The sequence below is a fragment of the Rugamonas sp. genome, from assembly GCF_025354735.1.
Classification (GTDB): Bacteria; Pseudomonadota; Gammaproteobacteria; order Burkholderiales; family Burkholderiaceae_D; genus Rugamonas.
On the sequence record NZ_JANXMI010000015.1, the window covers coordinates 1 to 53145 of the forward strand.

A 53145-nucleotide genomic window follows, 5' to 3' on the forward strand; every position below is an offset into this window, starting at 1 on the left:
GGTACGACGGTCTTCGCGTTCATGTTCGGCAAACAGGCTGATCCGGGGCTTCATCATTGTGGTATTCATTGGTCGCGGGCTGATGCCAGAATTTTACCGAACCTGCGAACGGCAGGATAGGTTTCTAGAGGTACCCTTAATTTCATCAGTCGTCAGCCTCTCTGTAAGAAAATCAAGTGAACGAAATTTCGATTCGTCGTCTATAAGGTCACCATACCCTAGCCTAACGAACTGTTCTGCAACCTCAGCGCGACCAATAACTATCTTTTTCATATTTTTCTTTATCGCAGCTCGCAATGTGGATGTCAGCTCCTGGCCGAACGCGGCCGACTGCGTTAAGGATAACAGCTTGCTCAGATGCAAAACTCACGGATTCTCACGTTAGGCCGAGAGCGCCCCGAAGCAGCCAGTGCTGGCAGCGTAAGGTACAACTAGGTTTCAGCTACCGCCAGTCCCATGGAGCACGATATCGGCAAAAAAATGCGCCACCATCGCGTGCTCTAGCCCGCGTCGCCAGTACAGCCACCCGAAGACGACCCCGCCGACGGCATTCATGGCGATGATCCGGGCGACGACCATCGGCGTCAGCGGGAACAATGCCCCCGCGGCGGGAAGGTGCAGCGCACCGAACACGAGGGCGGCGCCGATGATGCCGGTCCAAATCGCGCGCGCATCCGCTATCGCGCCGGTGCGTGCCAGGAACCGGTTGGCGAGCCAGACCAGCAGGCTCATCAGGAACAGACGGCACATGAGTTCTTCCGCGATGCCGCCGTAGAACGATGCCAGCAGGCGCTTCCATAATTCGATGTCCGGCACGACCGAACCGATCATGGCCGGCATGAGCGGCTCAGAGACCTTGCCGAGGACGAGCAGGGCCAGGCCGACCTGGCCGCCGGTGACCACGGCCATGCCCAGGCTGCGTCGCGCTGGCGAGAGGAGCGCGGTCCGGCCGGGACCGGCGTGCAGGGTCGGCACTTTCAAACCGACGGTATCGGCCAGACGGAACCCTACCCAACTCAGCAGCGTCAACAGCACGAACGCCTGCAAGCATTGCACGATCAGAAATAAGGGCAATGGCAATGGCATCCGCGCGAACAGCCCCGGCGACAATGTCATCGCATAAGGCATCACGGCCATCGAGGCCAATGCGCCTGCTGCACCCAACAAGACGGCGGGACGCCCGACTCCCCTGATTTCTGGTGCGGCTGACATGAACATGCTTGGCCTCGCTAATGAAAGTGGAAGGAATTACCCGGAATTAGCTGTGAAACCTTGCAACCGCGGCATTGATGCGTGCCGCCGCGTCATGTGGGTCCGGTACGCCAATGACGAGTCGCGTCCATTTAGCGTTCGTAAGCTCGATCACTATTGTTCGCAGCGTGCGCCGGGTAAGGACGAACTGCCGGTCGCCGTCCTTAATGAATGTACCTGCAGCCAGCACGAACGGGATGTGCGTGCCGGGCAGGCGCAGCCCGAGCGCGCGCCCTTCAAAGCCGTCGTCTTCGGTGGCGCCTCGCACCATGCCGAGGGGGACACGAATGTCGCCACTGAGGGCAGACAGTTTTTCCCACCAAGGCAAATGGACACACAATTCGTTGTCGGAAAGTTCAAGTATGGGCATTGTCATTCCTTGTCGGGCAGGTGTTGCAGGAGGCGGACGCCCAGCAGTCGCGCGGCGTCGCCCGAGTAGGCGGCGAGCGCAGTGCGACACAGGGCGGCGATTGGCGCATCAATGCCAGCCATTTCACGCAGGGCTGTAATCATGATGTCCAGGGCAGCGGGCCGGTCGTGCCAATCGGCGACAAGCGACTTGCGTAAAACCTGTTCGAACAGCCCACGCTTGGAGCCGAAGACCTTGTACAGACTGCCGCGTTGCAGTCCCGTGGCGTCGACCAGATCGTCTATTGAGCACGCTGCGTACCCCAGGCGACCGAAGGCATCCGCGGCGCGGTCAATCACATCGTCTTCGTGAAAATTTCTCGGACGCGCCATCGGAGTTCAAATTCGTTATGGAACGATTGTTCAATAACGTAACGATAGGCTTTTTTGAATGTTCAATCAATAAAAACTGGCTAGCCGGCAAATACTGGGCAATTTCGTGTTTTTGGAGGCCCCAATGCCAGGAAGCGAATGGCCGGTGCTTGCCGACTCAGGCCGTTAACGAAGCGAGTATAGCGTTGGGTTATCTAGTATCGCAGTTGCGGTCTGATGAGCCTGTTCCACAGTAAGCCTTGCATCTAAGAGCACTTTTGTAACATCAGATAATTTTCTGGATGCAACTGCCGTATCTAGCGCATCAAATATATGAAAGTACGCCAACCTCTAGTTCACAGTCATAGCACCAAAGTCTGCGTCGTCATCCATTTTTCGCATCATGGTTCCACTCAACCTGAACGACTCCCATTGGCCGATTGTAGGCATTGGTCAATCCGTGGCATAGCATATCATCTTGCTCAAATGGAAAATGCGTGGATTGTCACAATGGCTTGCACGGTAGACGCGCATGCGGCAATGACAGTAGTCGGATTGGAGCGTTGGATAAGGCTGGTCGTTTTGGAGAGCAGCGGTCCCTTTTGAAGAATAGGGGGCAGAGTCAGACCGGGATCAAAGCCGGCTCATGAGCATACTCACCAGCATTTGGTGATGGCGCCGCGACGTATTGATTGGACCGCCGTGGACTACGCATTATTCCCGGAATTGGTGATCCGACGAGGGCCGGCGGCCTCCTACAATAGCCGCACACCAATCAACTTGAGGAACTCAACATGAATGCTCGTGCCAACTTTTATACCGCTTCGCCGGATGCAATGAAGGCCATGATGGCGCTGGAAACATCGGTCGGGAACCTGGGTCTGGAGGCGCCTTTGCTGGAGCTGGTCAAGCTGCGCGCATCCCAACTCAACGGTTGCGCTTTCTGCGTCGACACCCATACCACCGATGCCAAGAAGGCCGGCGAAAGCGAGCGTCGCCTGCATGGCGTGTCGGTCTGGCGCGAGACGCCGTTCTTTACGCCGCGCGAGCGGGCCGCGCTGGCATGGACCGAGGCGTTGACCCTGGTGTCGATCACGCACGCGCCGGATGCGGATTACGAACTGGTCAAGGCCAATTTCACCGACAAGGAACAGGTCGACCTGACGCTGGCCATCGCCACCATCAACGCGTGGAACCGCTTCGGCGTGGGCTTCCGCAAAATGCCTGCGGCTGAATAAGGGGACGACGATGAAATCGACCTTATTGAAATTGAGCATCGCCCTGGCTGCGGCGACCCTGTTCGGTGGCGCGGCGCAAGCCCACGACCCGGCGATGAACGGCAAGGAAGCGCGCGCGATACTTCAGGCGCTGCCGCTTGCCGATGTTCCCAACACCAAGGGCTTGATGGCGACGGTGACGTATGCGCCGGGGCAGGCGTCCGTGCCGCACCGTCATCCTGGATCGGTGTTCGCTTATGTGCTGGAGGGCGAGGTGATATCCAAGCTCGACGATGGTCCGGAAGTGACTTATAAAGCCGGCGATTCCTGGGTTGAGTCGCCGGGCATGCGCCACGTCGTATCGCGTAACGCCAGCGAGACCAAGCCCGCCAAGTTGCTGGTGTTCCTCTTGCTTAAGGACGGTGCCCAACTGGCTGAGCCGATTCCCAAGTAAGGCCGCCCATCGCCCTCGCTGAACGGCGGGGGCGGTTCTGCCCGTCTTGGGCGTGGCGCATGCGCATTTCAAGTGCGCCGCCCGTCGTCAGCGCCGGGCGGGCTTACCGCGACACCGCCCTGATAAACAAGGTCAGGCCTCGGCGTACGCGTTCCTCGGGCTCCGGCTCGGGCGTCCAGCCGACGATCGCGGGATTGCCCGCGATACAGCTCAAAAAATGCTCCCATAGCAACTCGGGCGTCAGATCCTGCATGAACTGCATCGGCGCGGCGGCTAGCTCCTTCTGCAACAGCGTCGCCATTTGCTCTGGATTCGCGCGACGCCAGGCGTCGCTCAGCGTGCGGTCCGGGTGGGAAAATACGATAGCCTGTAGCTTGCGCACGCGGTTATCGCTGCAACGCCGCCAAAGATGGAGAGCGAGCTTCTCCAGCCTGGCGGCGAATGGCAGGCCGTCCAGTTCCAGCTTCTCCAGCTGCTGCCGGTGCGATACGGCATCGGCTTCCACGATGGCTCTCAGCAACGCATCCTTGGCGCCGAATTGAATATAGATGGTGCGGATGGCGACGTGCGCCGTCTTCGCCACCATGGCCATCGACACATCGGCATAGCCGTGCTCGACGAACAGGTCGAGGGCGGCGGACAACAAGTCTTCCCGGCGCTGACCGAGCGTTGCCGCCAGCGGCCGGCCGGCTTTTCTTTTGATTTTCAACATGGTTCGATTTCCGCCTTACCGTTCAATCGCTGGCCCCCCCTGCTAGACCACGACGCTGCCGAAAAAGCCGTATTGTAGACTCCCGGCGATTCTTTTTGCCGTGACCTGGAATTCGCTGGCGATGCGCGGCTCAAACAGCCGGGACGAGGTGGCGTTGAACAGGGCCAGCCAGCGCACGAAATGGGCCGGCAGGATGCCTTCCAAAATCATGTGCTTGCCAAATACATTGCCTTGAAAGCTTTTGGTGCCGAGCATGACGGTGGACCAGAAATCGACCATCCGGTCCAGGTGCGGCGTCCAGTTGCCGCCGATGGCGGCGCTAAATACGGGGGACAGTTCGGGATCGGCGCGGACGTCGTCGTAGAACTCATGGACGAGTGAGGTGATCGAGGCTTGATTCAGTTCCTGGTAGGACATGGGACTCTTCTTTAATTTGTTGAAATGAAATGGCGGGCGCCAGCCGGACGCACCACAGTATGGATAACAGTACCGACGCCAGCACGAGCGCGATGCCTGTCAGGTTTTGATCGTCCAATAAATAGGCGTTGCATAGCCGCTGGGGCAGGTTTTGGTATTGGATGCCGGCGATCGCCATCATGGCGCTGAAATTGCCTAAAAAAAACAGCTGCACGATCCAGTGGCCGCGGTTCAGGGAGCCGGGCAGCACCAGCCCGAGCAGGAGGAGGGAAGCCACCTTGCCGGTTTCGGCAGCGGCCGAGGTCAAACTCAGTTCCAGGGCGCGGGGAATCATCCAGTAGGCGCTGACGAACAGCAGCAGCGTCAAGCCGGTGATGCCATATTCGTCGATGCGGCGCAGCCGGGACCGCATCGCAAGCGTATCGGACAGCAGCCAGCCGGACCCCAGCAGCAGCGGAATCTGCACAAACATGTGGCGCAGCATGGACGCTTCCAGCCACGGGGCGCAGACCAGCGCGATGGCCAGGGCGGCGATGGCGGCGGCGAGGCGGCCGCGTGCGCGTAGCCGGGGTGGCAGCGTCATTTTCGGTGCGCCTCGAACATGTCGACGGCATCGGCCAGGGCTTGCGATGGCATATCGAAGTCATCGATTTTCGCCAGCCGGCCATCGCTGTCGACGAGGTGGAAGGCGGCGTTGTGCACGAACTCGCCGAGCGGCGCCGGCAGCACGACGATGCCGAACGTCTGGAGCACGGCCTTGCGTTGCGGTTCGGAATCGATGCCGACCAGTTTCCAGATGGCCGGGTCGGCGTGCTGCCGCTCGGCATACGATGCCAGGCGCTCGGCGGTGTCGCGGGCGTCGAAGCTGATGCTCAGCAAACGCACTTTGTCCTGCAGATTGCGCTGACGAATAATTTGCTGCATTTGCTGAAATTCACTTCCCAACACGGTACAGACCGAATTGCAACTGGTGTAGATAAACGCGACCACGGTCACGCGCCGGTCCGCCCGCAGCATCGCCGCCAGCGTCGTCGGCGGCGCGCGATGAACCGCGGCGAACGGCATGTCCCTCGGTTCGCGCTCGACATCGAGGCGGCGGCCGTCTTCCGTGGACACCACGTTCAAGCCCATGGTCGCCTGATAAATGGCGGCGAAACCGAGCAGCGCCACCGTCAGCACGGCCGCCAGGGTCAGGCGCGGCCAGTGGTGAGCGTTGTTGCTTGAGTGAGCGCTATTGTTTGAGCTTGTTGAGGTCGTCATCGCCGTTCCACGGATCCTTGCGATCCTTGCCGGCCGCGCGTTCCGCCGTCACCACGTCGGCGCCGATTTTGCCGGCGCCGTTGCCGAAGTTGCTGCGGACGTAGCTGAGGACGGCCGCGATTTCGCCGTCGCTGAGCTTTTCCTTGAAGGCCGGCATTTGACCGTTATATTCCGTGCCCTTGACGGTCAACTTGCCCGTAATGCCGTGCAGTAGGATATTGACCGGCACCTTGTCGGCGGCCAGCGCCCATTCGGAACCGGCCAGCGGCGGGAAGACGCCCGGCAGCCCGGCGCCGGTGGTCTGGTGGCAAGCGACGCAGTTGGCCGTGAAGATTTGTCCGCCATCGGCCGCGCCGCCCGCGCCGGGCGCCTTGCCCTGGAGCGTGGCCATGGTGCGATGGTCGCCCAGCTCGGGGGCGTCGTCCTTTTGCGTCAGGATGATGTAGGAAACCGACCACACCAGCACCCCGAACACGGCGAGCAAAACGATGCGGGGAACCGGCCGGCTCATCTCGTGCGGGTCGGGATTTTCGCGCTCCCGGGCGTCATGCTTCGGTTGTTCGATCATTTGAATTCCCCTTTATTTTTTAGTGCCGGCGATGGTTTCGAACACGGGATAGGTATGGTCCAGGCCCTGCAAATAGGTGACGAGGTCGAGCGCCTCCTGGGTGGCCACGACGACTTTTCCGCCCGGGTTGTAGCCGGGCGGCAGCGCCACGACGCGCTCGCCGGCATCGGCCTTGTCCTTGGCCTCGAACAGGAAGGGGTAGGACGGCATGATGGAGCCCGGCGTGTAGGCGCGCGGCTGGTATAGATGGCCGAGGTGCCAGTCCTGGCTCGGCTGGCGCGCGCCGATATTGAACAGGTCGGGACCGGTGCGCATGGTGCCCAGCAAGTGCGGCTTGTCGTAATAATAGTCGCCGGCGACCGGCGCCCGGCCCCAGCCGCGTTGGTCGTCCGGCGCCTGCGCCTTGTCGCGCGGCTGTTGCGAGTGGCAATAGATGCAGCCGTTCTTGATATACACCTCGCGCCCCCGCAGCTGGGCCGAGGTGTAGGGCTTCAAGCCTTTCGGCGGCTCGACGCCCTTGAGCTGGATGAAGGGCAGCACCACCAACGCCGAGGTCGCAAGCGCCAGGGTCACCATCGCTCCGCTGAGCAGTTTAAACTCGTCATGCATAGTCAGGCTCCTGCCAGTTGATCGGTTGCCGATGTGGCTTTGCGGGTGTGCAGCAGCGCCGCGCCGGTGCGGGCCGGGCCGTAACGCAGGGCCATGGCGATGAAGTGGCCGGCGAACACCAGGTGTCCCAGGGTCATCAAGGAGCCGCCGACGGTGCGGCTCTTCAGGAAGGGGATGGTGACGTTGACGGAGTCGATGAAGGGTTTGGACGCGTCCAGCATCGCCAGACCCTGCAACCAGCCGCCTATCGACAGGCCGATGAAGTAAATCGCGAAGCCGATGATGACCAGCCAGAAATGGACGGCGATCAGGCTCGGGTAGGGCCATTCCCAGGACATCACGCGCGGCATCACAAAGTAAATGGCGCCGAACATCACCATGGTGAAGAAGCCGTACAGGCCCAGGTGGGCGTGGGCCACCGTGAAGTGCGTGAAGTGGGCCACCGTGCTGACGCTGCGCAGGGCTTCAAACGTGCCTTCAAGCGAACTGAGGGTGTACATCATGCCGCCGAGGACGAGGAAGCGCAGCGTCGGCGAATAGATGAGCTTGGAGAAGTAGCCGCGCATGGTCAGGTGCTGGTTGATCGAGAAGGAAATCACCGGCACGATCATCATGATGCTTTGCACGATGGACAGCGTGATGAGCCACGCCGGCACCGGGCCGCCGACCAGGTGGTGGCCGCCGACCTGGCCATAGAAGAAGGCCAGCGTCCAGAATCCCAGCAGCGACAGATTGTAGGATTGCACCGGGCGGCCGATGATCTTGGGCAGGAAGTAGTACACCGAGGCCAGCGCCATCGGCGTGTAAAACAGGCCCAGCACATTGTGCCCGTACCACCAGTTCATCGTCGCCTGCTCGACGCCGAAGTGCAGCGCCGGCAGCTTGGCGATGAAGAATAAAATCGGAAACCAGAACAGCGCCGCGCCCATATACCACACGGACACATACAGGTGGTCGACCTTGCGCGCTTGCAGCGTGTAGACCAGCGGCAGTCCCATCAGGGCGCCGCCCATGACGATCAGGATGTCGACCTGCCAGGGCATTTCCAGCCACTCCATGCCGTCGCTGATGCCGGCGGCGATGCAGCCGACGCCGGCGATCAGGCCCGCGTTCCACAACATGCAGCCGAAGACGGCGTAGCGGCCGCCGATCAGCGGCGTCTTCAGCAGGCGCGGCAGCAACCAGTTGGCGATGCCGAAGGACGCCATCGGCGCCCAGCCATACGCGACGATATTCAGGTGGATGGTGCGGATGCGGCCGAAGGTGAGCCAGGCCTGCTGCACCAGCCAGTCGGGCTGATGCAGTTTGATGGAGCTGGTCAGGCCGGCCAGCGAACCGACCACCAGCCACACGACGGCGCAGCTGAGGAAGACGAAGGACACGAAGGCGGTCGAGCGGTCGGCCTCGACGCGTTCTTCCAGCTCGCGCGCCAGCGTCGCTTCCTGGGCCGCCGACAACACCGCGCGCGCCTGGCCGGGGACCTGCTCGCGCAAGCCCTGGAGTTGCGCGGCGGTGGCCGACGGCTCTTCGCCGCGACCGACTTCGCCGTCGGAGAAAATGACATACGCCGCCGCCGCCGTATTATCGAATAAGCGCTTGCGCAATGACCAGATAAAGATGAACAGGCCGGTAATCGACAGAATAAACGACGACAAAAGTATAGTGACTGTATTCATGATAAGCCGTTTGGTGAATGGTTTAAGTTATCCTGCGATAAACTCTACATCGGTGCCGCGTTTATACCGCCGCGGCGGCGGAATGCGTTAATGCCCCTATCGTGGCCGTCAATAACAGGGCCAGTTTCACTATTTCCGTCACGCTGAACACGGCGTGCCACGGACTTTTGGATATTGCTTTGCCGGCCAGCCGTTCGTCGACCCGTTTGGAGAGCGGCGGCATCAATACGATGATCTGGAAGGCGAGTATCGCGGCGGCCGAAAACACGGGCCAGCGCAAGGTCGTGCCGGCCGCCGACAGCACCAGCACCGCCGCGATGGCGAGCGCGCTTTCGACCCGGTGCGTGACCTTGAACATTTGCCGGCCGGTCGCGAGGGCGATCGGCCGGGCCAGACCCGGCGTGGAAAACTTTGCTGGCTGGGCAACAAAAGAAACCCCCAATACCACCCCGGCCCACATCGACGTGGTCAATACACTTGCGATACCTAAAATCATGATGACTCCTATCTGAGATTCGCGCCTGCCGAATCCGCTAACTAAGAAAAATAACATTCATTCGTATTAATAAGCCTGGCTGACAAATAATATTTTGCTACCTTGCACACATTGCTGCCGTGTAAAACCGCGTTGCGGCGGCGGCCTGCGTTTGCGTGGTCGGCCGATGGCGGTCATATTGCTCCGCCGTCAAGCGGGCCTTAGCTGCTGCTCAATTCCACCCGGTCGCGTCCCTTGTTTTTCGCCACATACAGGGCCTGGTCGGCGGCGCTCAAGGCCTCGTCGAGTCCGGCGCGCCCGAACAGCCGCGCCAGGCCGATGCTGATGGTGACGTGGACGGCGCCGATGCCGTCGACCGTCACGCTGGAGGCCGCCACGGCGCGCCGGATGCGTTCGGCGACATGGCTGGCCTGCTCGACGGTCGCGTTGGGAAAAATCAGCCCGAACTCTTCGCCGCCCAGCCGCGCCACGACATCGGTGTCGCGCGCGATGGACGCGATGGCGTGCGCCACCGACCGCAAGATGGCGTCGCCCACGCCGTGCCCGTACTGGTCGTTGATGTTCTTGAAATTGTCCACATCGCCGATGCCGACGGTGATCGGCGCCGCGCTCCTGGCGCTGCGCGACAGGGCGTTGACCGCTTCTCGCTCGAAGGCGCGGCGGTTCGGCAGGCCGGTGAGGGCGTCGGTCATGGCCTGTTCCTCCAGCTGGCGTACCAGGTCCAGATTACGCGCCTCCATTTGCAGACGCAAGCGGATGTCGGTCATGTAGGCGCCGAAGTATCTTTGCCCATGGCATAGGCCCAGGTCCACCGCTTTCATCTCGACCGGACAGGCCTCGCCGGAGCGCAGCAGGAGTTCCAGCTGGCGCACCTTGCCCAATATGGCCGAAGGGTGCTGGTTGACGATGAAGGCCGCGATTTTCCGCGAGTGCGGCGCGAGGCCGTCGGGCGCGATCAACCGGTCGAGCGAGCTGCCGTGGAGCTCGTCTCTCGTGTAGCCGGACAGCACTTCCATCGAGCGGTTGATGTAGTGGATGATCGAGTTCTGATCGACAATAATGATCCCGTCGAGAGCGTCTTCGAGCAAACGCAGGTGGAGCTGGAACGGAAGATCTGACGGGGTCGGCATACCTAACCTTGAGTTGTTTGCCAGTGCCGCGGAATGCCGATAAAAAGCTGCGCTTTTTTCCAACAACACATTCCTCAACATAATGTACCGGGCCCTCACTTGCAAGGAACAACTCCGATAGGGAATACGAAGTGTTGCGCGTGCGGGCAAGGCGCGGGCCGCGTTTTTCATGGGGGATCGCGCGGCGCGACGGCGCGTCGCCGGGCCGACGCTGCCCATGGCTGGGAAGGCGTCAACCTTCACGGCCATCCATCCTGGGCCGACAGAGCAGGGCGCCGAACATGGCAATGAATGTGGCGAAAGCGATCACCCAAAAAATGGCGGAGATGGTCAGAAAAATGCCTCTCGCATCGCGGTCCAGGACGTTGGCCAGGATCCGGAAAATCGCCGCGCATTGCACCGCGCCGAAAATCAGCCATTCATGGCGTTCGGCACGCATGCGGTGTCCGGTGTGGCCCAGGGTGGTGCGGCTCATCATGCCTAAAATCAGGCTGGACATGCCGCCGATGGCGATGGCATGCATGGCCGTGCTGACGCTGGCGTAGCCCAGTTGCGCCGCCCCAAGCAAAAGAAATCCCAAGCCTATCCATGCGAACGCCAGATGCAATATCCACAGCAGCGGATAGGCGCGGGTTTGGGCGGGCGTCCAGTACGCAAGCCGCAGCCATTGCAGCAGGCCGGCGGCCAGGGCCAGCGTCGCGCTCAGCGCGCCCGGCCAGTCCAGCGTCCACGCGAGACTGGCCGCGATCAGCAAGCCCACACCGGCGCGGTCGACCCGCGCATCGCTGCGGGGGGCGCTGCCCGGCGCCATGTTTTTTGTGAAGCCGGGAATCACCCGGCCGCCCATGACGGTGGACAGCACCGCCAGCACGAGAATGGCGACTTCGATGGCCTTCATCGGCGACAGCGTCGACCATCCGAGCACGCTCGCATGGAAAGACAGATTCGTCAGGAACAGCAAGACCAGCAAGGCCAGCAAGGGCAAGTTGCTGCGCTTGCCCGAGCGCAGCATCACGTTCAGCAGCGGGACGATGGCGACGGGAAGGAATAACAGATCCACGCCGGCCGCGATCGCCGGCGGCGCCAACAACATCGCGGCCCGTCCAGCCAGCCACACGGCCGCGATCAGCGCCAGCGTTCGGCCGCGCGGCGTCCACAAGCCGGTCCAGTTGCGCGCGGCCGTGAACAAAAAGCCCACCACCACGGCAACGGCGAATCCCAGCACCATTTCGTGCATATGCCACAGCAAGGTCACGTTGGGCAGACTGCCCAGGTGGCCGAGAAAGGCGAGCAGCCAAACGGGAACGCTCAGCACGGCGAACACGGCGGCCAACAGATAAAACGGCCGGAAGCCTAGCCCGAAGAAGGCGCTGCGCTCGATGAACGAGACGCGGGAGGCGCCTATCGGCTGAGGCTCGTCTATGGGCATCAACGACGCAAGCTGGTTCATGGATGTGGGCCTGGATAAAAGGTTGGCAAGCGGCGGCGGGGCGGGCGCTTATTGAGCGTCTTGCCGGCGCTTCAGCGACACGGCGTAAGCGGCCGCGCGGGATTGCAAGATGGGGTCGTCCGACGGCGCTATGCCGGCCGGCAAATTGACCGGCACAAAGACCAGGCCGTCGCATGTGCCCGCCGCCGCCAGGGCGGTGACGCTCAAGCGTCCGAGCGCGACCGTGCCGGCGCCCGTCCAGGCCGTGCTGGAGTCGCTCAGCGAATCGCCCTCGGCCGGCAATTGCGCGACGATGTCAAACTCGACGGCGCCGCCTTGCAAGCGAGTTTCCAGCTCCGCTTCCAGGAAGGAATCGGGCAGGTTCTTCTCATCTTCATCCGACAGATAGTGGGTGCCTGCGACCGGCGTGACGATGATGCGGGCGGTGTGCGGCGCGCCATCCTTGCCGTGGAAGATGAAGGCGTTGTTCGAGAAGTAGGGCGTCGTGCCATACGAAGCGGGGGCGGCGTGCGCGGCCAGCAGGGCGGGCTGACGTGTACCGTCCGGGAATTTGGCGTTGTGGGCCGCGACTTTTTCCGGGTTGGGTTTCTTGGTTTCAGGATCGACCACCCGCGCTTCCAGGAAGCTGACGAAGGATGCCGGCGTGGCGGCGAAAAACACCGGTTCCGATAACAGCACCAGATCCCAGCTCGATGGTCCTTCGGAGACGCGTATCGCCAGGCCGCGTACCGAGCGGCTTTTATCGGAAACACCGGGGTTGCCGCCGCCGACGGAAAAACGCACCGTCGCGTGCAGCGCGCCGGCCGCGAAAAGAGGGCTGAGGACGAACTCGTCGACCTGGGCTGCCGGCTTGAACTCGCCGACCGCGCAAAAGCCTTTGGCGTGCGAAGCCCGCTTGCCCGCATGCTTGCCGAATGTATTGTTCAGCGCATCGACCATTGCGGCTGGACCTGGCGTGCCCTGTTTTGCTGTCGTGGTGGTTTCCATGATTAATTCCTTTCAAAATTGTTGACGATGGGTGATCTCTGCTGGCGGCTGTAGTTGTGTACCTCGTCCACCATCGCCGCCACGCTGTCCGGCGACGTGAACTGCGAAATTCCGTGTCCCAAATTGAACACGTGGCCGCTGCCGTCGGACGGCGCGCCGAAATCGTTCAAGACCTTGCGCACCTCGGCGCGAATCTGCGCCTCGCCGGCAAAGAGTATCGCCGGGTCCAGATTGCCTTGCAGGCCCACTTTGGCGCCGACCAGCTCGCGCGCCCGCGCCAGGTTGACGGTCCAGTCCAGGCCCACGGCGTCGGCGCCTATGCCGGCGATTTGCTCTATCCACTGGCCGCCGCCCTTGGTGAAGACCACCACGGGAACGGCCGCGCCATCGTGATTGCGCTGGAGCCTGGCGACCACCTGCTGCATGTAAGCGAGCGAGAATTGCTGGAAAGCGCCATCGGCGAGGGCGCCGCCCCAGGAATCGAAAATCATCACGGCCTGCGCGCCGGCCTCGATTTGCGCGTTCAGATATTGCGCCACGGCCGTCGCGTTGATGTCCAAAATACGGTGCATCAGGTCGGGCCGCGCATACAGCATTTTTTTGATGGTATGAAATTCCCGGGAACCCTGGCCTTCGACCATGTAACAAGCCAGCGTCCAGGGGCTGCCGGAAAAGCCGATCAGCGGCACGCGACCCTTGAGCTCGGTGCGGATTTGCGTCACGGCCTTGAACACATAGTCGAGCGAATCGAGTTCCGGCACGCGCAGGGACAGCACGTCTTTTTCATCCCGGAGGGGACGCGCGAAACGGGGGCCTTCCCCTTCGACGAAATGCAAGCCCAGGCCCATCGCATCGGGCACGGTCAAAATGTCCGAAAACAGAATCGCCGCGTCCAGCGGAAAACGCTCCAGCGGTTGCAGCGTGACCTCGGTGGCATAGTCCGGATTGGTGGCCAGGTCCATGAAGGAACCGGCCTTGGCGCGTGTGGCGCGGTATTCCGACAGATAGCGGCCCGCCTGGCGCATCAGCCACACGGGCGTGTGGGCGGTGGGCTGGCGCATCAGCGCCCGCAAGAAAGTGTCGTTCTGAAGCGGTGCGAAAGAGGTCATAATCGATGGCCGTTGAGGGCGTCTGATGGGCGGGCTGTCATGACCTTAAGTCGCAGCAGCGTTGCTGATGTTACTTATTATTTACAGAAAATCATTTGGATCACTCAAATTAGCGCGAATTGGAACCCTTGGCTTCGGGCAAAAAGTCGCGCCACCCGGTCGCGCCCGACAGGAGCCGTGCTTACTGGGACGGCTTGGCGTTCAGCCAGCCCTTCGCGACAAAGATCTGGGCACCGGCGTCGGACTTCAAAAAGGCCACGAATTGCGCTGCGGCCGGGTTGGCGCGTCCGCGCTGCGTCACGACCACGCCGGCATCGCGGTACAGCGCATAGCGCGGTTCCACGGGGATGGCGTCACCGACCTGCGAAAAGGCGTTTTGCCAGGCGGTCCAGGTCAGCCATGCGTCCAGTTCCGGCCGTTCGGTCCAGATCTGTTTTGCGTCCGCGCTGTTTTTCGCGTAAGCGGCCACATTGCTGCGCAGCGCACGGATTTGCCCGATGTCGCCGTTGCGGCCGGCCATGTCTTCCCACGCGCCCGACAAGCCCGAGCCGTTGACCACTTCCAGCTTCACGCCCGGCTTCATCAAGTCCTCGAAACCGTGGATCTTTTTCGGATTGCCGGCACGGACCACGATGGTCATCGGGCGCACGTACAAAGGCTCGGCGTCGGCCAGCTTGACCTGATCGCCCAAGACAAAGGCGAACTCCGTCATCATGTGTTCGGAACCGCTGTAGACCACTTCGGCATCGATTTTTGCCGCGTCTATCCACGTGGGCGTCAGGCCGGCGACCAGCTTCACTTTGATGCCCGTCTGCTCCTCAAACTTGGCGGCCGCCGCCTTGAACGCCGGCGCCGGGCCACCGGGGCCGTACACCTTCAGTTCTTGGGCGCCGGCGTGGCCGACAGCGGCTGCGCCCAGAAGCAACAGCAAAGGTTTGGAAATATTGAACATGGAAATCCTCAGGAAATGGCACGCCGCGGATACAGCGTAAAAGTGATAAGATGTATTCTATATGATTCTTAAAGAGCGCGCCATGAATTCCATAAACAACCATGCTGCCGTTGTCGAGCTTGCGCCGGGGACCACGGTGTTCAGCGCGGGCGATTCCTGTTCCGGCTACCCCAGCGTCATTTCCGGTGAAATCAAGGTGTATCAGATTTACGCCAGCGGCCGCGTCAAGGAGCTGTACCGTATCGGACCGGGCGATAATTGCATACTTTCATTGTCGTCGTTGCGCGGCGGCGATGGACGATATCCGGCGTTCGCCATGACGACGGTGGCCAGCCGGATCGCCCTGTTGCCCAAAGCGCAGTTCGAATTGCGCCTGGCCCAGGATGCAGAGTTTCGCAACAAGATATTGTCGGATCTATCCGGCCGCCTGCTGTCCATGCTGGAACTGGTCGAAGACTTGTCGGAAAAACGCGTCGATCAACGTTTGGCCACGCTGCTGTTGCGGCACGGCCCGCTGATCGCCCACACCCATGCCGAATTGGCGGCGGAGCTCGGCACGGTGCGTGAAATAGTGAGCCGGACCCTGGCGCTATTCGACAGCAAAGCCTGGGTTTCGACGCGGCGCCGGCGCATCGAGTTGTTGAACGCCGCCGCGCTGGAACATTTCGCCACGCTCAGCTGACGGATCGCGGACCATCTTTAAGCGTTACCGAATGGCACTGGAAAGATCTTTAACATGAATGCTTCCGTACAAAAAATCGAATTTTCCACCTCGCTGTTCAGCGTGATCCTGGGGACATCCGGGCTCGGCTACGCATGGCGCAACGCGGCCCATTTGTGGCATTTTTCTGAGTGGATAGGCAATTGCTTGCTGATATCGGCAGTGGCCGTGTGGGCGATATTAATCGCCATCTTGCTGCGACAGCTGATAAAGAACCGGGACCGGCTGCGACAGGAATTCCTCTCGCCGATAGCCGGCAGCATGCCCGCGCTGGTCGGCATCGCCACGCTGGTGTTGGTGCCGGCAGCCAACATTTTTTCGCGCGACGCGGCATGGGTGCTGGCCGGGCTGGGCTTGAGCTGGCATATGGTGTTCGCGATCTGGCATGGCGGGACGCTGTGGAAGGGCGGACGCAGCCCTCACCACGCGTCGCCGGCCTTATATTTGCCTTCGGTGGCCGGCAATTTCACGGCCGCCGCAGCATTGGGCACGCTCGGCTATGTGGAGTGGGCGTATCTGTTCCTGGGCGCCGGCGTGTTTTCATGGCTGGCCATCGAATCGGTCGTCATGTCGAACGGCTGGCAGACCGGGTTGCCGGAGGAGCACCGCTCCTTGATGGGCATACAGGCTGCGCCGCCGCTGGTGTGCGCGGTGTCCATGCTGACGCTGATGCCTGCCGGTGCATCGAAAATTCCGCTGATGCTGTGGGGATATGGCCTGTTCCAGCTGGCGATAGGCTTGCGTCTCCATGGCTGGTTGAAGGGGCAGAAATTTTCGCCGTCGTATTGGGCTTATACGTTCGGGATGACATCGGCGCTCAATTGCGCGCTCAAGTTTGCGGCGGCCGGCGTGACGCCGGGGGAAACACTGGCCTTGCCGCTATTGATTGCGGTCACGATGTTCGTTGCGCTGCTGATGATCAGGTCGATCGCGTTTTTCGTTAACGGTAGCGACCTCGCACGCTGCGCGAGCTGACGTTGCTGAAACTCGTTTTCGTGGACCAATCGCAGGTTCACTTGACAAGCTTGCGATATGGCTGTGATATGACTGTGCCAGCCATTTATCGTGAGAGGGGTCGCAGTGTTCAACAGTACCGTACTCGAAGTCGCCGTCGGCGTCGTTTTTTGCTTTTGCGCCGTCAGCCTGATCGTCAGCTCGGCCAACGAAGCGGTCTCGTCACTCCTCAATTTGCGCGGCAAATATTTGCTGCGATCGCTGGAGCTGCTGTTCAACGAGCCGGCCGGCGCCGGCCTGGTGCTGGCCCTGTACAACCATGTCCGCATCCATCCCGCGGGCGGCGGCCGGGCCACCGCTGTGCGGCAATTGCGACAACTGCCAGCGTATGCCGAACCGCGCCAGTTCGCCATCGCGCTGACGGAGATACTGCAAGACCGGGCAGGGGAGGCCGGCGATCTGCGCACGGCCATCGCGGCGCTGCCGGAGCCGCAACTGAAGCAACTGCTGACGAGCATGTATCGGAGGGCGGGAGCGGACCAGCCGCGCTTCGAGGCGGAGCTGGCGTCGTGGTTCGATAGTTCCATGCGGCGCCTGTCCGCCGCCTACAAGCGCACCATGCAGTGGTGGGCCTTGTTGTTCGGTTTGCTGCTCGCCGTCGCGCTCAATATCGACGCCCTGCATCTATTCAAGGTCTTGTGGGCCCATCCGGCGCTGATGAACGCCGCCTCCGCCGTGCAGCTCGTCGACGCGCACAGCGCGCTGGAGCATTTGAACGCGACGACCTTGCCGCTGGGCTGGGAAATGGCGCCGTTCAGCTATGCCGGTGGCGCGCTGCACGCGGGTTACAGCCCGGGCCAGCTGGCGCAGATGGCGGCCGGCTGGCTGATCACCGCCTCGTCGACGCTGTTCGGCTCGCCGTTCTGGTTCGACTTGCTGCAAAAAATCAGCAATCTGCGCGGCACCGGGCCGAAGGTCGGCTAGTCCGTCCCCGGCGCGGCGTCATTCCTGGGGGAGCGCCACCTCGGCCGTTTCAAACCATGCCGATACGCGGTGGGCGACGCTGTGGGCGTCGATGGCGACAATGCAGGGGCAGCGCGCGGCAGGGCCGCGATGTTGCACGCGGCGCTCGCCGTGGCATTTGATGTCGCTGTAAATGATGGAAGCCGATCGGCCGACCGGATGCCAGCGCTCGATGTCGACCTTGCGTGATTGAAACAGGCCCAGCGTGTGGATGCCGAGCGCCGCCGCCAGGTGCAGCGGTCCGGTGCTGCCGGCGACCAGACCGTCGCATTCGGCCATGAAGCTCATGAATTGCGCCAGCGAGAGCTTGCCCACCAGATTGGTCACGTTGGCATCCTGCGCGTGGCGCCGGATTAAGGGCAGCAAGGTGGCGCGGTCGTCGGGCGTGCCGCAGATGAACCATTGAAAGCGCGCCGCGCTCAAACTGCGTATCAGCTCCGAGTACGATTCGAGCGGCCATTGATGCGCCCTGGCCGTAATCAGGGTCGGACTTAAAATAATGGTGCGGCGTCCGCCCGCGAAATCGCGGGGATGGCCGGCCGGCTCGCCGCTGCGCAGCTTGGGCGGCGTCAGATGGCGCAGTTCCCGGATCGCGCGCAAATCGTCGGCGCGTATGCCGAAAGGCATCAGGTACTGCAAGTCGATGAGCCGCTTGTTCAGGCCGGAAAGCGAAGTCGACAGGACGACGAAACGGGTCGCGAACCAGAGGTTGTGCAGGCTGAACAGCGATCCTATGCGCACCGGAATGTGGGCCTGGCGGGCGGCCCGGGCCAAGGCCCGCGATTTGCTGACCTTGATGAAGATATCGATGTTCAGCGATTTCAGCAGTTCCAGCAGCTCGGCGCCGGACGCCGGTTCGCCATAGACTTCATCGACATCGCTGCAATGGCGGGCGATGTCGACGGTGCTGCGGTTGGTCAGCAAGATGATGGTGCACGAGGGGAATTTCTTCTTGAGCGCCGCCGCCATCGGCAGGCTGATGAGCAAATCGCCCAGCTGGGTGGTTTTGGCGATCACGACGCGCTTCCCGGTGGCGTCGATGGGCTGGCCGCTGCCGAAGAGATTGTTGATGAAATTCATCGCTGACGTTCCGGTGGACGGAGTGGGGTCGCCTGCGGCCACGCAATGCGCGTGGTCGAAGCCGGGTCGTCCTATTTTAGCGCCCGGCGCCGCGCTTGACGCGTCTTTTCATGCTGATGGGCATAACTTTTATCGGGCCGCCCGAAGCCGGGGGCGGGCCTATCGTTTTATTCCGTGATGGCGAACAATTCCAGCCGAAGTTCCGTGAGGGTGCTGGGCGCGAAAATGGTGATCGCCCGGGCCTTCATCGCCGCTTCGTAAAGTGCGCCCTGGTTTTTGATCGAAAAATAGTGGGTGTCGGGCCGGACCGGCACTTCCATCGGCACCTGGGCCAGATGGACCAGCTGCAAACCGGACAAGGCCAGGCGGACCAGATTGACGATGTCGTGGGGCGAGGCGATTTTCAATTGGCGCGGCGCTTCCGCGACCAGATTCAGCGCCGGCATATTGGCGCCGACCGCGAGGTAGAAAACGGCCTTTCCCTCGGTGAGCTTGCTGTCGAGCTGTCCCATGAAGTATTGAGTCCGCGGGTCCCTGGCGAGGGGAATCGTCACGTACTTCGACGACGCGACGATGTCGAGCAGTTCGCCGATGATGGCGCTGAGCGTATCAAATCCATGGCCGGGCTTCTCGTGGTTGTAGTCGGGCAAATCGGTCACCGCATATTTACGTGAAAACGTCATCAGGCCGCCGGCGAGGGTGGTCATTTTCTCGAACAAGTCCACCGGGTGACAGTGTTTCAATTTCGCGCAGTGGGTCAGCGCCGCGTTGGCGGTGTTGATGGTGCTGAGCATCCAGAACGAGGACGCGTCATCGCCGCGCGCTTCGACGGCGCTGCCCCTGGGCTGACGCTGGAGGCGGGACAGCGTCTCGACCTTGGTGGACAGTTTGCCGAGCAGGGTGCGCAACATCAGTTGCATGGCCGGGTCGGCATGGACCGACAGGCTGGGCGCCATGAACGTCGGGTCGATTTCGAAGTTGCCGTCCACCGTGCGGCGCACCCTGGCCACGGGGAGGCAGTCGTGGGCCTCGCGTGTGTCGGATTCCGCCAGCAGGCGCAGGGTTTTCTTCATGTAAGACACGTTGATGTTGAGCCCGTCGGTGTACAGGTCGGGCACCAGGGCGTCGACCGGCGCATAGCGCATGTCGTCGCGCGCGCCTTCCGCGCTGGCCAGATTGCCGCCATGGGCCTTCAGCACCGGCAGCGCCGCGTAAAAGACGACGCTGTGTGCCTCGTCCGGCAGCTTGCTCAGGTCCACGGCGGCGGGCAGGTCGTCGCAATCCGGCGCCTGATAGACTTCGCCGTCCTCGAAAATGAGGGTCAGGGCGAGTGCCGACAGCGATTTGCCGGGCACGCCTGCGATATTCCACTGGGCCAGCTGGACGCCCCAGGCAAAGGGATGGACGGCCGAGGCGATATGTCGCAGCCGGGCTTCATGATAACGGTCCGACTGCTGGAAATGCTGCGCCTCCAGATTGAGGCCTTCGGCCCACAATACTTTTAATAATCGGCTCATCGCGTTCTCCGGTTGCCTCGCTCGTCGGAGGAGTGTGATGCCGCGCCTGCGGAAATCATTGATTTTGCGCATGAAAATGATCTGTTCCCGCCATGGCGCTTTGTCGCCGATGTCCCGCCGCCGCCGCCCGGCTTGTGCCAGCTCAACACCCCGCCCTGGGGCAGCTTGGATACTGGCACACTCGCGCTCGGCTTGTGCCGATGGCGGTTGAGGAGTGAACGATGGAAAATCTGCTGCCTTATTTCGAGCGTGAGCTGGTGTACTTCAACCGTCTCAGGCGTGAATTTTATGAGCGCCATCCAAAGTTGGGCGACAAGCTGATGCTGGGCGAAGACAGCTATCCCGACCCGCATGTCGGCCAGCTGATACAGTCGTCGGCCTTGCTGTGCGCGCGGGTGGCGAAGCGGCTCGACGACAGCTATCCGGAATTCACCGGGGCGCTGTTTTCGGCGCTGTTTCCGCACTATCTGAGGCCGATGCCGGCCACGTCGATGGTGCGTGCCGCCGCTCCCTCGATGTCGTCGACGGGAGAGTCGCAGCTGCTCGTCATCGCGCGCGGCACCGAGATGGACTCGGCCGTCGTTGAAGGCGTGCGCTGCCGTTTCAAAACCGCCTACGACATCGTGCTCAGCGCCGTGGAGCTGGCCGCCGCCCGCTTCGACGCGGTGATACGCTCGCCGGCCGGCGTGACGCTGCCGCCCTCGGTCGGCTCCTCGCTCAGCATCGTCATCGACGGCGCCGCGCCGGCCGAGCTCAAGGCCCTGCGCGTGTTCATCGATGGCGAACCGTCGTTTTGCGCGGCCCTGCGCGACGCGCTGTTCATGCGCACCGTCGGCGCCTACGTCGAGGCCGAACCCGGCCGCTGGACGGCGTTGCCGGCCGTGCCGCTCAAGACCGTGGGCTTCGCCGAGGACGAGGCCCTGCTGCCCATGGATGCCTGCTCGCACATGTCCTACCGGATACTCAGCGAATATTTTACTTTCCCGGAAAAATTCAATTTCTTCGATATCGACGTGGCGGCCTTGCGCCCGTGTTTGCCGGCGGGATGCCGGCGTTTCACGCTGCATCTGGCGTTGGCGGGGCTGCGGCCCGATGCCCCCGCCGCGCGCATGCTGGCCAGCCTGTCGGAAAGCAATCTCCTGTTGGGATGCAGCCCGGTGGTCAACCTGTTCCAGCGGCCCGGCCAGCCGATATCCGTGACGCAGCTGACGGCCGACTACGGCGTGACGGCGGACGCCTCCAACAGGCGGGCCTTCGAGGTGTATTCGATCGACTCGGTCACGATGGTGCGCCGGCGCGGGCAACAGGACGTCGTGACGGAATTCCGGCCCTTTTATTCGCTGCGCCACGGCGAGGACGCGACGAAGCAGGGCCATTACTGGATGGCGCGCAACGACCCCACGCTGGAAGCCATCAGCCCCGGCCATGAAAAGCGCATCACCCTGGTGGACGGCGACTTCAATCCCATGGAAATCCAGAAGACCGGCCTGTCGATCGAGCTGACCTGCACCAACCGGGACTTGCCGAGCACATTGAAGTGCGGCCGGACCGAAGGCGCTTTGATTCCGCTGCGCGACGCCGACAGCTACGCGGTGCGCCTGCTGCGCCGGCCGACCAAAACCTATCGCTTCAGCTCGGAGCAGGGCATGCACTGGCGCCTCATTTCCCATCTGACGCTGAACCACCGCGCGCTGTCCCAGGGCGGCCTGCCGGCGTTCCGGGAAATGCTGGCTCTGTATGACTTGCCGCAGTCGCCGGTTTCACAGCGGCAGCGGGAAGGCATCGTCGGCCTGGCACAGGCCGAAACCGTGAACTGGATGAAACTCAAGCATGGCGCCTCGCTGGTCCACGGCACGGAAGTACGGATGACGCTCGACGAGGATGCTTACGCCGGCAGCGGCATGCTGTTGTTCGTCGAAGTCATCGACCAGTTCCTCGGCCTGTATGTGCAGGTGAACAACTTCATCGAATTGGTCGTGCTGTCGCAACAAACCGGGAAGGAATTGATCCGATGCAAGCCAAGAAGCGGTTACCTGAAGTTAGTGTAATCCAGGGCCTGATCGACGGGCCGGAGCGATTCCAGTTCGTCCAGGCCGTGCGCATCCTGCTGCGCTGGCTGGCGCAGAACGGCGTGCCGCAGGAGCACGCACTCGCCCACGTGCTGCGGTTTCGCAACAGCCTGTCGCTGAACTTTCCGGCGAGCGAAATCGAGGCGCTGGCGACCTGGCCGTCGGCGTGCGTCACGGACACCGACCTGATGCGCGCCTTGCGGGAATCGCCGGGGACGCAAATCGCCTTGACGCCCACTTTTCTGGGCTTGCTGGGCGTCAACGGCACGCTGCCCTTGCATAAAACCGGACGCGTCGCCATGGCCGAACAATGGGACGGCGACACCAGCGCCCGCGCCTTTATCGACCTGTTTTCGCATCGCATGGTCGGCATGTTCTTCCAGGCATGGGGGAAATACCGCCTGGAACACCAGTTCGACCTGGGGGGCAAGGATGGCCAATGGCAACTGCTGACGGCACTGGTCGGTGTCCATGGCGGCGCAGGGCCGGCCGCCGGAAGACGGTTGAGCGACCACGTTGCGGCTTATTACGCCGCGCTGCTACGCACCCGTCCGGTGTCGGCGAGCACCGTATCGCGCGTGCTGACGGACCACTTTGGCGTGCCGATAGAGCTGGAGCCTTTCGTCGAGGCGTGGGACCACATTCCCGACAATAAACGCAGCAAGCTGGGCGGCAAAGTCTCCAGGCTAGGCCACGGCGCGACGCTGGGCGGGCGCTTGCGGCGCTGGGATATCCGCACGCGCCTGAATATCGGGCCTGTCGACAAGGCGGACTTCGAGCGTTTCCTGCCGCGCAGCGTGGCCGCCGTGGCGCTGGCGGAGATGGTGTCGCTGTTCGGCCTGCCCAACCTGGAGTTCGAGGTGCGGCTCATTCTGAAACCGTCCTGCCTCAAGCCGCTGACCTTGACGAACGCCCCCGGCGCCGCGCGGCGCCTGGGCTGGGATGCCTTCCTGCCGCGGCAAGACGGCACGGTATCGAGGAACCCGGTCGGTTATCTGCTGCCTCTGGCAGCTGGCCTGAATGATCCGGGTAACTGAACACTGACGACGCCGAATCGCCAAGAGTCGACGTTCTCGGCCTCGAACGCAGCGTGAACGCCAAATCATGCTAGCGAGGAAATCAAGTGCGCGCCGCACGCGGTCGTATCATTATGATATGCGTAAGAGCGGCCTTGGTGTTTTGCGCCGGCGCCATCGGGCGTAATGGGGAAGCGGCCCTTACATTGGGGACAAAATGTCATATCGTCGGCCAATGCCGCTTCCATGCCCATTACTATGGTTCCCGATGATACGGAAATCACCTGGCCGCCGTGGTCGGTCTTATCTCCGTTGCGTATGACTCCTCGTCCTTCGTGCTTCATAACGTTCTCCTGTTAGTAGTAGCTGAGTTTCGATTTAATCCTTCCATTCGCGCACTATCTGAGCCAAGTCATCCCTCGTCATTTTTCTAGCCTTCAAAATATCAACAAGATCGTCTTTTGAAATTGGCGTGGTTGCTATCAGCTTTGAAAGCTGTTCAGGTTGAATGGTGTCTGCCCATATTGGGTAAACTAAATTGATTTTATCTGATACTACGGTTTTTGATTTAAATTCACCTTTAATATTGATGTAAGCAATATAAGTCGTATGGCCCTCGGGAAAATCATGATATTTATAAAGCGCTGTCCCGGAAGGTAGTATATGAAAATCTTCTGATTTTCCTTCTGACCTCAAAAGTAAAGGCTCGAGCGTTTTTACGTATGTTGTCTTTTCCATTTTTAAAATCCCATATTTTTGCATGACGATGCCAAGAAAAAATGCAGTTATAAAAACTAAACTATAGATAAAAATTTTTATTTTCATTTTATTGGTAAATGGTGATTTTTTTACTCTTTAGATCTATAGTTTCAAGCATAACTTTTAGATCCGCTGGCAAGAATGTATAATTCGGCCACGATTTTGCTAAAATTAGTGTTTTTTCCATAATTGATAATCCTCGACCTTCTTGATATTTTTTCCAATCTTTATCAATCGTTGGGATTGCAATTTTTGCTCCAGTTAGACTTAAAGTTGTACAGTTTTACTCAATTGCATCGTAATCTTCAATTTGAAACTCTTCGAAATATTGATTTTTCGTTATTTCTTTTTTATTTTCAATTTTGTTGTTGTAATATTTATTTATTTCATTTGCCTTTTTCTCAGTAATTTCATACAAGAATCCAGTAGTCACTCTTTTGTAAGAAATTTCTTTTCTTATGTATGCTTGAAAATTTTCCCATATGTATAAAATCCCCTCGCCTTTGGAACTTCCCATACCCCAAGTGCCACGATATCTGCCGTAGTCATAAATCCTATCGTCTACTGAAGTTGTTACCCGTAACGCGGTATGGCCATAGGTATGGCCTGAGTAGGGGCCGCCCACAAGTATTTCAATTGATGCCATTCGAATCTGGATGTTGGTACGCTGGTTGGTGCCAATTTGTACACCACGCTTTGCTTGAGCAACGGGAACGCTGAGGTCAGTCATAGCGCTACCTCCACCGTGCAGCCAAGATCCGGGAATTCAACCGTACATTGTCCCCGTTTGATTTGAGTCACGCGGGCGATTCCTTGGGAATTAACTAGTCCTGCATGTTGCTTACCTCCGGGATCTGAAAGTATAAATTTTTGGCCGACCAGTGGCTTGTTTCCATCGGTTAAGCAAAATTCAACCCATGCTTCTTCGTTCAATAAGCTATCGATCTCTAGGCGATGGTCTGCTTCAATCGGACCCTGCGGCCGATTCTGCGGCGCCAGCGTCTCCAAATTGCCATGAAACAGTGTCGGCATAGAGGTGAAGAACTGCACCTTGTCGCTGATCTCCAGCATGCAATTAGCGCCGTGCAGCCGCACGCCTTTGCGGCCACGGATGTCGACCCAATCGGTCTCGCTGATGAGACTGAGCACCTTGTTGGCGATCGCTTCGATCTCATCCGACTGCGCGGCGATGGTGACCTTGCCGGAAGCCGCGACCAGCTTCATGCCGGCCTTGTGCACGAACACGCGCAAAGCCTCGCCGATGCTGGCGAAAAAGCCGTCGCCGGTGGCGACCGACAGGCTGCGTCCGGTGGTCAGCGCAGTGTGTTCGTCGCTGGCGATGTGCGTCGATTGCGCTGTCGTCGTCGCGATGCCGGCCGGGCTGGCCAGCACCAGATGCGGCGCCGACAGTTCCGGAAAGTCGCCGCCTTGCCCCCTGATCGCGTCGTTTTGCGCCTTGAGCACGGCAGCCACCGCGCCCTGCTGGTCGGACGATTCCAGTGCGCCATGCTGGCGCGCCATCTCGGCGCGCGACTGGTGCTGCCCGCCGGCCGCAGTCAGGCGCTGCGCCGTCTCGTCCATGCTGGTGACGGTTGAGGCGGCGTTCGGACGCGCCTCCGTCGTCAGCAATAATCCCCGCGCCGCGCGCGCCACGCCGTGCCCGTCGGTGCGCAACTCGAAGCCTTGGCCGCGCGCGTCCTGGCGCCCGACGCGGTCTTCGACGCGGGTGATGTAGCCCAGCGACAGCAAGCTGTGCTGGTGGTCGCTGCCCAGCTGGGCTTGCAGCTGGCCGGCCGTGTCGTCGAGCACCAGGCGGTTGCTGCGCCGGCCGCCGAGTTCCCGGCTGAGCCAGCCCGACAGGGCCAGCTGGCCGGGCAAATCCCACGGCGGCATATTGTGGGCGTTGGCGACGGCGTTGATGATGAGGGGATGGTCGATATTCCCATTCATGAACATCACGACCACTTCCTGGCCGATGCGGGGGATGCCGCTCAAGCCGAAATGGCATCCCGCCACCGACGTCGCCACCCGGATCCAGCTCGAGCCGTCGCCGTTGGACTGGCCGAGCCGGTCCCAGTGGAATTGCACGCGCACGCGGCGCAGGCTGTCGGTGTAAATGTCCTGGCCGGGCGGCCCGACGACGATGGCCGTCAGCACCGGCGGGCAGGGGCAGGGATGGCTGTTGTGATGGCGGCCCGGCCGCCAGCGCACGGTCTGGCGGATGCAGACGAGTTCGTTGTCGTAGTGCGAGGGGGCGCCGGCTTTGGCCCCGGCCTTGGCCTGGTAATTGTTGCTGGCGGTGTGGGTCACCGACAGGATCAGGTAAAGGCGGTCGCCGATGGCGGGCGGCGTTTCCTCGTCCGGCGCCGCGATTCTGGGATCAGCGCTGAAGTGGCCGTCGAGCTCGAAAACCCGTCCCGGCTGGGCCGTGCGGTCGTTGCCGCCGGCCTCGAAATATTGCGCCAGCTGGTCGTGCTCGGCCATGCGCAGCGCGGCGAGCCGCTCGCCGTCGACGCCGTCGCGGTAGCCGTAGGACCCGGTGTCCTCATACCATTCGTAGGATTCGACGTCGCCCTGCCGGTTGAGGGAGTTCGCCTCGCAATGCCGTGGGACGGGGCGTTTGTAGTTGAAGCTGGCCAGGGCCATGCTGCCGGCGCCGAGCCGGCGCACGGCCCGCCACTGGCGCAGGCCGTCGCCCTCGGCCGAGCCGGTCGGGCCGCGAAAAGCCATGTGGCCGGGGGCGCGGCCGTAGCCGCCGGTGGCGTCGGTCGGCTCGGCCTGGCGGCTGTCGTCGGACAGCCACAGGGTGTGGCCGTCGGCGCGGTGTTCGTACCAGTAGTGGAGGCCGCGCGCTTCCCAGCGCCGGTGCAGGTGGTTGTAGTCGGTTTCGTTGTATTGGTTGGCGCAGCTGAGCTGGGGGTCGTCGTCCGGCGCCGATAGCGAGGTCTTCCAGTCGTGCTGCCGGTAGTGCAGCAAGGTCGAGTCGGTGATCTGCAACACGCTGCGGCCGTGAAAGGACACGCAATCCTGGTGCAGCCGGGTGTACGCCAGCCAGGGACTGAGCACCATGGCGTAGTGGGCGAAGCCGCCGTCGGCGCGCAGGAAGCAAAATTGGCTGACGTAGCCGTTGAAGTAGCGCAGCGAGCCGTCCTCGCGCACCAGCGAGATGGTCACCATCTTGGCCATCATGGCCTTGAGCGGAATGCGGGCGTCGTCGGACAGGACGTCGACGTCGAAGCGGAAGTCGCGCGACACTTCCTCGTGGGCCTTGAGGCTGTTGACCAGCATGATGCTGTCGGGGCCGTCGTCGTGTGGGAACGCCATGCGCAGCAGGCGGTTGCTCTGCGTGTCGAGGCCCAGCGCCGAGAACGCCGCCTCCAACGGATCGACTGCCCGGAATCGTCCCATGCCGTGCCCTTTCGTTGCGCCGCCCATGCGGGTCGGGCAACTATAGGGACTGTGCGGGCGCAGCGTGTTGAGTCGGGTCAAGTTGCCTTAACCTTGATCGCGGTGGTGGGTTGATGCGATACGGTGCCGCCGTGCGATGGTTCAGCCCAAACCCATGGTGAACACCACTCGCGCCTGGCCTTGATCGGTCCAGTGTTCCGCCACCTGAGCCAGCGGGATGACGTTGGTGGCGATCTCCAGTCCGGCGGGGACGGCGTCTTGCAGCAGTTGCTGCATCGTGTGCAGGATGCGCGGCAGGCTTATGCTGCCCATGCCGCTGCCCTTGAGCTCGATGGACGAGGAACGCAGCGCCGCGCTCGGCAGCGTGATGTCCGGGCCGCTGATGGCGCCGATCTGGATGAAGCGCAGCGGCACCGCGTCCGGCGTGGCACGGGTCGCGGCCGCCAGCAACTGCTCGGCGCTGGCGCCCCACAGATAATCGAGCACGACGTCGATGCCGTCGCGGAACTGCGATTGCAAGGCGTGCTCCAGCGCCGCCGCGTCCTGCGCCAGATTGATCGTCACGTCGGCGCCGACCGCGTGCAGCGATTGCAGCGCTTGCGCATTGCGTCCGGTGGCGATGACCTTGCCGGCGCCCAGATATTTCGCGATCTGCACGGCGAGCCGACCCGAGCTGCCGGTGGCGCCGTTAATCAATACGGTTTCTCCCGCCACCAGCCGGGCGCGCTCCATCAGCGCGGCCCACGATGACATGCCGGGAATCGCAATCGCCGCCGCCATTACGTCACCGAGTTCCGGCGGCAGCGCGATGCAGTGCGCCTTCCTGACCAGGCAGACCTCGGCCATGCCGCCGAACGGCGCTTCCGGCAGGAAGAAATAGACGCGGGTTCCATCGTCGAGCACGCCCGTGCCGTCGACGCCGGGCACGAAGGGCAGGCCGCCCGATGCGCTGTAGTGTTTGCCCGAGGCCCGGCTTTTGGTGACGTGGCTGAGCGCCGACGCCGCCACCGTCACGCGCGCCATGCCGTCGGCGACGCCGCCCGGTGCGGCGAAGTCGCCATACACCGGCGTCGCGCCGGCTGCTTGAACGAGGGCTGCTTTCATGGCGGATCTCCTGGATGGGGCGGGTGGAGCAAGGGTTTATGGCCGGCGCCGCCAACTTCCTGCGGCGATACGGGGTACAACCATGCCGATATCATTGTACTGGTTTCAGGAAGCGAGAATCGCGCGGCGATGGGCGGAGCGCGAACGTCGATAAGCCGGTTCAAGCCTGCCGCCAGCGCCGTGAGGGCGGCTTCATTACCGGGCCAACGCTGTCCGGATTCGGACAGCATTGGCCGCAGCCGGGCAGCCGCGCATTGCGCGCAACCCGATTATTCCCCGGGAATAATTTCCAGTGCATTGATTATTAAAGGTTTTGTTAAAATCGTATCGCTGGCATGGCGCTTGCAATAAGCAACTCAATATTATTCATCGAGCAAGCCATGGACCAGCCCATCAGCCGTCGCAGCATCAGCCGGCGCCAGCGCCACACCGTCATCGTCATCGCCGCCGTGCTGGCGAGCGCGTGCGCGGCCGCGTGGGGCATCAACCGCGCCGTCACGCCCAGCGTCGAGGCCGGCTCCATGCTGGTGTCGGAAGTGCGCCTGAGCGCCATCGCCAATACCGTCAGCGCGTCCGGCATCGTGATTCCGGTGCATGAAGAGCTGGTGTCGAGCGCCATCGTGACGCGGGTCGCGAAAGTGCGCGCGCGCGCCGGGCAGCCGGTGGCGGCCGGCGAGCTGTTGCTGGAACTGGACGACGGCGCCGTCCGGCTGGCCATCGACGCCATCAAGGAGCAGCTGGCGCAGCAGGACAACCGCGTCACGTCGCTGACGCTGGAGCTCGATCAAAAACGCCGGCAGCTCGGCAGCGGCATCGAGTTGCTGGAACTCGATCTGGAGGCGACCCGCGTGCGCCTGGGCCGCCTTCAGACGCTGCGCAAAAGCGGCGCCGTGTCCGGCGAGGATTTGATGACGGCCGAGCTGAACGTCAAGCGCAACGAAATCCAGCTGCGCCAGCAGCACGAGCAGATCGCCGACAGCCGCCGCGTCACCCAGAGCGCCATCGACGGCGCGCGCCTGCAGCATGCGATTTTGCTCAAGCAATTGCAGCAGCAGGAACAGTTGCTGGCGCAGACGCGGGTGCGGGCGCCGTTCGCCGGCATGCTGACGTGGCTGCTGGCCGACGAGGGCGCCAGCGTCAATGTCGGCCAGCTGGTGGCCAAGGTGTCGGAGCTGGATAATTTCAAGGTCGAGGCCTCGCTGTCGGATTTCCACGCGCGCGCGCTCAGTCCGGGTCTGGCCGTGCGCGTCGAGCAGGGCGGCCAGGTGCTGGCCGGCCGCGTGCAGACGGTGCTGCCGGAAATCCAGGACGGCACCGTCAAGCTGCTGGTGACGCTGGACCAGCCCCACCATCCGATGTTGCGCAACAAGCTGAGGGTGGACGTCAACATCGTCACCGAGCAGCGGAGCGGCGTGCTGGTGGCCGACGGCGGCCCGGCCATCAACGGCCGCGGCCGCCAGGCGCTGTTCGTGCTGCGCGACGGCGCCGCCCGCAAGACCATGATCGAGGTCGGCGCCGGCGATGGCAAGGCGGTCGAAATCGTGTCCGGCGCCAAGGCCGGCGACCGCATCATCGTGTCCGACCTCAGCCGCTACAAGGAACTCGATTCCATCCGCATCGTCCAATAAACGATTTATATCATTTATATCAAAGAGAGCGCCATGATACGACTGCACAACGTCAGCAAAACCTATCAAACCGACAAAGTGGAAACGCTGGCCCTGCGCGGCATCGACCTGCGTGTGCGGGAGGCCGAATTCGTCTGCATCATGGGCCCCAGCGGCTGCGGCAAGAGCACGCTGCTCAACCTGATCGGCCTGCTCGACCAGCCGGGCAGCGGCGCCATCCACGTCGGCGGCGCGGCCGTCGCGTCCTACCGCGACAAGCACGTGGCGCAGTTGCGCAACGCCACCTTCGGCTTCATCTTCCAGAGCTTCCACCTGATTAACGATCTGCGCGTGATCGACAACGTCGAGCTGCCGCTGTTGTACCGCTCGCTGCCGGCCGGCGAGCGGCGGGCCATGGCGCGCGCGGCGCTGGAGAAGGTGGGCCTGGGCGCGCGCATGGACCATTATCCCAACCAGCTGTCGGGCGGCCAGCAGCAGCGCGTGGCGATCGCGCGCGCCATCGTCGGCCGGCCGCGCGTGTTGCTGGCCGATGAGCCGACCGGCAATCTCGACAGTAAAATGGGCGGCGAGATCATGGACTTGCTGCTGGACCTGAACCGGGAGGGCACGACCGTCGTCATGGTCACCCACGACGAGCGCGCCGCGCAGCGCGTGAACCGCATCGTGCGCGTGTTCGACGGCCAGCTGGTCGCCTGAGGAGGCCGCATGTTCCGACACTATCTGCTGACCGCGTACAAGGTCTTCCTGCGGCGCAAGCTGTTCACCGCCATCAACCTGCTGTGCATCGTGCTGACGCTGGTGATTCTGATGGTCGTCACGGCGCTGCTGGAGAACGCTTTCTATCCGACCGGCGTCGAGGGTAAAAGCCCGCGCATGTTGCAGGTGATGACGATCGAAGCGTACACGCCAGACGGCAATGACTTCATGCGCAACCCGCTCGGCTACAAGACCATCGCCCAATATCTGAAGCCGCTGAAGTCTGCCGAGAGGGTGTCGGCGGTGACGATACCGGAGACGGTGTCGGTGTATCAGCAGGGCCGGGTCAGCGAGCTGTTGATGCGCCACGCCGACGCCGACTACTGGCGGATACTCGATTTCACCCTGCTGGCCGGCCGTCTGCCGACGCCCGACGATGACGCGCAGGGGCGCTTGGTGGCCGTGGTTAACGCCGCCACCGCCGCCAGGTTGTTGCCTGGCCTGGCGCTGGCGCGCGTCGTCGGCCAGAGAGTCAATGTCGGCGGCCAGCTGTTCCAGATCATCGGCGTGGTTGGCAACGCGCTGCAGGTGAACGCCTATGCCGATATCTGGGCGCCGATTTCCAGCCTGCCGTCGACCGCTTACCAGTCGCGCATGACAGGCAATTTCACGGCGCTGCTGCTGGCCCGCAGCGCGGCCGACCTGCCGCGCCTGAAGCGCGAGGTCGAGCGGGTCGCCGGCACCGTGCAATATCCCGATCCGCGCGAGTGGCCGACCGTGCGCATGTGGGCCGATAGCAAGCTCGACCTTTTCGCCCGCATGATCTTGCAGCGTGAGGGGCGCGACGGCGGCGGCGCCATCCTGCTGGCCGGGGTCGCCGGGCTGATGCTGCTGTTCATGCTGCTGCCGGCGCTCAATCTCGTCAACCTGAACATGGGCCGCATCCTCGAGCGCAGCACCGAGATCGGCGTGCGCAAGGCCTTCGGTGCCACCAGCGTGCAGCTGGTCGGCCAGCTGGTGCTGGAAAATGTGCTGTTGTGCCTGGCCGGCGGCGCGCTCGGCCTGCTGTGCGCCAAGGGCGCGCTGCTGTGGCTGGAGGGCTCGGGCTTGATTCCTTATCTGCACGTGGAGCTGGACCTGGTCGTGTTCGGCTGCGGCCTGCTGATGACCGTGGTGTTCGGTTTGATGTCGGGCGTGATCCCGGCCTGGAAAATGTCGCGCCTGGACCCGGTCCACGCGCTGAAAGGAGGCGCATGATGTTGCACCATCTGCTAAAACTGATCTGGAAGCGCAAGACGCGCAACCTGATGCTGTCACTGGAAATCCTGCTGGCCTTCGTCATCGTGTTCGCCATCGCCGCCTTCGCCACCTACTATCACCGCCTGTATCAGCTGCCGGTGGGATTCCAGTATCAGGCCATGTGGTCGGTGACGATAGAAACCCGGGGCAACGGCGCGCTCAAGAGCGATCCGCAAATCTACGACAAGATCAGGCGCGGTTTGCTGGCGCTGCCGGAAGTAGAGCAGGTAGGCTTCGCCAGTTTCCCGGTCTACGAAATGTCGTCGATAACGAGCAAATTCACGCTGCCCGACGGCAGCCGCCCCCTCGTCAGCTCGGAGCTGGAAGTGTCGGACGATTTCTTCGCCGCCGCCGGCATGACGCTGGTGGCGGGCAACTGGTTCTCCGCCGCCGACGATGGGGCCGCCGCCACGCCGGTCGTCATCAACCGCAGCCTGGCCGCCCACCTGTTCCCCGACGGCGATCCGGTCGGCCGCCGGTTCAGCGAAAAAGCGCATGAGGGAAAGGCTACGCACCTGTACAAGGTCAGCGGTGTGGTCGACGAATTCCGCAACCAGGGCGAGTACATGGCGCCGGTTAACTTCATGTTGAAGCGCTTCGTGCCGCAAGCCGTGGACTACGGCCTGAACGCCATCGTGCTCAAGGTGAAGCCCGGCACGCCGCGCGCCTTCGAGAGCACGCTGAACCGCCAGCTCAAGCAGGTCCACGGCGACTGGAGCTATACCATCTCGCCGGTGGCGGACCTGCGCAGCGCGATGCTGCGGCTGCAATTGATACCGCTGCTGATAATGTCGGTGATCGCCGCCTTCCTGCTGCTGATGGTCGGCTTCGGCCTGTTCGGCGTGCTGTGGCAGCACACCACGCAGCGCATCCCGGAGCTCGGTCTGCGGCGCGCCATCGGCGCCAGCGCGGTCGACATCTACCGCCAGATCGTGGCCGAGCAACTGCTGCTGAGTACGCTCGCCATGGTGGTCGCGCTGGCGCTGCTGGTGCAGCTGCCGCTGACGGGCGCGCTGTCCGGCATGCTGAGCTGGTCCGTGTTCGGCACCGCGACGGCACTGTCGATGAGCGTGATCTATCTGCTATCCTTGCTTTGTTCGCTCTACCCGGGCTGGCGCGCCGCGCGCCTCAGCCCGACGCAGGCGCTGCACTATGAATGAGCGGGCATGAACGCACTCACGGACTCAAGGAATCTACGTCGCACGATGGAATCACAACGCAAGCCCCGCATCCTCATCGTCGACGACGACAGCGCCGTGCAAATCTCGCTGGCCCTGCTGCTCAAGCAAGCCGGATTCGACGCGCTGTGCGCCGACGATCCCAAACAAGCCTTGTCGCTGCTGGTCCACGAGACGGTCGACCTGGTGCTACAGGATATGAATTTTTCCCTGCAGACCAGCGGCGAGGAGGGGCTGGCGCTGCTGGCCCGCATCCGCGCCGCGCGTCCCGCGTTGCCGGTGCTGCTGATGACGGCCTGGGGCTCGATCGCGCTGGCGGTCAAGGGTGTGCAGAGCGGCGCCGCCAACTTTTTCACCAAGCCGTGGGACAACGCGCAGCTGCTCGAACTCATCAAGGCCACGCTGGTGCTGCGGCCGGCGCCGGAGGCTGCGGCCTCGGCTGCGCCGTCTAGCCCGTCGAGGCTGGCGCTGGACGCGCAGTTCGATTTCGCCGCCATCGTCGGCGAGCACCCGCAGTTGCTGCGCGTGCTCGCCACGATAGGCCAGGTCGCCGCCACCAAGGCGCCGGTGCTGATCCTCGGCGAAAGCGGCAGCGGCAAGGAGTTGATCGCCGACGCCATCCACCGCAACAGCCCGCGCGCCGGCCGCGACTGCGTCAAGATCAATATGGGGGCGATCACGCCGTCGCTGTTTGAAAGCGAAATGTTCGGCCACGTGCGCGGCGCCTTCACGGACGCCAAGGCCGACCGCAAGGGCCACGTCGCCAGCGCGCACCAGGGCACCTTGTTTTTGGACGAGATCGGGGAACTTCATCGCGCCGACCAGGTCAAACTGTTACGCGTGCTGCAAGATCAGCGCTACCAGCCGGTGGGCGCCAGCCGCAGCGAGCAGGCCGACGTGCGCGTGGTGTCGGCCACCAACCGCGAACTGGCCGAGCTGGTCGCGGCCGGCGAATTCCGCGAGGATTTGTTTTACCGCTTGAACCTCATCACGATACGCCTGCCGCCCTTGCGCGAGCGGCGCAGCGACATCGCGCTGCTGGCGCGCCACATCATCGCCGAGGTGGCGGCCGGTTATGGACTGGGCGAGGTGCAGCTGACGCCGCAGGCTTTGGAGTGGCTGACGGCGCAGCCGTGGCCGGGCAATATCCGTCAGCTCAAGCAGACGCTTGAGCGCACGCTGCTGCTGGTCGGCAAGCCGCAGCTGGGGCAGGGCGATTTCATCGCCGCGCAGCAGCAACAGGAGGGCAGTGGCGTACAGCGGCTGGGCGTCGACGGCATGACGCTGGAGCAGGTCGAACGCCACATGATCGCAAGGGCGCTGGATCAGCATCAGGGCAATATCTCGCGCGTCGCCAAGGCGCTGGGACTGAGCCGCACGGCGCTGTACCGGCGGCTGGACCGTCACGGCCTCGCATCGGTGGCGGCGGGCGAGGGCGCGTCATGAGTTTGCGTCAGCGCCTGACCGCCTATCTGCTGGCGCTGCACGGCTTGTTTTTCGTGTTCACGGTGGCGCTGTACCGTTCGCAGCCGTGGTTGTTCGTGACGCTGGAAGTGTTGTTGCTGGCCAGCCTGGCCGGCGGCTTCCATTTGATGCGGCGCGCGCTGGAACCGCTGGGCTACACGCAGCGGTTTCACGACCTGCTGCAAGACCAGAATTACGCCGCGCGGCTGAAAATGAGCGATGGCGCCGAGCTCGAGCAGCTGGTCCAGCAATTCAACGCCATGCTGGGCGCGCTGTACCACGAGCGCATACGGCTGGGCGAGCAGCAGGGCTTTCTCGACCGCCTGCTGGAAGCGACGCCGAGCGCGGTGGTGGTGTTCGACTTCGACGGCAACGTCAGCCTGTTGAACGCCAGCGCCTTGACGCTGCTGGGTCTGGCCGAGGCCAAGGGCCGGCCGCTGTCTGCCTGGCTCGATGGCGGCGGCCCGTGGAGCGCGGCGCTGACCGGGCCGGCACGCGCGCGCAGCGTCAACCTGATCGTGCAGCTCGACGCGCTGCCGCTGGGCGAGAGCCGGCTGCTGGGCGACCCGGACGGACGCCGCTATCGCGCCCAGCGCGGCCACTTCTTCGACCGTGGTTTCGCGCGCCATTTTTTATTTGTCGAGGAGTTGACGGAGGAACTGGCCAGCTCGGAAAAGGAGACCTACGAGAAACTGGTGCGGGTGCTGGCGCACGAGGTCAACAACACGGTCGCGGCGACCGGCTCGGTGCTCGATTCGCTGCTGTATTACAGCGGCCAGCTGACCGAGCGCGACAGCGTCGATTTCAGCACCGCCGTGGTCGCCGTGCGGCGCCGCAACGCCAGCCTGGGCCAGTTCATCGAGCGCTTCACCCGCGTCGTCAAGATGCCGGCGCCGGAACCGCGGCCGACGGCCGTGCGCGCGCTGCTCGACGATATCGTCAGCCTGTACGGCGAACAGTGCCGCGGCCGCGCCATCGATCTCGGCTGGCTGCAATGCGACGACATCGCGCCGCAACTGCTGGACCAGCCGCTGATGGAGCAGGCGCTGCTCAACATCGTCAAGAACGCGATGGAAGCGGTCGACGCGGCGATACGCGACGGCGCGTGCGCGGACGGCTATATCCGGCTGGCGCTGGTGCGCGAGGACGCCGCCGTGCGCCTGTCGGTGATCGATTCCGGCGACCGCCTGGGCGACGTGCCGCCGCATCAATTGTTCGCGCCCTTCTTCACCACCAAGAAAGGCGGGCAGGGCATAGGCCTGCTGTTCGTGCGCGAAGTGCTGAGCCGCCACGGCTTTCCCTATCGCCTGACCGCCAGCGGCGACGGCGAAACGCGCTTCGACATCTGGCTGCCGTAGCCCGCTTGAACTTTTTAGCAAACTGGGCGGGACGATATTCGCTGCCCCTCTGATATGGCGCACACTCGCCGTACTGGCCGGGTCTACGCTGATTTATCGCGCGGCGGTCCGGCCAGGCTCAGTGCGCATCGGTCGGCGTTGACTTGACGCTGGCGAACTTGAAGACCAGAGTGTGCGATATATGGATAAAAATGTTCGATGTGGTGAGGCACGATGGGACGGTAAATATGAATTTGCAATTTGATATCGCGCGGCGGTTTGAAGAAGATCTTGAGCGCTTGAGTCCGCGGGACAGGGAGCGCGTCGCCACCAGTATTGATCGGCATGCGGCGGTTTTTGATGCGGGAAGCCTGGGGGCGATGCGGCGGATTTATCAGCCGCAAAAAATCTTGTTGCCGGAGGGCCTACAGTCCAGCCTGTTCGTTTTGCGGGTCAGCGAGGAAGTCCGTGTGATATTGACGATAGAAGAAGATCCTCTGTTCGATCGAAAAGTAATCACCTTGTTGCGCGTGGTGAGGCGGGATCAAGTTGATCGGAGCTATCTCGCTGTTTCTGAATCTTGGCGACGGCGTCTTGCATTTGAAAGACTTGATTCCCGGCGCGCAGCACGACCGCGTTTTCGATGTCATTAAATCAAAAAAAGACCGGTGCACCAATTGATGACGCTGTTGGAGGTGAACGGCTAAAGACGGGCGCCTTACTTGTCCTGGTCGAGCAGCGCCTGGATTTCCGCGCGCTCTTTCTTGCTGACGTGGCCGCCGCGCAGCGCGGCCAGCACCAGCGCCTTGCCGGAGCCCGAAAAAGCCTTGTGGATCAATTCCTTGATGAGGCTAGTTTGCAGCGCGTCCTGCTCCTGCGCCGGCGCGTAGACGTGGGCGCGCGCGCTTTCGTCGCGCGTCAGCCAGCCCTTGGTGTGCATCACTTGCAGCAGGCGCAGCACGGTGGCGTAGTTCATGTCGGGCCGCGCCGCCTGCGCCGCCTGGTGCACCTGCCTGGCCGTGGCCGGACCGCTCTGCCACAGCAGGCGCAGCATTTCCAGTTCGGAGGGCGTCGGTTTGGTCGGGGCGGGGCTGGTCATGGCGGCGATCTGGAACGGGGTGGCACTTAGAATAAAATATCTAGACCCGCTTGTCCAGTCCCGCCATGGCGGCACGGCGGGCTGGCGCGGCGGCGCGGCAATACCACCGCGAGCCACCGCCAGCCACCGCGAGCGGCCGCGCTTCGTTGGCGAGCTGCCAATATTGCGGCCGATTTGGGCGCCGCGCCCGCCGCGGCCGGACGAAAAGCCATTTATTCTCGCCGAATTTAATCGCATAAATCATTGTTGCGATACAATACCGATGCTATTCTGAATGGCCGTTTTTACAGTATCGATGGAAAACAAAGCCCTTCCCCACAACTTGATGTGCAATCCGCTAACCGGTCAGGCCGTGTCGCGGAAGGTTAGATTAACCCGCTAATCTCGCGAAGCGCGAAGAAAGGTGAGCAATATGATGCAACAATTTACGTCCAACTCCTACCTGTTTGGTGGGAACGCTCCGTACGTCGAAGACCTGTACGAGGCGTATCTCAACAACCCGGGTTCCGTGCCAGATAACTGGCGCGCGTATTTCGACGCCATGCAACACGTGCCGGCCGTCGATGGCTCCAACAAACCCGACGTCGCCCACGCCTCCGTGATCGCCTCCTTCGCCGAACGCGCGAAAGCCGGCCCGATCCGCACCGTGACCGCCTCGGCCGACGCCGAAATGGGCCGCAAGCGCGTCGCCGTGACCCAGCTGATCGCCGCCTATCGCTACCTCGGCACCCATTGGGCCAACCTCGATCCGCTGCAGCGCCAGGAACGTCCTTCGCTGCCCGAGCTCGAGCCGAGCTTCTACGGCTTCACCGATGCCGACATGGACATCGTCTTCAATATCAGCAACACCTATTTCGGACCAGAGACCGCGACCCTGCGCGACCTGATCAACTTCCTGCGCGACACCTACACCCGCTCCATCGGCGCCGAGTTCATGTACGTGTCCGATCCGGCCGAAAAGCGCTGGCTGCAGGAAAAACTGGAATCGATCCGTTCGACCCCGAGCTTCACGCCCGAGAAAAAAATCCACATCCTCGACCGCCTAACCGCGGCCGAAGGCCTGGAACGCTATCTGCACACCCGCTATGTCGGCCAGAAGCGCTTCTCGCTCGAAGGCGGCGAAACCTTCATCGCCTCGCTCGATGAGACCATCCAGCGCGCCGGCGAAAAAGGCGTGCAGGAAATCGTCATCGGCATGGCCCACCGCGGCCGTTTGAACGTGCTGGTCAACACGCTGGGCAAGACCCCGCAAGATTTGTTCGAAGAATTCGAAGGCAAGCACGGCGACGACCTGCCGGCCGGCGACGTCAAATACCACCAGGGTTTCTCGTCCGACATCTCCACCGCGGGCGGCCCGGTCCACCTGTCGCTGGCGTTCAACCCCTCGCACCTGGAAATCGTCAACCCGGTCGTCGAGGGTTCCGTCAAGGCCCGCATGGACCGCCGCGGCGACAAGGAGGGCGCGCAAGTGCTGCCTATCCTGGTCCACGGCGACGCCGCTTTCGCCGGCCAGGGCGTGGTGATGGAAACGCTGAACCTGGCGCAGACCCGCGGCTACGGCACGGGCGGCACGGTGCACATCGTCATCAACAACCAGATCGGCTTCACCACCTCCGACCCGCGCGACGCGCGTTCGACGCTGTACTGCTCGGACGTGGTCAAGATGATCGAAGCGCCGGTGCTGCACATCAACGCCGACGATCCGGAAGCGGTCGTGCTGGCGACGCAGATCGCGCTCGACTACCGCATGGAATTCAAGAAGGACATCGTCCTCGACATCATCTGCTACCGCAAGCTCGGCCACAACGAGCAAGACACGCCGGCGCTGACGCAGCCGCTGATGTACAAGAAGATCGGCCAGCATCCCGGCACCCGCAAGCTGTACGCGGACAAGCTGGCGGCGCAAGGCGTGATCGCGGCCGACGGCGGCGAGAAAATGATCGCGGCCTTCCGCGACGCCATGGACGCCGGCAAGCACACGGTCGACCCGGTCATCTCCAACTTCAAGAACAAGTACGCGGTCGACTGGCTGCCGTTCCTGAACCGCAAGTGGACCGACAGCGCCGACACGGCCGTGCCGATGACGGAACTGAAGCGCCTGGCCACCCGCATCACGACGGTGCCGGAAAACTTCAAGGTCCACTCGCTGGTCGAAAAAGTCCTGGGCGACCGCGCCACCATGGGCCGCGGCGAAATGAACCTGGACTGGGGCATGGGCGAACACCTGGCCTACGCCTCGCTGGTGTCGTCCGGCTACGCCATCCGCCTGACCGGCCAGGATGCCGGCCGCGGCACTTTCGTGCACCGCCACGCCGTGCTGCACGACCAGAACCGTGAAAAGTGGGATGCCGGTTCCTACGTGCCGCTGGAAAACGTCTCCGACACGCAGGCGCCGTTCACCGTCATTGACTCCGTGCTGTCCGAGGAGGCCGTGCTGGCCTTCGAATACGGCTACGCCAGCGCCGAACCGAACACGCTGACGATCTGGGAAGCCCAGTTCGGCGACTTCGCCAACGGCGCCCAAGTGGTCATCGACCAGTTCATCAGCTCCGGCGAAGTGAAGTGGGGCCGCGCCTGCGGCCTGGTGATGATGCTGCCGCACGGCTACGAAGGCCAGGGGCCCGAGCACTCGTCGGCCCGTCCGGAACGCTTCCTGCAACTGTGCGCGGACAACAATATGCAAGTCGTGCAGCCGACGTCCGCGTCGCAGATCTTCCACTTGCTGCGTCGCCAGATGGTGCGTCAGTTCCGCAAGCCGCTGGTCATCCTGACGCCGAAGTCGCTGCTGCGCAACAAGGACGCCGGCTCGCCGCTGACCGACCTGGCCAAGGGCGCCTTCCACACCGTCATCGGTGAAGTCGATGAAAAAATCGATGCCAAGAAGGTCAAGCGCGTGGTGGCCTGCTCCGGCAAGGTCTACTACGATCTGGTCAACGCCCGCAAGACGCGCGGCCAGACCGACACGGCCATCATCCGTGTCGAGCAGCTGTACCCGTTCCCGCACAAGTCGTTCGCCGCCGAGCTGAAAAAGTTCCCCAACCTGGCCGAAGTGGTCTGGGCCCAGGACGAGCCGCAGAACCAGGGTCCGTGGTTCCAGATCCAGCACAACATCTTCGAGAGCATGGAAGCGGGCCAGCGCCTGGCGTATGCCGGTCGTCCCGCCTCGGCGTCGCCTGCCGTCGGTTACTACGACAAGCACTACGCGCAGCAGAAGGAATTGCTGGAAACGGCGTTCTCCAAGCTCAAGGGCTTCATCCTCACCAAATAATCATGGAGCGCCGCGCCGCCCGGCACTGAGCCGGGCGGCAGCGGCGCCGCGCACACAAACAAAAACGGAGTTTTACAATGGCACAAATCGAAGTAAAGGTTCCCCAATTGTCGGAATCGGTCGCAGAAGCAACCATGCTGACGTGGCATAAAAAGGTCGGCGAAAGCGTCGCCCGCGACGAAAACCTGATCGACATCGAAACCGATAAAGTGGTGCTGGAACTGCCGGCGCCGGCCGCCGGCGTGATCGTCCAGATCATCAAGGGCGACGGCACCACCGTCGTCGCCGGTGAAGTCATCGCCATCATCGATACCGATGGTTCGGCCAAGGTGAGCCCGATGGAAGTGTCGGCCGTACCTGCCGCCGCCGCCGCGCCCGCCGCCGCCGCCGCTGCCGCCAGCACCGGCGGCAGCAAGGGCGACATCGCCATGCCGGCCGCCGCCAAGATCCTGTCCGAAGCCGGCCTGAGCGCCGGCCAGGTCGACGGTTCCGGCAAGGATGGCCGCGTCACCAAGGGCGACGCCCTGGCCGCCGCCGCCAAGCCGGCCGTCGTCGCCGTCGCGCCGTTGGCGCCCGCCGCCGCCAAGCCGGCACTGCAAGCGATCGCCGCCCCGGCCGCCGCCAGCCTGGGCGAGCGTCCGGAAGAGCGCGTGCCGATGAGCCGCCTGCGCGCCCGCATCGCCGAGCGCCTGGTGCAGTCGCAGTCGACCAACGCCATCCTGACCACGTTCAATGAAGTGAACATGCAGCCGGTGATCGACCTGCGCAACAAGTACAAGGACAAGTTCGAGAAAGAGCACGGCGTCAAGCTGGGCTTCATGTCCTTCTTCGTCAAGGCCGCCGTCGCCGCGCTGAAGAAATACCCCATCATCAACGCCTCGGTGGACGGCAACGACATCGTCTACCACGGTTACTTCGACATCGGCATCGCCGTCGGTTCGCCGCGCGGCCTGGTCGTGCCCATCATCCGCAACGCCGACCAGCTGTCGATCGCCGACATCGAAAAGAAAATCGGCGAATTCGGCGCCAAGGCCAAGGACGGCAAGCTGACGCTGGACGACCTGACCGGCGGCACCTTCTCGATCTCGAACGGCGGCACCTTCGGCTCCATGCTGTCGACCCCCATCATCAACCCGCCGCAGTCGGCCATCCTGGGCGTGCATGCGACCAAGGACCGCGCCGTCGTCGAAAACGGCCAGATCGTGGTGCGTCCGATGAACTATCTGGCGATGTCCTACGACCACCGCATCATCGACGGCCGCGAAGCCGTGCTGGGCCTGGTGGCCATGAAGGAGGCGCTGGAAGATCCGGCCCGCCTGCTGCTGGACCTGTAAGGCTAGTCTTGTAAGCTTCGCATCATCACCGGTTCGACCCGGGCAGCCGCCCGGGGTCAGACCCGCCTTGAGGACGCCGGCCGCGGCCGCTGAACTCAAACGGGGTCTGACCCCGGTTTCCGCCCCGGGTTTCAACGAGAGGTAAGGCATGATCGTCTCCGAAGAAATCAAGCGTTTGCACGAACTGCACCAGGCCGGCGCCTTGACCGACGAGGAATTCGCGCGGGCCAAGGCTCGGTTGCTCGATTCCGACCCGGGCCAGGGCGGCGCGCCGTTTTCATCCGGCCCGGCGCCGCACGCCGACGCCGATGCCGGCGCCGACTTCGCGCGCGACGTCAACCGTTTCCGCCGTTCCCGCAACGACCGCTGGCTCGGTGGCGTGTGCGGCGGCCTCGGTCTGTCGTCGGGCATGGAGTCGTGGATCTGGCGCTTGATCTTCGTGCTGTTTACGCTCTCGTTCGGATTCGGACTGGTGATTTACCTATTGCTATGGATCTTCGTCCCGGACGAAGACATGATTGGGAATTAAAATAATGAGCACTCCAAAACAATTTGACGTCGTCGTCATCGGCGCCGGCCCCGGCGGCTACATCGCCGCCATCCGCGCGGCGCAGCTGGGCTTTTCCGTCGCCTGCGTCGACGCCTGGGAAAACGCCAAGGGCGGCCCGGCGCCGGGCGGCACCTGCACCAACGTCGGCTGCATCCCGTCGAAGGCGCTGCTGCAGTCGTCCGAGCACTACGAGCACGCCGGCCACTCGTTCGCCGAGCACGGCATCGACGTCGCCGGCCTGACGCTGAACCTGCCGCAAATGCTCAAGCGTAAAGAAACCGTCGTCAAGCAAAACAACGACGGCATCCTTTACCTGTTCAAGAAAAACAAGGTCGCCTTCTTCCACGGCCGCGCCGCCTTCGCCGGCGCCGCCACGGCCGAAGGCTATCAGCTGGCCATCAGCGGCCCGGCCGCCGAGACCATCAGCGCCAAGCACGTCATCGTCGCCACCGGCTCCAACGCGCGCACGCTGCCGGGCGCCCCGTTCGATGAAAAACTGATCCTGTCGAACGACGGCGCGCTGTCGGCCGGCGTGGTGCCGAAGAAGCTGGGCGTGATCGGCGCCGGCGTCATCGGCCTCGAAATGGGTTCCGTGTGGCGCCGCCTGGGCGCCGAAGTGACCGTGCTCGAAGGCTTGCCCGTGTTCCTGGGCGCCGTCGACGAACAGGTCGCCAAGGAAGCGCTCAAGCAGTTCACCAAGCAGGGCCTGGGCATCAACCTCGGCTGCAAGATCGGCAAGATCACGCCGGGCAAGAACGACGTCACCGTCGAATATGAAAACGCCAAGGGCGAAGCCCAGAGCGCCGTGTTCGACCGCTTGATTATCTCCATCGGCCGCACCCCGAACACCGACGGCCTGGCCGCCGACAAGGCCGGCCTGCAACTGGACGAGCGCGGCTTCATCGCAGTCGACCACGACTGCAAGACCAACCTGCCCAACGTGTGGGCGATCGGCGACGTCGTGCGCGGTCCGATGCTGGCGCACAAGGCGGAAGAAGAGGGCGTCGCCGTCGCCGAGCGCATCGCCGGCCAGCACGGCCACACCAACTTCAACACCATCCCGTGGGTCATCTACACCTCGCCGGAAATCGCCTGGGTCGGCCAGACCGAGCAGCAGCTCAAAGCGGCCGGCGTGGCCTACAAGTCGGGCAGCTTCCCCTTCCTGGCCAACGGCCGCGCCCGTGCGCTGGGCGACACCACCGGCTTCGTCAAGTTCCTGGCCGATGCCACGACCGATGAAATCCTCGGCGTCCACATCATCGGACCGATGGCCTCGGAGCTGATTTCGGAAGCCGTCGTCGCGATGGAGTTCAAGGCCTCGGCCGAAGACATCGCCCGCATCTGCCACGCCCACCCATCGCTGTCGGAAGCGACCAAGGAAGCCGCGCTGGCGATCGACAAGCGCACCTTGAACTTCTAAGCCGCATGCGGCGGGCGCCCTGTCGTTCCACGCCATCGTGTGGAGCGATGCGGCGCCCGCCGTTTTTCATGCGCAGTCTCCTCGCACTGAATCGAATTCCATGAACGTCCAAGAGTTTTACGAGCACGCGCTGCAAGAGCGCGACTTCAAGGCCGACGCCGCCCAGCGCGCCGCCGTCGACCGGCTGCAAATCGCCTACGACGAATGGGTCGCCTACAAGGGCCAGCGCTCGAACAGTTTCAAGCGCTTCATCAACCGTCCCGACGTGCCGCGCGGCGTCTACATGTGGGGCGGGGTGGGGCGCGGCAAATCGTTTTTGATGGACAGTTTTTATTCGGTGGTGCCGCTGGTGCGCAAGACCCGGCTGCACTTCCACGAATTCATGCGCGGCGTGCACCGCCAGCTCGACGAGCTGACCGGCGTCGCCGATCCCCTGCAGGAAGTGGCGCGCCGCATCGCCCGCAAATACCGCCTGATCTGCTTCGACGAATTCCACATCTCCGACGTGGCCGACGCGATGATCATGTATAACCTGCTGTCGGCGCTGTTCGACAACGGCGTCTCCTTCATCATGACGTCGAACTACGATCCCGAGCTGCTGTACCCGGACGGCCTGCACCGCGACCGCATCTTGCCGACCATCGCGCTGCTCAAGGAAAAGATGGACGTGATGAACGTCGACGCCGGCGTCGACTACCGCGGCCGCGCGCTCGAACAGGTCGAGTCCTATTACACGCCGCTGGGCGCGGCCACCGACAAGTCGCTGCGCGACGCCTACGCGAAAATCGCCGACCGCGCCGACGAGGATCCGCGCGTGATGATAGAGTCGCGCGAAATCCGCGCGCTGCGGCGCGCCGGCTCCATCATCTGGTTCGACTTCGCGACCCTGTGCGGCGGGCCGCGCTCGCAAAACGACTATCTGGAAATCGCCAGCCGCTACCATACCGTGATATTGTCCGGGATTCCGATGATGTCGGCGGCGATGTCGTCGGAGGCGCGCCGCTTCACCTGGCTGATCGACGTGTTCTACGATCAGAACGTGAAGCTGCTGATGTCGGCCGAAGTGGCGCCCGAAGAGCTGTACACCAACTGCATGATGGCCAACGAATTTCACCGCACGGTTTCCCGCATCGTCGAGATGCAGTCGCGCGCATACATGGATAAAGAGCAGCGCGGCGCAGCCGACGCGCTGGCCTGAGGCATTTTAGGATAACGCTATGGCACTAACGATAAAAACAACGATGCTGGCGACCATGCTGGTCTGGGGCGCGCAAGCGCAAGCGCAGGCGCAGTCGCAAATGCCGCCGGCCACGCAGGCCGACACGCCGGCGCCGACCTCGACGGCGATGCCGACGCCGGCCGCGCTGGAGGCGCCGCCAGTGACGCCGGCACAGACGCAGCCGCCGGAGCACATCCCCGCCGCGACGTCGGTGGCGCCGCGGCCGCCGGCCGTGATGCCGAACGCCGCCGAGCTGCTGGCCGGTCCGCTGGCCGACCATAGCCCCAGCATCTATAAGGTGCCGTTGACGCATTCCATCGCCGAGGCCGACGCCAAGCTGGCCGACGTGGCCGCCGGCCGCGCCGCCGCCGCCAATGAATACGCGGCCAGCGAAGCGATCTGCTACAACAAATTCTTCGTCAATATCTGCCTCGACAAGGCCAAGGAAAAGCGCCGCGTCGTGTTATCGAACTTGCGCGCCATCGAAGTCGAAGCCAACCACTACAAGCGTGAAGACGAAGTGAAGCGGCGCGATGCCGAGCTCGTCGAGCGCGCCCGCAAGGATGCCGAAGACGAAGCCCAGCGCCAGGCCGCGCCCGTCAAGGCGCCGGCCGCGCCGTCGGCGCCGCCGTCGCCGGTCAGCGGCCCGTCCGTGGCCCAGCGCATCGCCGAGCACGACGCCAAGGCCAAACGCCAGCAGGCGGACGAGGCGGCCAAAGTGGGCCAGCGCGCCGCCAATGCGGCCGCGTTCGCGAAGAAAAAGGCCGATACGGCGCAGCACGCCGCCGACGTGGCGGCGAAAAAAGCCGCCAAGGCGGCGGACACGAAGAAGAAGGCCGATGCGGCGGCGGCTTCGGCGGCGGCGTCCGCCTCGGCGCCCCAGCCGAAACAGTAAGCGGCTAAACGGCGCGGCCCATTTTCTGTACCGTGTAATTCGGTACATCCTTGGGCGGCGCGACCAGCTTGATGATGGCCATCGAACAATTGTCGCCCTTGCCCTGGGCCCGTTCGATGGCCTTGTTAATCAGCTTTTCCGACGCCATGCGCGGCGGATTGCGGGCCACGACGGCGGCCAGTTCGGCGTCGGTGAAATACTGCCACAAGCCGTCCGAGCACAGCAAAAACGCATCGCCGGCCCGCAAGCCCTCGTGCGTGCCTATGGTCACATAGGGCACCTTGAAGCGGCTGCCCAGCACATTGCTGAGCAGTTTCGAATTGCGGTGCTTCCTGGCCGCTTCGAGCGGCAGCTGGTCCTCGCTGACGAGGTGCTTGACATAGGCCGTGTCATTGCTGCGCAGGACGCAATTCCCGCCATGAAAATGATACAGCCGTGAATCGCCCACGTGCGCCCAGATCGCCTGGCCCAGCGGCGTCAAGATCAATATGGTCAGCGTGCTCTGCGGTTCGCTGGTGGCGGCGACCGGATTCATCTTGATGATGTCGTGCGCTTCGCGGACGATGTTGCGCAGCAGGTCGGCCAGGCGCGGCAGGCTGGGCGCGTCGCCGGCGCGGAATTCGTCGAACAGGTGCTTGCTGGTGTGCAACACCTGCTCCGACGCCAGGGCGCCGCCGCTGACGCCGTCGGCCAGCACCGCCATCACATAGCCGGGTGCCTTGGCCGCCGTGTACAGGGCGGTGCGGTCGTTTTGTTGCGGCCGGTTCCCGATATGCTGGGCGGTTCCGGCCTCTATTTTGTATGTACTCATAAATACACTGTATCCTAGGCGGCCGGCGGCGGCCTTGATTCGTGTTGCGGATCAATCTGGTTGGCGGCGGGGCCGCCGTAGATTAAACTATGCACCGGTATGCGCTTTTGTTGCAAGTATTGGTGTTGGCGGAACGAAACTAATTTGATTGTATGCGCAACTGCCCGTTGCGCGCCCGGCAATTTGTAACAGAAAACATAGCGAATTATGACTGATGCACAGGAAATTCAGCGCAGGCTAGTGGAACTGGACGTCGAGCACCGCGATCTCGACGCCGTGATCGACATGTTGACCCTCGACGGCCACCACGATCAGTTGCAACTGCGGCGCCTGAAAAAGCGCAAATTGCAGCTGAAAGACTACATCACGCTGCTGAAGATGCAGCTGGTGCCCGATGTCCCGGCCTGAGCGGCCGCCCGCCGCCCGCCACAACTAAGTATATTTTGACCGAACACCACTCATCGTCCGCCCTCACGTCCGCCGTCCCGCCCGACCGGCCCGCCCACGCGGCCGTGGCCACGCAGGAAATCCCGGCCCCGCCGCCGGGCAAGCACGACGCCGAGATCGAGCGCCTGTTCGGCGCCGGCGGACCGCTCAGCCCGGCGGTCGGCAGTTACCGGCCGCGCCGTTCGCAAACCGAGATGGCCAAGGCCGTCGCGCAGGCGATCGCCGACCAGAGCACGCTGATGGCCGAGGCCGGCACCGGCACGGGCAAGACCTTCGCCTACCTGGTGCCGGCGTTGTTGTGGGGCGGCAAGACCATCGTCTCGACCGGCACCAAGAACTTGCAGGACCAGCTGTTCTTGCGCGACATCCCGACCGTGCGCGCCGCCTTGCAGGCGCCGGTCTCCGTCGCGCTGCTCAAGGGTCGCTCCAACTACGTCTGCCACTACCACCTGGAGCGCACGCTGCAAAACGGCCGCATGACGTCGCGCGACGACGTCGGCCACCTGCGCGAAATCTCGCGCTTCCTGAAGATGACCAGCTCCGGCGACAAGGCCGAGCTGGCCAAAGTGCCGGAAAACGCGCTGATCTGGAACCTGGTCACGTCCACGCGCGACAATTGCATGGGCGCCGAGTGCCAGTATTATCAGGATTGCTTCGTCATGAAGGCGCGCAAGGAAGCCCAGCAGGCCGACGTGGTCGTCGTCAACCACCACCTGTTCTTCGCCGACGTGGCGCTGAAGGACACGGGCGTGGCTGAATTGTTGCCATCCGCCAACACCATCATCTTCGACGAGGCCCACCAGCTGCCGGACACGGCCACCCTGTTCTTCGGTGACACGTTTTCCACCTCGCAAGTGCTGGAACTGTGCCGCGACGTCCTGGCCGAAGGCTTGTCGAACGCGCGCGACGGCGCCGACTGGGGCAAGGTCGTCACCGTCGTCGAAAAGGCCGCGCGCGACCTGCGCCTGACTTTCCCGCAAGACATCGTGCGCCTGTCGCTGCCGCAGATCGCGCCGTCGAGCGACTTTTTCCCGGCCCTGCAAACGCTCAAGGACGAGCTCGACGGCATGATCGCCGTGCTCGAAGGCCAGGCCGCCCGCGCCGAAACGCTGGAACAGTGCCGGGTGCGCGGCGTCGAGCTGGCGCAGCAGCTGGCCGCGTGGAAATTCGACCCGAAAGCCAAGGTCGACGCCGGCGCCGAGGCCGTGTTCTGGGTCGAGGCCTACACCACCTCCTTGCAGCTGCACAAGACGCCGCTGTCGATCGCGCCCATCTTCAACGGCCAGCGCGAAGGCGTGCCGCGCAGCTGGATCTTCACGTCGGCCACACTGGCCGTCAAAAACGACTTCAAGCACTTCGCTTCGCAGATGGGCCTGGTCGACGAGCCGTCCAAATCGTGGCCCAGCCCCTTCAATTACGAAGAGCAGGGCATTTTGTATGTGCCGCAGAACTTGCCCGATCCCAATTCGCTGGGCTATACCGACGCCGTGCTCGACAAGGCTCTACCCATCATCGAGGCGGCCGGCGGGCGCACTTTCCTCTTGTGCACGACCCTGCGCGCCGTCAAGCGGGCTGCCGAACGCCTGCGCGACGAATTCGAGAAGCGCGGCCTGAACTATCCGCTGTTCGTGCAGGGCGACCGTGGCCGCACCGAATTGCTGGACCAGTTCCGCAAGGCCGGCAATGGCGTGCTGATCGGCAGCCAGAGTTTCTGGGAAGGCGTCGACGTGCGCGGCGACGCGCTGTCGCTGGTCATCATCGACAAGCTGCCGTTCGCGCCGCCCGACGATCCGGTGCTGGCGGCCCGCATCGAGGTGATGGAAAAGCAGGGCATGAATGGCTTTATGCACCACACCTTGCCGGAAGCGATCATCAACCTGAAGCAGGGCGCCGGCCGTTTGATCCGCGACGAGGGCGACCGGGGCGTGCTGATGCTGTGCGATCCGCGCGTGATTTCCAAGCCTTACGGCAAGCGCATCTGGCAGAGTCTGCCGTCCTTCAAGCGCACGCGGGAGGAGGTCGAGGTGATCGAATTCCTCCAGAATATGGATGCGCTGGCGGCGGCCGAGAAAGCCGCCTCGTAACTTTTGGTTTTTATTTTGCAATAATAGCGGGCGGGCTGCGGCCGCTTGATTCGGGGTCCGATGTCCGCCGGCGGCCGCGTTGGCACTCACCCCGCGATCACCTCGGCCATCATCCTGGCGCTCAGCCCGGCAAAATCACGACCTTGCCGGTGACCTTGCGCGCCGCCATATCGTTCAGCGCCTGCGCCGTATCGGCCAGCGCGTAGCGTGCCGAAATGCGCGGCTTGATCTTCCCTTCCGCCAACCAAGCCAGTAATTGCCGCATCGCTGCCAGATGCGCTGCCGGCTCGCGCTTCACGAACTCGCCCCAAAACACGCCGATCAGCGACGCGCCTTTGAGCAGGGTCAGGTTCAGCGGCAGCGCCGGAATTGCGCCGTTGGCGAAGCCCACCACCAGATAACGGCCGCGCCAGCCGATGGTGCGGAAGGCCGCTTCCGTGTATTCGCCGCCGACCGGATCGTAAATCACGTCCGGCCCCTGGCCGCCGGTCGCGGCCTTGATGGCGGCGCGCAAGTCTTCCTTGCTGTAATTGATGACGGCATCGGCGCCGTGTGCTTTGCACACGTCCAGCTTGGCATCCGTGGAGGCGGCCGCGATCACACGGGCGCCGAGCGCTTTTCCGATCTCGATGGCGGCCAGTCCCACCCCGCCAGCCGCGCCCAGAAATAGCATGGTCTCGCCAATTTTTAGCGTGGCTCTATCGACCACGGCGTGGTACGAGGTGCCGTAGGTGAGGGTAATGGCGGCCGCCGTGTCGAAATCCATCCCCGGCGGCATGGGCATCAACGCCTGCGCCTGCACCATCAATTGCTGCGCGAAACCGCCGACGGACGTGAGCCCGATGACGCGGTCGCCGACCTTGATACCGCTGACGCCGGCGCCCACCTCGCGCACCACGCCCGCCACTTCGCTGCCCGGCGTGAACGGCAGGGTAGGTTGAATTGATACTTGCCCTGAATAATGAGCACGTCGGGGAAGTTGACGCCGGCCGCCTGACGTCCAGCACGACGTGGCCGGGCGCCGCTTGCAGGTCCGGCAAGTCTTCCACGACCAGGCTGTCCGGCGGTCCCCACGCTTTGCATACGATGGCTTGCATTGTTTTGTCTCCTGGTGATTTTTAGAAATAGTACGACCGTTTGATTTTTCAATTATGCCTGAAAGTCAACACGGTTCAACAAGGATATGCTTGGCGCGACTTTGCGCGCGCGCAAAGTGCGGGCGGTTCAGATTGTTAGAGTTGGTCAGCGTACCGTGCCCGGCCCGGAAGAAACAGGAGGATGCCATGACTGTCCGCTACGGCTGTTTCTTGAGTTATGCCCATGGCCGTCATGCGTACATGAGCAAGTTCAAGAATGATTTGATTGATGCGCTTAAATGCTATCTGGAACCGCATTTCGATACCGAAAATGAATTGTTCGTCGACAGCGAGCAGCTCGGCGGCGGTGACGACCTGGACCAGCGCATCGCGCTCGCCCTGTGCGAGAGCGCGTGCATGATTGCTATCTATACGCCGAAATACGAAGCCCACGGCTATACCCGGCGCGAATTTGCCGCGATGCAACTGATCGAGCAAGAGCGCCGGCTGTGGTATCCGCTGCCCAGCCACCTGATTATTCCGGTGGTCATGACGCGCCACCCGAACGGCTTGCCGCCGCAAATCACCGGCCCCGGCATGTACGTCGATTTTTCGCGCTACACGCTGGCCAGCGGCGAGCTCAAGACCAATCCCGATTTTCTGCCCGACCTCGACAAAATAGTGCAGCGCATCGCCAGCCATTACCACTGTTTAAAACAATGCACGCCACCGGCCCATGACTGCGGCAGCTTCGTGCTGCCGGACATCCCGCCGGAATGGCGCGCCATCCCGCCACCTCATTTCCCACGCTAAAGGCTAAGCCATGGAACTCTCGCACCTGTCGCTGCCACCGCTGACCGCTCCCGGCGAAGTCGTCACCTTTTATTCCTACAAGGGCGGCACCGGCCGTACGATGGCGCTGTCGAATATCGCCGTTATGCTGGCGCGGCGCCAGAACGCCACCGTCCCCATCCTAATGATCGATTGGGATCTGGAAGCGCCGGGCCTGCACCACTATTTCGACAAGCACGAGGCCGGCCCCGGCGTGCTGGAGTTTTTCGAGGCCTGCCGCGAGCAATTGCGCTTGCGCCGCCGCAGCGCCGCCGCGCTCGACGACGATGAACTGGCCCACGAGGTGCTGGCCGCCATCGGCTGGGAGCAATATGTGACGCGCGTCGACCAGGGCAGCTCTTTATATCTGATGCGCGCCGGCCGCTTCGACGACAGTTACAGCGAACGCCTGGCCCATCTGCGCTGGAACGAGCTGTTCGACAGCTGCCCGGCGCTGTTCCGTTGCTTCGCCGATAATCTGGCCCGCCATTTCCGCTACGTGCTGGTCGATTCGCGCACCGGCCGCACCGACAGCGCCGGCATCTGCGCCACTTTGCTGCCCAGAAAGCTCGTCGTCGTCTTCACGCCCAACCGCCAGAGCCTGGAGGGCGTGCGGGCGCTGGTCACGCGCGCCACCAGCTATCGCGGCAGCCACGAGGACGAACAACGTCCGCTGCTGGTCTATCCCTTGCCGTCGCGCATAGAAATGGGCGACAGCGCCCAGCGCGCCCAGTGGCGCCACGGCGATCCGCAACTGGGCATCGCCGGCTACCAGCCGATGTTCGAGCGTCTGCTGACCGACTGCTACGGCATCTCGCAGCTGAGTCTGGAAAGCTATTTCGATGAAGTCCAGTTGCAGCAGACCAAGACCTTCGCCTACGGCGAGCAACTGGCGGTGCGCATCGACCAGGGCGGCGACCGTTTTTCGCTGACCCGCACCTTCAACGCCTTCCTCGACTGGCTGGCCGGCGGCTATTTTCCGTGGCAGTCCAGCCGCGAGATTTATCTGCTGGCGGCGATCACCGAAGCGCGCGCCGCCATCGCCGACGGCGGCGCGCGCGCGGTGGCGCTGCCGATGGCGCGCGACTTGAACCGGCTCGGCGAGCTGTACCGGCGCGAGGGCAAGCCGGCCCAGGCCTGCACCTGCTTCGACGAAAGCATGACGCTGCGGCTGCGCGTGCTCGGCGAAGACCACGTCGACACGCTGTACAGCAAGGCCAACCTGGCCGCCATGCTGCGCCAGCAGGGCAAGCTGGACGAGGCCCGCTTCCTCGAAGAATGCATAGTCGACGCCCGCGTACGCTTGCAGGGCGCCGACCATCCCGATACGCTGGCGGCCCAGGCCAGCTTGGCGACCACGCTGGCGCAGCAGGGCGAGGCCGACGATGCGCTGGCCTTGCAGCAAACCGTGCTCGACGCCTATTTGCGCCGCCACGGTCCCGACCACCTGGCCACGCTGGCCTGCCGGGACGGCCACGCCCACATCCTGTTCCAGCTGGGCGACTGGCACAGCGCGCGGCTGGAATGGGAACAGGTGGTGGCGGCGCGCAAGCGCCTGCTCGGCTCCGAACATCCGGACACGCTGCGCAGCAAGACGGCGCTGGCGCGGGTGCTGGCGCGGCAGGGCGACTACGCGGCCGCGCGCAGCCTGTTCGAGACGGTGTTGCGGGCCCAGCTGGCGAGGCAGGGCGCCAGCCACGCCGGCACCGAGGAGGTGCGCGTCGAGCTCGACACGGTGCTGGCGGCGCTGGGCGAGCCGCCGGCGCCGCTGGAATTGCGGCAGAGCGCGGCCGGCGCCGCCTATCCCGGCCAGCGCCCGCACGCCGCCGCCCGCCTGCCGCCGCCGTGGC

49 protein-coding genes and 1 pseudogene are annotated in these 53145 nt (G+C 63.1%); 24 read left to right on the forward strand and 26 right to left on the reverse strand.

The window, feature by feature from the left end; genetic code table 11:
* Positions 1-438: 438 nt before the first annotated feature.
* The 3 genes from Q0S71_RS01170 to Q0S71_RS01180 are packed head-to-tail and all read right to left on the reverse strand — an operon-like array spanning position 439 to position 1959.
* Entirely contained in the window at positions 439-1218 is a 780-nt protein-coding gene (locus tag Q0S71_RS01170) for a CPBP family intramembrane glutamic endopeptidase (RefSeq protein WP_295990200.1), read from the reverse strand.
* Positions 1219-1258: 40 nt separating this feature from the next.
* Positions 1259-1621, reverse strand: coding sequence for a hypothetical protein (locus tag Q0S71_RS01175; RefSeq protein ID WP_295990202.1), 363 nt, complete (start codon positions 1619-1621; stop codon positions 1259-1261).
* Between the two features lie 2 nt (positions 1622-1623).
* Positions 1624-1959, reverse strand: coding sequence for a TetR/AcrR family transcriptional regulator (locus Q0S71_RS01180; RefSeq protein ID WP_295990203.1), 336 nt, complete (start codon positions 1957-1959; stop codon positions 1624-1626).
* 806 nt (positions 1960-2765) lie between these two features.
* Here Q0S71_RS01180 and Q0S71_RS01185 point away from each other — a divergent pair.
* Positions 2766-3209 carry a carboxymuconolactone decarboxylase family protein gene (locus tag Q0S71_RS01185; RefSeq protein ID WP_295990205.1) on the forward strand — a complete coding sequence of 148 codons (444 nt, stop codon included), beginning with the start codon at positions 2766-2768 and terminating at the stop codon, positions 3207-3209.
* 10 nt (positions 3210-3219) lie between these two features.
* Entirely contained in the window at positions 3220-3642 is a 423-nt protein-coding gene (locus tag Q0S71_RS01190; RefSeq protein WP_295990206.1) for a cupin domain-containing protein, read from the forward strand.
* A 103-nt stretch (positions 3643-3745) separates the two neighbouring features.
* Here the strand turns inward: Q0S71_RS01190 and Q0S71_RS01195 are convergent, their stop codons facing one another.
* The 13 genes from Q0S71_RS01195 to Q0S71_RS01255 all read right to left on the reverse strand — a co-directional run bounded on the left by Q0S71_RS01195 (position 3746) and on the right by Q0S71_RS01255 (position 15008).
* A complete protein-coding gene (locus Q0S71_RS01195) occupies positions 3746-4354 on the reverse strand; it encodes a TetR/AcrR family transcriptional regulator (RefSeq protein WP_295990208.1) in 609 nt (202 codons plus the stop codon).
* A gap of 42 nt (positions 4355-4396) precedes the next feature.
* A complete protein-coding gene (locus Q0S71_RS01200) occupies positions 4397-4771 on the reverse strand; it encodes a group III truncated hemoglobin (protein WP_295990210.1) in 375 nt (124 codons plus the stop codon).
* Complete coding sequence (locus Q0S71_RS01205; protein WP_295990212.1) at positions 4722-5354, reverse strand: hypothetical protein; 633 nt, start codon at positions 5352-5354, stop codon at positions 4722-4724. The genes Q0S71_RS01200 and Q0S71_RS01205 overlap by 50 nt, the downstream gene beginning before the upstream one ends.
* The gene (locus Q0S71_RS01210) at positions 5351-6031 is read right to left on the reverse strand and encodes an SCO family protein (protein WP_295990214.1); all 681 of its coding nucleotides are present in this window, start codon (positions 6029-6031) and stop codon (positions 5351-5353) included. The genes Q0S71_RS01205 and Q0S71_RS01210 overlap by 4 nt, the downstream gene beginning before the upstream one ends.
* Positions 6003-6599 carry a cytochrome c gene (locus Q0S71_RS01215; protein WP_295990216.1) on the reverse strand — a complete coding sequence of 199 codons (597 nt, stop codon included), beginning with the start codon at positions 6597-6599 and terminating at the stop codon, positions 6003-6005. The genes Q0S71_RS01210 and Q0S71_RS01215 overlap by 29 nt, the downstream gene beginning before the upstream one ends.
* Before the next feature lie 12 nt (positions 6600-6611).
* Positions 6612-7208 carry a cbb3-type cytochrome c oxidase subunit II gene (locus Q0S71_RS01220; protein ID WP_295990218.1) on the reverse strand — a complete coding sequence of 199 codons (597 nt, stop codon included), beginning with the start codon at positions 7206-7208 and terminating at the stop codon, positions 6612-6614.
* Positions 7209-7210: 2 nt separating this feature from the next.
* Positions 7211-8884: a cbb3-type cytochrome c oxidase subunit I gene (locus tag Q0S71_RS01225; RefSeq protein ID WP_295990219.1), complete on the reverse strand. Its 1674-nt coding sequence runs from the start codon at positions 8882-8884 to the stop codon at positions 7211-7213.
* Between the two features lie 61 nt (positions 8885-8945).
* Positions 8946-9380: a hypothetical protein gene (locus Q0S71_RS01230; RefSeq protein WP_295990220.1), complete on the reverse strand. Its 435-nt coding sequence runs from the start codon at positions 9378-9380 to the stop codon at positions 8946-8948.
* Between the two features lie 200 nt (positions 9381-9580).
* The gene (locus Q0S71_RS01235) at positions 9581-10510 is read right to left on the reverse strand and encodes a diguanylate cyclase (protein WP_295990222.1); all 930 of its coding nucleotides are present in this window, start codon (positions 10508-10510) and stop codon (positions 9581-9583) included.
* Between the two features lie 232 nt (positions 10511-10742).
* The gene (locus Q0S71_RS01240) at positions 10743-11960 is read right to left on the reverse strand and encodes an NnrS family protein (RefSeq protein WP_295990224.1); all 1218 of its coding nucleotides are present in this window, start codon (positions 11958-11960) and stop codon (positions 10743-10745) included.
* A gap of 48 nt (positions 11961-12008) precedes the next feature.
* Positions 12009-12947, reverse strand: a complete 939-nt coding sequence (locus tag Q0S71_RS01245) for a catalase (RefSeq protein WP_295990226.1) — start codon at positions 12945-12947, stop codon at positions 12009-12011.
* 2 nt (positions 12948-12949) lie between these two features.
* On the reverse strand, positions 12950-14056 hold the full coding sequence (gene hemE / locus Q0S71_RS01250; protein ID WP_295990228.1) for a uroporphyrinogen decarboxylase: 1107 nt from the start codon (positions 14054-14056) through the stop codon (positions 12950-12952).
* A 181-nt stretch (positions 14057-14237) separates the two neighbouring features.
* Entirely contained in the window at positions 14238-15008 is a 771-nt protein-coding gene (locus tag Q0S71_RS01255; RefSeq protein ID WP_295990231.1) for a substrate-binding domain-containing protein, read from the reverse strand.
* 82 nt (positions 15009-15090) lie between these two features.
* Between Q0S71_RS01255 and Q0S71_RS01260 the strand changes: the two genes are divergently transcribed.
* From Q0S71_RS01260 to Q0S71_RS01270, 3 genes are all read left to right on the forward strand, one after another.
* A complete protein-coding gene (locus tag Q0S71_RS01260) occupies positions 15091-15690 on the forward strand; it encodes a Crp/Fnr family transcriptional regulator (RefSeq protein ID WP_295990233.1) in 600 nt (199 codons plus the stop codon).
* Between the two features lie 54 nt (positions 15691-15744).
* A complete protein-coding gene (locus Q0S71_RS01265) occupies positions 15745-16704 on the forward strand; it encodes a dicarboxylate transporter/tellurite-resistance protein TehA (protein WP_295990234.1) in 960 nt (319 codons plus the stop codon).
* A 105-nt stretch (positions 16705-16809) separates the two neighbouring features.
* A complete protein-coding gene (locus tag Q0S71_RS01270; RefSeq protein ID WP_295990236.1) occupies positions 16810-17667 on the forward strand; it encodes a hypothetical protein in 858 nt (285 codons plus the stop codon).
* An 18-nt stretch (positions 17668-17685) separates the two neighbouring features.
* On the opposite strand, the gene Q0S71_RS01275 is transcribed toward Q0S71_RS01270, so the two are convergent.
* Positions 17686-18786 (reverse strand): glycosyltransferase family 9 protein, encoded by a 1101-nt coding sequence (locus Q0S71_RS01275; RefSeq protein WP_295990238.1) that lies wholly within the window; start codon positions 18784-18786, stop codon positions 17686-17688.
* A gap of 167 nt (positions 18787-18953) precedes the next feature.
* Positions 18954-20303 (reverse strand): type VI secretion system baseplate subunit TssK, encoded by a 1350-nt coding sequence (gene tssK, locus Q0S71_RS01280; protein ID WP_295990241.1) that lies wholly within the window; start codon positions 20301-20303, stop codon positions 18954-18956.
* A gap of 221 nt (positions 20304-20524) precedes the next feature.
* Here tssK and tssF point away from each other — a divergent pair, with 221 nt between their 5' ends.
* A complete protein-coding gene (tssF, locus tag Q0S71_RS01285) occupies positions 20525-22351 on the forward strand; it encodes a type VI secretion system baseplate subunit TssF (RefSeq protein WP_295990243.1) in 1827 nt (608 codons plus the stop codon).
* Positions 22315-23409: a type VI secretion system baseplate subunit TssG gene (tssG, locus tag Q0S71_RS01290; protein ID WP_295990245.1), complete on the forward strand. Its 1095-nt coding sequence runs from the start codon at positions 22315-22317 to the stop codon at positions 23407-23409. Before tssF ends, tssG begins: the two co-directional genes overlap by 37 nt.
* A gap of 65 nt (positions 23410-23474) precedes the next feature.
* On the opposite strand, the gene Q0S71_RS01295 is transcribed toward tssG, so the two are convergent.
* From Q0S71_RS01295 to Q0S71_RS01315, 5 genes are all read right to left on the reverse strand, one after another.
* The gene (locus Q0S71_RS01295; protein WP_295990247.1) at positions 23475-23732 is read right to left on the reverse strand and encodes a PAAR domain-containing protein; all 258 of its coding nucleotides are present in this window, start codon (positions 23730-23732) and stop codon (positions 23475-23477) included.
* A gap of 34 nt (positions 23733-23766) precedes the next feature.
* A complete protein-coding gene (locus Q0S71_RS01300) occupies positions 23767-24126 on the reverse strand; it encodes a hypothetical protein (RefSeq protein ID WP_295990249.1) in 360 nt (119 codons plus the stop codon).
* Positions 24127-24430: 304 nt separating this feature from the next.
* A complete protein-coding gene (locus tag Q0S71_RS01305) occupies positions 24431-24877 on the reverse strand; it encodes a hypothetical protein (protein ID WP_295990251.1) in 447 nt (148 codons plus the stop codon).
* A complete protein-coding gene (locus tag Q0S71_RS01310) occupies positions 24874-27555 on the reverse strand; it encodes a type VI secretion system Vgr family protein (protein ID WP_295990253.1) in 2682 nt (893 codons plus the stop codon). Before Q0S71_RS01310 ends, Q0S71_RS01305 begins: the two co-directional genes overlap by 4 nt.
* Positions 27556-27696: 141 nt before the next feature.
* Entirely contained in the window at positions 27697-28659 is a 963-nt protein-coding gene (locus Q0S71_RS01315) for a zinc-binding alcohol dehydrogenase family protein (protein ID WP_295990255.1), read from the reverse strand.
* A 380-nt stretch (positions 28660-29039) separates the two neighbouring features.
* On the opposite strand from Q0S71_RS01315, the gene Q0S71_RS01320 reads away from it, so the two are divergent.
* From Q0S71_RS01320 to Q0S71_RS01350, 7 genes are all read left to right on the forward strand, one after another.
* Positions 29040-30287 (forward strand): HlyD family efflux transporter periplasmic adaptor subunit, encoded by a 1248-nt coding sequence (locus Q0S71_RS01320; RefSeq protein WP_295990257.1) that lies wholly within the window; start codon positions 29040-29042, stop codon positions 30285-30287.
* Positions 30288-30320: 33 nt separating this feature from the next.
* Positions 30321-30983 carry an ABC transporter ATP-binding protein gene (locus tag Q0S71_RS01325; protein ID WP_295990258.1) on the forward strand — a complete coding sequence of 221 codons (663 nt, stop codon included), beginning with the start codon at positions 30321-30323 and terminating at the stop codon, positions 30981-30983.
* Between the two features lie 9 nt (positions 30984-30992).
* Entirely contained in the window at positions 30993-32240 is a 1248-nt protein-coding gene (locus tag Q0S71_RS01330) for an ABC transporter permease (RefSeq protein WP_295990260.1), read from the forward strand.
* Positions 32237-33442, forward strand: coding sequence for an ABC transporter permease (locus Q0S71_RS01335; RefSeq protein WP_295990262.1), 1206 nt, complete (start codon positions 32237-32239; stop codon positions 33440-33442). The genes Q0S71_RS01330 and Q0S71_RS01335 overlap by 4 nt, the downstream gene beginning before the upstream one ends.
* 45 nt (positions 33443-33487) lie before the next feature.
* A complete protein-coding gene (locus tag Q0S71_RS01340; protein WP_295990263.1) occupies positions 33488-34906 on the forward strand; it encodes a sigma-54 dependent transcriptional regulator in 1419 nt (472 codons plus the stop codon).
* Positions 34903-36282 carry an ATP-binding protein gene (locus Q0S71_RS01345; RefSeq protein WP_295990266.1) on the forward strand — a complete coding sequence of 460 codons (1380 nt, stop codon included), beginning with the start codon at positions 34903-34905 and terminating at the stop codon, positions 36280-36282. The genes Q0S71_RS01340 and Q0S71_RS01345 overlap by 4 nt, the downstream gene beginning before the upstream one ends.
* A gap of 191 nt (positions 36283-36473) precedes the next feature.
* Positions 36474-36914, forward strand: a complete 441-nt coding sequence (locus tag Q0S71_RS01350) for a hypothetical protein (RefSeq protein WP_295990268.1) — start codon at positions 36474-36476, stop codon at positions 36912-36914.
* 65 nt (positions 36915-36979) lie between these two features.
* Here the strand turns inward: Q0S71_RS01350 and Q0S71_RS01355 are convergent, their stop codons facing one another.
* Positions 36980-37360: a BlaI/MecI/CopY family transcriptional regulator gene (locus Q0S71_RS01355; RefSeq protein ID WP_295990270.1), complete on the reverse strand. Its 381-nt coding sequence runs from the start codon at positions 37358-37360 to the stop codon at positions 36980-36982.
* A 412-nt stretch (positions 37361-37772) separates the two neighbouring features.
* On the opposite strand from Q0S71_RS01355, the gene Q0S71_RS01360 reads away from it, so the two are divergent.
* The 6 genes from Q0S71_RS01360 to Q0S71_RS01385 all read left to right on the forward strand — a co-directional run bounded on the left by Q0S71_RS01360 (position 37773) and on the right by Q0S71_RS01385 (position 46046).
* On the forward strand, positions 37773-40628 hold the full coding sequence (locus Q0S71_RS01360; protein ID WP_295990272.1) for a 2-oxoglutarate dehydrogenase E1 component: 2856 nt from the start codon (positions 37773-37775) through the stop codon (positions 40626-40628).
* 77 nt (positions 40629-40705) lie between these two features.
* Positions 40706-41962, forward strand: coding sequence for a 2-oxoglutarate dehydrogenase complex dihydrolipoyllysine-residue succinyltransferase (gene odhB, locus Q0S71_RS01365; protein WP_295990274.1), 1257 nt, complete (start codon positions 40706-40708; stop codon positions 41960-41962).
* 148 nt (positions 41963-42110) lie between these two features.
* Entirely contained in the window at positions 42111-42491 is a 381-nt protein-coding gene (locus Q0S71_RS01370) for a PspC domain-containing protein (RefSeq protein ID WP_295990276.1), read from the forward strand.
* A gap of 4 nt (positions 42492-42495) precedes the next feature.
* A complete protein-coding gene (gene lpdA / locus Q0S71_RS01375) occupies positions 42496-43932 on the forward strand; it encodes a dihydrolipoyl dehydrogenase (RefSeq protein WP_295990278.1) in 1437 nt (478 codons plus the stop codon).
* 100 nt (positions 43933-44032) lie between these two features.
* Positions 44033-45130, forward strand: a complete 1098-nt coding sequence (gene zapE, locus Q0S71_RS01380; protein ID WP_295990280.1) for a cell division protein ZapE — start codon at positions 44033-44035, stop codon at positions 45128-45130.
* A gap of 19 nt (positions 45131-45149) precedes the next feature.
* Positions 45150-46046: a hypothetical protein gene (locus tag Q0S71_RS01385; protein ID WP_295990282.1), complete on the forward strand. Its 897-nt coding sequence runs from the start codon at positions 45150-45152 to the stop codon at positions 46044-46046.
* A gap of 4 nt (positions 46047-46050) precedes the next feature.
* Here the strand turns inward: Q0S71_RS01385 and Q0S71_RS01390 are convergent, their stop codons facing one another.
* Positions 46051-46857, reverse strand: coding sequence for a PP2C family serine/threonine-protein phosphatase (locus Q0S71_RS01390; protein WP_295990284.1), 807 nt, complete (start codon positions 46855-46857; stop codon positions 46051-46053).
* A 207-nt stretch (positions 46858-47064) separates the two neighbouring features.
* Between Q0S71_RS01390 and Q0S71_RS01395 the strand changes: the two genes are divergently transcribed.
* Positions 47065-47265 (forward strand): DUF465 domain-containing protein, encoded by a 201-nt coding sequence (locus Q0S71_RS01395; protein WP_295990286.1) that lies wholly within the window; start codon positions 47065-47067, stop codon positions 47263-47265.
* A 104-nt stretch (positions 47266-47369) separates the two neighbouring features.
* Positions 47370-49388 (forward strand): ATP-dependent DNA helicase, encoded by a 2019-nt coding sequence (locus Q0S71_RS01400; RefSeq protein ID WP_295990291.1) that lies wholly within the window; start codon positions 47370-47372, stop codon positions 49386-49388.
* Between the two features lie 121 nt (positions 49389-49509).
* Here Q0S71_RS01400 and Q0S71_RS01405 read toward each other — a convergent pair.
* Positions 49510-50485 (reverse strand): annotated as a pseudogene (locus Q0S71_RS01405) (NADPH:quinone oxidoreductase family protein).
* A 90-nt stretch (positions 50486-50575) separates the two neighbouring features.
* Between Q0S71_RS01405 and Q0S71_RS01410 the strand changes: the two are divergent.
* Both Q0S71_RS01410 and Q0S71_RS01415 read left to right on the forward strand, forming a co-directional pair.
* On the forward strand, positions 50576-51277 hold the full coding sequence (locus tag Q0S71_RS01410; protein WP_295990288.1) for a toll/interleukin-1 receptor domain-containing protein: 702 nt from the start codon (positions 50576-50578) through the stop codon (positions 51275-51277).
* Positions 51278-51287: 10 nt separating this feature from the next.
* A partial coding sequence (locus tag Q0S71_RS01415) for a tetratricopeptide repeat protein (protein ID WP_295990289.1) occupies positions 51288-53145 on the forward strand: 1858 nt, incomplete at its 3' end.

Coding starts and splice junctions, on each gene's coding strand:
- Q0S71_RS01170 (WP_295990200.1), bottom strand. CDS start 1,218: ATGTTCATGTCAGCCGCACCAGAAATCAGGGGAGTCGGGCGTCCCGCC.
- Q0S71_RS01175 (WP_295990202.1), bottom strand. CDS start 1,621: ATGCCCATACTTGAACTTTCCGACAACGAATTGTGTGTCCATTTGCCT.
- Q0S71_RS01185 (WP_295990205.1), top strand. CDS start 2,766: ATGAATGCTCGTGCCAACTTTTATACCGCTTCGCCGGATGCAATGAAG.
- Q0S71_RS01190 (WP_295990206.1), top strand. CDS start 3,220: ATGAAATCGACCTTATTGAAATTGAGCATCGCCCTGGCTGCGGCGACC.
- Q0S71_RS01195 (WP_295990208.1), bottom strand. CDS start 4,354: ATGTTGAAAATCAAAAGAAAAGCCGGCCGGCCGCTGGCGGCAACGCTC.
- Q0S71_RS01200 (WP_295990210.1), bottom strand. CDS start 4,771: ATGTCCTACCAGGAACTGAATCAAGCCTCGATCACCTCACTCGTCCAT.
- Q0S71_RS01205 (WP_295990212.1), bottom strand. CDS start 5,354: ATGACGCTGCCACCCCGGCTACGCGCACGCGGCCGCCTCGCCGCCGCC.
- Q0S71_RS01210 (WP_295990214.1), bottom strand. CDS start 6,031: ATGACGACCTCAACAAGCTCAAACAATAGCGCTCACTCAAGCAACAAC.
- Q0S71_RS01215 (WP_295990216.1), bottom strand. CDS start 6,599: ATGATCGAACAACCGAAGCATGACGCCCGGGAGCGCGAAAATCCCGAC.
- Q0S71_RS01220 (WP_295990218.1), bottom strand. CDS start 7,208: ATGCATGACGAGTTTAAACTGCTCAGCGGAGCGATGGTGACCCTGGCG.
- Q0S71_RS01225 (WP_295990219.1), bottom strand. CDS start 8,884: ATGAATACAGTCACTATACTTTTGTCGTCGTTTATTCTGTCGATTACC.
- Q0S71_RS01230 (WP_295990220.1), bottom strand. CDS start 9,380: ATGATTTTAGGTATCGCAAGTGTATTGACCACGTCGATGTGGGCCGGG.
- Q0S71_RS01235 (WP_295990222.1), bottom strand. CDS start 10,510: ATGCCGACCCCGTCAGATCTTCCGTTCCAGCTCCACCTGCGTTTGCTC.
- Q0S71_RS01240 (WP_295990224.1), bottom strand. CDS start 11,960: ATGAACCAGCTTGCGTCGTTGATGCCCATAGACGAGCCTCAGCCGATA.
- Q0S71_RS01245 (WP_295990226.1), bottom strand. CDS start 12,947: ATGGAAACCACCACGACAGCAAAACAGGGCACGCCAGGTCCAGCCGCA.
- hemE (WP_295990228.1), bottom strand. CDS start 14,056: ATGACCTCTTTCGCACCGCTTCAGAACGACACTTTCTTGCGGGCGCTG.
- Q0S71_RS01255 (WP_295990231.1), bottom strand. CDS start 15,008: ATGTTCAATATTTCCAAACCTTTGCTGTTGCTTCTGGGCGCAGCCGCT.
- Q0S71_RS01260 (WP_295990233.1), top strand. CDS start 15,091: ATGAATTCCATAAACAACCATGCTGCCGTTGTCGAGCTTGCGCCGGGG.
- Q0S71_RS01265 (WP_295990234.1), top strand. CDS start 15,745: ATGAATGCTTCCGTACAAAAAATCGAATTTTCCACCTCGCTGTTCAGC.
- Q0S71_RS01275 (WP_295990238.1), bottom strand. CDS start 18,786: ATGAATTTCATCAACAATCTCTTCGGCAGCGGCCAGCCCATCGACGCC.
- tssK (WP_295990241.1), bottom strand. CDS start 20,303: ATGAGCCGATTATTAAAAGTATTGTGGGCCGAAGGCCTCAATCTGGAG.
- tssF (WP_295990243.1), top strand. CDS start 20,525: ATGGAAAATCTGCTGCCTTATTTCGAGCGTGAGCTGGTGTACTTCAAC.
- tssG (WP_295990245.1), top strand. CDS start 22,315: ATGCAAGCCAAGAAGCGGTTACCTGAAGTTAGTGTAATCCAGGGCCTG.
- Q0S71_RS01295 (WP_295990247.1), bottom strand. CDS start 23,732: ATGAAGCACGAAGGACGAGGAGTCATACGCAACGGAGATAAGACCGAC.
- Q0S71_RS01300 (WP_295990249.1), bottom strand. CDS start 24,126: ATGGAAAAGACAACATACGTAAAAACGCTCGAGCCTTTACTTTTGAGG.
- Q0S71_RS01305 (WP_295990251.1), bottom strand. CDS start 24,877: ATGACTGACCTCAGCGTTCCCGTTGCTCAAGCAAAGCGTGGTGTACAA.
- Q0S71_RS01310 (WP_295990253.1), bottom strand. CDS start 27,555: ATGGGACGATTCCGGGCAGTCGATCCGTTGGAGGCGGCGTTCTCGGCG.
- Q0S71_RS01315 (WP_295990255.1), bottom strand. CDS start 28,659: ATGAAAGCAGCCCTCGTTCAAGCAGCCGGCGCGACGCCGGTGTATGGC.
- Q0S71_RS01320 (WP_295990257.1), top strand. CDS start 29,040: ATGGACCAGCCCATCAGCCGTCGCAGCATCAGCCGGCGCCAGCGCCAC.
- Q0S71_RS01325 (WP_295990258.1), top strand. CDS start 30,321: ATGATACGACTGCACAACGTCAGCAAAACCTATCAAACCGACAAAGTG.
- Q0S71_RS01330 (WP_295990260.1), top strand. CDS start 30,993: ATGTTCCGACACTATCTGCTGACCGCGTACAAGGTCTTCCTGCGGCGC.
- Q0S71_RS01335 (WP_295990262.1), top strand. CDS start 32,237: ATGATGTTGCACCATCTGCTAAAACTGATCTGGAAGCGCAAGACGCGC.
- Q0S71_RS01340 (WP_295990263.1), top strand. CDS start 33,488: ATGGAATCACAACGCAAGCCCCGCATCCTCATCGTCGACGACGACAGC.
- Q0S71_RS01345 (WP_295990266.1), top strand. CDS start 34,903: ATGAGTTTGCGTCAGCGCCTGACCGCCTATCTGCTGGCGCTGCACGGC.
- Q0S71_RS01350 (WP_295990268.1), top strand. CDS start 36,474: ATGTTCGATGTGGTGAGGCACGATGGGACGGTAAATATGAATTTGCAA.
- Q0S71_RS01355 (WP_295990270.1), bottom strand. CDS start 37,360: ATGACCAGCCCCGCCCCGACCAAACCGACGCCCTCCGAACTGGAAATG.
- Q0S71_RS01360 (WP_295990272.1), top strand. CDS start 37,773: ATGATGCAACAATTTACGTCCAACTCCTACCTGTTTGGTGGGAACGCT.
- odhB (WP_295990274.1), top strand. CDS start 40,706: ATGGCACAAATCGAAGTAAAGGTTCCCCAATTGTCGGAATCGGTCGCA.
- Q0S71_RS01370 (WP_295990276.1), top strand. CDS start 42,111: ATGATCGTCTCCGAAGAAATCAAGCGTTTGCACGAACTGCACCAGGCC.
- lpdA (WP_295990278.1), top strand. CDS start 42,496: ATGAGCACTCCAAAACAATTTGACGTCGTCGTCATCGGCGCCGGCCCC.
- zapE (WP_295990280.1), top strand. CDS start 44,033: ATGAACGTCCAAGAGTTTTACGAGCACGCGCTGCAAGAGCGCGACTTC.
- Q0S71_RS01385 (WP_295990282.1), top strand. CDS start 45,150: ATGGCACTAACGATAAAAACAACGATGCTGGCGACCATGCTGGTCTGG.
- Q0S71_RS01390 (WP_295990284.1), bottom strand. CDS start 46,857: ATGAGTACATACAAAATAGAGGCCGGAACCGCCCAGCATATCGGGAAC.
- Q0S71_RS01395 (WP_295990286.1), top strand. CDS start 47,065: ATGACTGATGCACAGGAAATTCAGCGCAGGCTAGTGGAACTGGACGTC.